Origin of the sequence: Flavobacterium succinicans (genome assembly GCF_001662485.1) — a bacterium.
GTDB classification, from domain to species: Bacteria; Bacteroidota; Bacteroidia; order Flavobacteriales; family Flavobacteriaceae; genus Flavobacterium; species Flavobacterium succinicans_A.
Genome location: NZ_JMTM01000065.1, coordinates 1 through 57,671 on the forward strand (window position 1 = coordinate 1; position 57,671 = coordinate 57,671).

Below are 57,671 nucleotides of genomic sequence, written 5' to 3' on the forward strand. Positions count from 1 at the left end.
TTCAAAAACAATCCGTGCATTCGTGGCCATTCACACCCACAATATTTTCAAAAAACATTTCGTGCATTCGTGGCCATCCACACTCACAATCTTTTCAAAAATAATTTGCGACTCGAGCGATAGCGAACAGACGAAGTAATTTGCGGTCACCTACTCACAAACTTTTCAAAAACAATCCGTGCATTCGTGGCCATTCACACCCACAATATTTTCAAAAATAATTTGCGAATTTGCGGTCATCCACTCACAAAACATTGCGCACCTAGCGTAACCCTTTGCGAGCTTTGCGGTTAAACCATTAAACTTTTAAACAACCTTAAACAAGCAACCTAAAACTCACTATTACAATCCGCAATACCTGGCAGAATCAAATCCTTATCAGATACAATCGCATCCTTCAAATCCATTCCCCAATCAATTTGCAACGTAGGATCATCAAAACGAATCCCACCCTCACTGGCTTTATTATAAAACTGATCGCATTTATACATCACCACCGCCGTATCACTCAAGACCGAAAAGCCATGAGCAAAACCCTGAGGTACTAGTAATTGTTTTTTATTTTCGGCGGTTAATTTAATCCCAAAATGCTGTCCATAGGTTGGTGAGTCTTTTCTTAAATCGACCGCCACATCCATAATCTCACCTTGCAACACTCGAACCAACTTGGTTTGTGCATACGGCGGATTCTGATAATGCAACCCTCTTAAGGTCCCTTTTTGGGAAAACGATTGGTTGTCTTGTACAAAATCGATGGCAATACCAAGCGCACTGAACTTGTTTTTATTGTAGCCTTCAAAAAAATACCCACGAGAATCCTCAAAAACATCGGGGGTTAGGACTACTAAATCTTTTATAAATGTTTCTTCTTTATTCATGTTGCAAATTTATATTTTTATTTTAAATGGGAAAGAGGTTGATGAGGTATATTGGTTAATGGGTTAATCGCTTAATTGTTTATGGTTCGTGGTTTATCGTTTAACTGGTGTTCTTAATAAAAAGTGGCAATGATGCATCTCAGCTTGAGTAGTTGCTACTGAGCGAAGTCGAAGTATAGTCGAGAGGCGACTAGTTCCTTTTTCTTTTCCACAGCTCTAAAGGGCAGAAGAAGGAATCGCTTTACAAGATAGAGGTAATCGTCACAGGAATAATATTTCATATAAAAAACACCCTGTTGTTTTGAAAACGAGTCCACTACTATAGCAGCATTGAATTCCCCTCTTGAGAGGGGCTAGGGGTGTGTCATGTAAGTGCAAGATCAGGAATAAATAAATAAATAAATGAATGGATAAAAAATTTCCTTATGAGCTACGTTTACGCCAAGACAAAACAAGAACACCCATTTCTATTTTCTATGCTTTATTATAAAACTTCTCTGCTCAATGAAACACACCACCAGCCCCTCTCAAGAGGGGAGTACGTTTAGTCAAGCACCACACAGCTTACATACTTAAGTTTATCGTAATAAATTTTCATAGCAACTCTTTTGCGAAATTGGTTGTCATACTGAACACTCTTTTTTGGCTCCCTTTAAGTCAGCGGCAAAAAGAAAACTTGCTGATCATAAGTGTTACCTTTAACCTCTTAACTGATTAAACAGTTAAACAATTTTAAACAACCTTAAACAACTAACCACAAACAACTAACCAATTAAACAGTTATACCTCTAAACAACTAATCAATTAAACAATTTTAAACAATTAATCAGTTATACCTCTAAACAACCACAAACAACTAACCACAAACAACTAACCAATTAAACAATTTTAAACAACCTTAAACCATTAACCGATTAAACAGTTATAAACCGACAACCGATAACTGATAACCGACAAACCGCTATCCGACAAACCGCTATCCGACAACTGATAACAGACAACTGAAAACGGAATACATTTTTTAATATATTGCAATAAAAATCCTATGGCAAAAGTAATAGCACCCTTTCAAATAAAAGGCACACTAGACGACCTCAACTTCTATTTGGATGAAAATAAGATCAATCGTGTTCGAACAAAAGGAGAGTCAAGCATGACGACTGAACGATACCAAAAAGACCCTAGCTTTCATAAAATGAGAATGCAAAACCAAGAATTTGCCCAATGCGCAACAATTGCTAAAACATTCAGATTATTAGCACTGCAATTCAATAAAAGAGCTAAAAATGGAAGCTATGCAGGCAGAACAAACAAGTTACTGATCGAAATCTTACAAAATGACCCTTCCAACGAACTAGGAGCGCGCCAATTTAAAGAAGGCATAAAAACCAAAAACGGACTAGAGCAGCTAGTAGGTTTTGAGAGCAACATCTTGCGACCGTTACCGTTAGTCCTTAAAAAGAAAAAATGGACAATAAAAGACAACACCTTTCATTTACCAAAGTACAACCTTGCAACCGACATCGAATGGCCGGAAGACGCCACGCATATCACCTTCTGTTTAGCCATTGCCAATTGGAACATTGAAACCAATCATCATACAACGCACTATGCCGAACCCCAATTCTTTTCAAAATTGACTAGTCCTCAGGACATCACTATTACAGCCATACCACCAACAGACCAAGACCTCCACCTCACTTTCTTGTTCATTGGCTTCTCCAAACAACAAAGCAGCAAGCACGTCCCGCTCCATCGAAAACACAACACGGCAACCCTAATAGCTTACCACTACTTTCCCCAACACCTCAACGATAATACTCCAGCTCAAACCGAAACCTCAGCCGAAATTTTAAAACCTCCATTTACCTTTTCCTAACCCCAATAAAAAACCCTTTCAGAATCCAAAACTCAGAAAGGGTTTAAAAATAGCATCAATTAACTCCTTATAAAGCCTACCCGATAGCTCAAAATCCGAAAAAATTTGTGAATTTGCGGTTATCCTCCTCACTAAACTTTGGATCCCTTGCGGTTATATTTATACCACCAAGAAACACTAAGAAGTCCCTAAGTTTCACAAAGATTTACGGATTTTTTGTTTCCTTTGCTGTTAAAATTTTGGGATTTGGAATTTTAAAAAATTGGAATTTTCATATTCGTGGCTTTTCTCCCTCAAAACAAAAAAACCTTTCCAAGTCCAAAACTCAGAAAGGGTTCCTTTTCTATAAACAACTATCCTAAAAACCGAGAACCGATCCCGAAAGCTTTCGGGACTTATAACTCACACACCATTGTCACCTCGAGCGGAGTCGAGAGGCCACATCTCAGGCGGAAACCGCACATCATCTTCAGAAGTTCGATCCAAAGGTAAAGTCGAAAAAGAAATCAATTTCGAACCTCCTTCTAAGGACTCAATAGCATTAGCATAGCCTTCAGGTAGGTGCAGGACTTTACTTTCGTTAGCTGAAAGCAAGACGCTTTCCACAGGCAGGTCTTTCGAAGGGGATTCCCAATTATCCACTTTGACAAAATGCACGCTGATCGCACCTTGCACACAATAAAAATACTTGTTATCTATTTTATGTCCTTGCCAAGCACGCAAAGGATGCGCCTCGGAATTACTAATAATATAAAACCGAACAATATCTTCAAAGACCATCCCATTTACAAACGAAGTTTGCCCTCTATGATCGGTATGGATGCCACCTTCTATTAGTCTAGGTTGTTTTACATTTGCTTCCATCTTATTTTCTTATATTTTTTTAACTTCTAACTCAACTGTCCGTACATTGTTAACTGCCTTCCACCTCTAACCTCTATCTTCTACCTTTGATTGTCACCTCGAGTAGTCTATACTGAGTGAAGTCGAAGTACAGTCGAAAGGCTTCGTGTCAATAAAACCTGTTTTCAGGTCTATTTAAGGTAGGGCTAAACCGAAAACTCCCACTGATCACTTTCCAACTGAACACTGAATACTTCCTTAGCGTCTCTTGCGTAACTCTTTGCGAACTTCGCGGTTAAACACCAATTAAACTTTTAAACAACCTTAAACCATTAACTTATTAAACCCCTCTCGTCGCCCAATACCTCATACTCAAATACACCCCACTCATCACTATCAAAATTAACATAAAAACAGTAAGACTCAAAGCCTGTTGTTGGATCAAATAAATGGCAGAATAATTCACCGCCAACTGCACCACAGCATACCCTACAGCAACAGCCACATGGGGCAAGCGCTTTTCATTAGCCAAATACTGATACAAGTGCGAACGATGCGCTTCGAGTATATTTTCCCTTTTTCGCAAGCGATTGAAAATGGTCAGTACTGCATCTATACCATAAACAGCGAAGAAAAGCAAATAGCCTACTTGTTGCGTAGCCACAATCAACTTCACCATGTAGTACCCCAAAAACAAGGCCATGGCAACGCTCCCTACATCACCTGCGAAAGTTTTGGCACGTTTCCTCAAATTAAAAAAGGCAAATACCAAACAGGCGATTCCCATTAGATCGAGCATAGGGACATCGTCAACCATTTCGGGTAAAAAACGAAAAGAAACGAGGCTCACTAAAGCATATAACACCGTAATCCCATTGATCCCATCCATAAAGTTAAACGCATTGGTCCAACCAATGAGCAAAATAGCAACTACAGGTAACCACCACCAGCCCAAGACCACTAAATCCAAATCGTACAACACCAAACCAATCGCCAACACATGAGCCACTAATCTTGGCAACTGCGACAAGGGGCGTATATCATCCACAAAACTCACCACAGCCACCAATGAAACAGCCAAGGTCAAAGACCAACTCACATACCCCATCCCAAAACCAAGCACCACCGCTATGGGAAATAAAATCCCACCACCACGTAAGGTAATTTGAGTATGCGAGGACCGCAAATTAGGTTTATCGATAATATTAAACCGATCCGCGATCTTAAAATAAAAAAGTTCCGCCATTAGCAGAACAATAAAGAAAACTATATATATCATTTTTTTTAAACAAATTCTGACTTATAACTCCCAACCATCAGTTAGAGTATTTTAAAAATCGAATGGCATTACTATAAAGCCTACCTCGAGGTTTCATCGAGGTTTCAGTTCGAGCATTAAATTGCGGCAGCTTTCCAATTTATGTGGAGAACCAATCCAATACCTTTCTAGGTTGCCAGCCAACCGATCTAGCTTTACTATCATCAAAAGTCAAATCAGCAGTGATTTTTTTAAGTTTTAGCGAATTAATTGGTGCTTTACTCCCTAAAAAATCCCCCATAAAAGCAATAGCTTTTGCTATAAACAAGGGCATATTCATTGGTCTTGACTTTTTAAGTTGTTCTGATATTGCACTACTTAATTCAAAGAAAGAAGAATGATACCCATCGGTTAAATTATACACTCCTCCCATATTTGCAACTATTGGTATAAACTCAGCCACATCATCTACTAAAACCATACTCTTTTTAGCTTTTCCACCACCAATATTAAAATAGTATCCTTTAGCAATTCCTTTAATCATAGCACCTAAATTACCAGGAGGATTCTTTCCAACTAACAAAGGTAAACGCAGAATGGTACAAACGACATTGTGTTCATTGCACCATTTTTGAACCATTAGCTCAGCTTCAATTTTACTTAAACCATAAGCATCTTTGGCGTCAAGTTTATGCTCTTCATTTATTCCTATTCCAGACTCTTGCCCATAAACAGATACAGAACTTATAAACACAAATTGTTTTGGAACACCAGAAATCTCAAGTCCTTTGAGTAGATTAAGGGTTCCTTCAACATTTATATCATAAAATTGCTTTCTCTCGGCTTCTGTTCTTGGAACACTATGCGCTTTACCTGCAGCATGAATCACCAACTCAAATGAGGAATTAAATTTTGGAATTTCTGATTCTAAAATGATTCTATAATCTCCACCAGTTCTAGACAAGCCAAATACCTTAAAGGTACTCGATAAAATATTTAAAATTGATATACCCAAAAAACCTGTTACTCCTGTTAATAAAACCATATCAAAACTTTTCTAAAACTATGTCCTTTGAAAATAGTTGTTTACACATAGTAACTGACTGAACCCCTTTGTTTTCTATAAATGATGAATTTTCAATAGATAAAGAATTAAGAAATGCAACTATTTCCTGTTCGTCCCATTCAAATGACCAACCACAATCATACTTCTTAACATAATTATCAATTTCAGACCCCAAATCCCCAATGAATAGAATCGGTTTACCTGCTGCCATAATATTATATGTTTTTGAAGGGACACCCAATCCTTTCATACCTTTCTTCAACGTTATCAATCCAATATCACAAGCGTTTAAAAATTGTAATTGCTCGTTTCGTGGCTTTGAACCTAATACTATGACATTTGAAATTTTATCATGTTCAATCATTGCTTCTATCTCATTTTTTATGGCTCCATCACCTATAATGGTTAACACTAAATTTGGATTGGTTGCCTTTTTAAAAATAGAAATAAACTCAACAACTCCTTGTAGTCTGCCTATATTCCCAGCAAAACCAAGGACAATTTTACCTTCAACGTTCTGATTTAAATAATCTGATTTATCAAATATACGATCAGGATAAATAAAATCATCAGCCCAATTTGGTATTACATCAATAACCTGATTTTCCTGATTAGTTTTCAACAACATTAATTGTTTCATATCTTCCCCTAAAACTATTAATCTATCAGCTTGAATAAATGCTTTATTAAAAAAGAATGACAAGAAACTGTATTTGAAACTATCTTTTTTAATCATTCCTGCTGGAATCATGTTTTCAGGATAAACATCATGCACTAAAAATTCTAATTTAATTTTTTTTAAATTTCGCAAAATTGCGGTTGTCAAAATCAAAAAAATAGGATTAGTCACTTGTATTACACGATCCCCGTCTTTTATGTTTTTAAACATAAAAAAACTCATTTTAATGGTCAAAAAAATAAGTTTTAAAAAACGTTGCAGTAAATTATTTTTATCAAAATTGGGAAGAGACACTCTATGAATTACTATTTCTTCACTTAACTTACCATTAGCTGAATGATAACTTTTTTCATAACCTACAGGACCTGCTAAAATAGAAACTCTTTGTTTCTCTGAAATTTTTGTAGCTATATCCGTTAAGATTTGAGCGGTAGAAACTTCATCAGGATAAAATAATTCAGATATTATCCAAACCATAAATTAGCTTTTTTAAATTGTTTCACTCCACACCACACGTTTCACATAATCCGTATAACTCAAGATAATACGAACCATTTTCTCAGAAACATTAGGCATTGAATAATCGGCTACTTTTCTAAAATTACGTTCTCCATCTATTGTTTGGGTTTGCACTTGCACCAAACCTTGTAGGATGCGCTCAGGACTCAATCCTACCATCATAACCGATGCCTCTTCCATCGCTTCGGGGCGTTCATGCGCTTGACGAATATTCAAGGCTCTAAAATTCAAAATAGAAGATTCTTCCGAAATGGTACCACTATCCGACAACACCGCAAAAGAACGCATTTGCAAGGCATTGTAATCATGAAATCCTAGCGGTTTCAAAAATTGTATCTCAGGTCGAACTTCCACCTTCATTTTTTCAATCATATTACGAGTACGGGGATGCGTAGAAACGATAATTGGTAATTTATAAGTATCCGCAATGGCATTCAAAGATGTCATCAAGCCCATAAAGTTTTTCTCGGAATTGATATTTTCCTCTCGATGTGCCGAAACCACAAAGAACTTTCTTTCCTCTAAATCTAGTTTTTCCAACACCTTCGACGCGTCAATTTGTGGCAAATAATAATGTAATACCTCAAACATAGGAGAACCCGTTTTAATGATTCTGTCGGCTGGTAGACCTTCACGTAACAAATATTCTCTAGCAATATCACTATAGGTCAAGTTCACGTCCGAAACGTGATCTACAATTTTACGATTGGTTTCTTCTGGCACCCTTTGATCAAAACAACGATTACCTGCTTCCATATGAAAAATAGGAATATGGCGCTTTTTTGCAGGAATTGCACACAAACAAGAGTTGGTATCCCCCAAAACCAAAAAAGCATCTGGTTTCACTTGCTCCAAAAGAGGATCAATCTTAATCAAGATATTACCTACCGTCTCTGTAGCCGTTGTACCCGCAGCCTCTAAAAAATAATCCGGCTTGCGCAATCCCAAATCCTCAAAAAAGATTTGATTCAATTCATAATCATAATTCTGTCCGGTATGTACAATTACATGCTCAATGGCTTCTGATGCATCTAAGGCAGATAACACTCTAGATAATCGTATAATTTCTGGTCGGGTTCCTACGACCGTCATCACTTTTAGTTTCGTCTTCATATGTTTTTTTTTCACGCAGATATCACAGATTTGCGCGGATTATTTTTTTATTTATCTAAAAATTGTTCACTATTCTTTTTATGTTTTCTTGAATATTTTCGCAATTAAAATTCACTAAAATACCCACCTTCTTTTCTGACAACTTCAAATAGGTAAGCAATTGTTTAAAATGCAATTTGGATAAATCTTCAACTGACTTTATTTCAATTATAACTTTTTCCTCAACTAAAATGTCCAATCTAAATCCTATGTCTAATTTCACACCATCATATAAGACTGGTAATAAAACTTGACTTTTGGTTTCAAGACCATGCTTTTGAAGTTCATAAACTAAAGCTGATTCATAAACAGACTCTAGTAATCCTGGACCGAGATTATTGTAAACTGCAAATATGCATCCTCTTATTTTAAAGGTAATATCGTTCTCTTCCATTACACTTCTATTTTAACTTCTGCGAAAATCAGTGAGCTTTATCACTCTCATCTAACCCCAAATTTAAAACATACATTCTGCGAAAATCAGCGAAATCAGCGAGACACTATCAAACATTCTCAAAATACGTATCGCCATCCTCTGGATCATAAAACTCATTGATCCAAAAATTGGTATACAATACCTCGTCTCCGATATTCTTGATATTATGGGTGTACCAAATGGGCATATCGACATAAGCTGGTGCTTCGCCATCTAAGTAAAAATCCAAGACCTCATCTGTACCTATGCGACGTAATTGAATCAGGGCTTTTCCTTTGATGACTGCAAAACGCTCGATTTTTCGAGTATGGTAATGATTACCTCTCGTAATACCTGGAACAGTAGTGGAGAAAGACACCTGACCTCCTACTCCCAATCGGATAATTTCCACAAAAGCGCCTCTAGGATCGGTATGCTGTACAAACTTTACAGGAAAATGCTTCGCAATATCCATATAACAGCGATAGGTATTGAACAGATTCAATTCAAAAGTGGAATTTATAGATGGTATTTCTCCCTTGTCTTGGTATAGGCTTTTATAGTCTTGTAACAAGGCAAAAATTTCTGATACCTTTGCAGTGGCTGTATGAGGCACTAGTACTTCATCTTGATCTTGACCACTTCGTATAGCTGTAAGTAGTTCCTTAACCAGTTCAGCTACATAAATTAATTTTAATTCACCATCAACTTCAATCGTTGGTGTTTCATTTCTGGCAATCTTGTGACAAAAAGTAGCCACCACTGAATTATAGTTGGGGTGACCAAAGGGTCCAAATACATTTGGAATGATGAATCCTGAAAAAGTACCCCCGTTGTTTTTGGCCCATTGGGCTAATCTTGTCCTTGCTTCTTTTTTCGACTTCCCATACAAATTGTCTCTTTCCTCTTGAGTGGAAGAAGAAAAAAGCACATAGGCTGTACTTTTAGTAGCTTCTAAAGCCGCAACCAACTGAGTGGCCAAGCCTACATTGGTATCGTAAATCATTTGTGGATCCGAATGACGATTCACTGCAGCTAAATGGACTATTACATCACACTGCCCAACGAATTGTTGTAATTGTACTGGGTCTTCAAAAAACGATTTTTGAAAATCCACTCGTTCAAACTCCTCTGGAAACAATCCTAAGGTATTATATAAATGTGTCCCAACAAAACCGGCCTGACCTGTAATTCCTATTTTAATCATTGTCGTATATCTATATTTTTTTCACCTTTTGGAATTATTATTAAAAAAAAACAGTAACCCCCTTCAAATAACTTACTAATTTACCACACCCACAATTCCACAATCTCTGCGACAATCAGCGAAATCCGCGTGCAATATTAAAAAAAACGCGATCACCAGTTCTACCCGCCTCAGCCGCATTCCATCACACACAAATCCAAAAATTTCTGCGTCTATCTCCGAAATCAGCGTGCAATATTAAAAACCCGCAACCATCCGCCTTATCCGCTTCATCTGTGTTCCCATTTCATCCACGTTCTATCCTATTAAAATACTCCAATTCAAACCGATATTCATCTTGAATCTCGCCTAATAAATAATCAGACATCACTAATAATTTTGAAGATTTTTCTTGTGATTGGATACTGGAAACGTATCCAGGAGGCACGTGTAAAACATCCATTTTTTGACCATCTAAATAAAACTCAAACTGTTTTAAATTAGTAGAAGGAGTATCCCAATTGTCAATAGCAACAAGTACAATTTTAAAAGCACCTTGAACAACTGAAAACCAGCGTTGCTCAATTTTATGTCCCTGCCATCCACGTACAAATTCTGTATCTGTATTCTGAATATAATAAATTCGCTTGATCCCTAGTGCATTAAAATCATTATTATAAAACAACTGTCCTCTTTGATCACTATGTACATTCCCTTTTATTAAAATAGGCGCTATCTTAGTACTCATATATAATTTAAAATAGTACAATTAATCACTACTATCCGTTCCCACTATTTTTAAAAATCTGCGCCCATCTGCGACCCGAGTTATAGCGAACAGGCGAAGCAAATCTGCGTGCTTCTTAAAAAATCAACCAAACTCCAATTTATCCACCTCATCTGTGTTCCAAAACAAACAAATCTGCGACAATCTGCTAAATCTGCTTGCCTCTTAAAAAAATCCGCCTCATTCGCTTTCCATCCATCCGCTTCCATCACCACCACAAAAAAATCCGCTACACACCCGCTTCATCCGCCTCATCCGCGTTCCATCCCAATAGCCTCAGACCAACAACTGATCAATCGTCTCTCCTAACACTTCCTGCTTAATAAACGGCAAGTTGCGCAGCAACGCCACCATCCCCTCAACATCCAATTGTTCCGTATTGTGCGAATGATAGTCCTCTATCTTCGACATATCTACTTCCCCTTCCGTGAAATATTGATTGTAATTCAAATCTCTATTGTCTGCAGGTATGCGATAGAAATCCCCCATATCCTCCGCCTTCATCATCTCTTCACGAGTACACAAAGTTTCGTATAATTTTTCCCCATGTCTAGTACCTATTATTTTAACTTCTGCATCGGATTGGCATAATCTTTTCAGGGCTTCAGCCAAATCGCGTATTGTTCCAGCAGGCGCTTTATTAACGAACAAATCGCCAGGGTTCCCGTGTTCAAAGGCAAACAACACTAACTCCACTGCCTCGTCTAAAGACATTAAAAAACGAGTCATATTAGGATCTGTAATTGTCAAGGATTGTCCCGCTTGAATCTGCTTCACAAATAATGGAATCACCGAACCACGCGAAGCCATCACATTCCCATAACGAGTTAGACAAACAGTAGTCTGATTTGCATTCCGAGAGGCCGCCACGGCCACTTTTTCCATCAAAGCTTTGGAAATACCCATCGCATTGATAGGATAAGCCGCTTTGTCCGTACTCAAACAAATCACTTTTTGAACTTGATGAGCTACTGCTGCATCAATCACATTTTGGGTTCCTAACACATTGGTTTTCGTAGCCTCCATTGGAAAAAATTCGCAAGAAGGAACTTGTTTCAAGGCTGCAGCATGGAATACATAATCTACCCCACGCATCGCACGTTCTACACTAGCATAATCACGCACATCACCAATATAAAATTTTATTTTTTCATTTTTGAGTTGGATGCGCATATCCTCCTGTTTTTTTTCATCACGAGAAAAAATTCGAATTTCACTAAAATGATCAGTATTTAAAAATCTATTTAGTACAGCGTTTCCGAAGGATCCAGTACCACCAGTGATGAGAAGGGTTTTATTTTGTATTTTCATTATTTATTTATTTTGAAAATCTTATCTTTTTCAATTTTTGAAGGATAATTAATCAATACTGCTTTATAAGGTCCTTTAAAGACAAATAAACTTCCAGCAGCCACTCCAATAACCCCATGTTGAGTAATTACTTTTTCTATATCATCTAAAGAACCGGCACCTCCTAAAACCGTCATCGGAAGCGTAATTTTTTCTCGAACTTTAGCAATTAAATCCAGATCATATCCTTTCATAACTCCATCTTTATCAATGGAGTTAATTACTATTTCTCCAGCACCTAATTTTTGGGCTTCTTCTGCAAATTTAAAAGGATTGATTCCTGTAGCTTTTTTTCCATTATGCGTATACACTTCATAGCCTCCCAATATTTTTTTTTTGGCATCAAGTACAACAATAACACTTTGAGCACCCACTCGGTCAGAAATATCAGTGATTAATTTAGGATTTTGCAAAACAGCAGAACTTAAAGCAATCTTTTCAATCCCAAGACTAAAAATACGCTGTGCTTGAGCAACCGTTTTAACGCCTCCGCCATAGCATAAAGGCATTCTGGATTGGCTAGCTAAACGCTCTATCAAGCTATAATTAGGTTCTTTTCCTAATACGGTTGCATCTATATCGAAAACAGCCAATTCATCCACCGCTTTCTCATTGAAAATTTTAACCGCATTGATGGGATCACCTACATACTTTGGGTTTTTAAAATTAACGGTTTTCACCAATCCATTCTCATGAATTAAAAGACTGGGTATAATTCTAGGTCTTAACATGCTTACAATTTTGCAAAATTATGTAATAACATTTCACCATAATGATGACTTTTTTCGGGGTGAAATTGTATACCATATACATTATTGTGATAGGCAGCACAAGTAAATTCCCCACCATATTCAGAAGTTGCCAAGATATCATTCAGATGATTGCACTCAAAATAATAAGAATGTAAAAAGTAAAACAGAGCATCTTTCTCTAATCCTTCAAACAATGGATGAGAAATTACAGGATGCACATCATTCCAACCCATGTGAGGCAATCTCGTAACTTGCTGAATTTTTGTCACATCAAATTTTTTAATTGTGGCATCAATCCATTTTAATCCCTCCAACTTTCCCTCATCACTAGAATTCCCCATCATTTGCATGCCTACGCAAATTCCAATAACAGGCACTTTTTTCACCATGACCAATTCGTCTAAAGTTTCACGCATCCCTGATTTGATCAATTCCGACATGGCATGATCAAAATGTCCTACCCCTGGCAAAATTAATTTTTCGGCACCTTCTAGATCAGCCGCTGTTTTAGCAATTTTAGTGGACACATTGACTCTTTTGTAAACATTAACAAAAGCATTGATGTTACCAACACCATAATCAATTATTGTAATCATCTAAATAATCTTTTTTCAAGACCCAATTTTGTCATAATATAAGCACCTATATTCACAAGACCTTGTTTGTTTTTATAATCCTTATATGTTTTATTCTCTCCTTCAAAAATTTCTTGCAAAGCTTCAACTGTCAAGTCTAGTTTGTTTGCAACATATTCAAATTCTTGCTTTAAGGTAAATTCATCTAATTCAGGTTTAGAGATTCTTTCTAATGCTTCCTCCCTTGTCATTTGATTCGTTAAAATCAAACTCGAAAAATGAGCCCTTCTTTTTTCATAACCGAACTTTCTTGGCATCCAATAATCTTCGTAAAAACGAGTGAAGCGAGACTCATGGTGCTTGTGTTGGAATTTTTCCCAACCAAACTTTTCAAATAATAACTTCTCAGCACTGTCTTTATAAAAAGGACACAAATCCAATGGCTTAAAAACCTGCATACCAAGAAAATATCTATAAAAAATCTTATAGGTCAAAATATCTACCAAAGGAAAAGTTTTTAAAGGTCTCGTTCCAAATTTAGAGTGTATATCCTTAATTAATGTTGTATCTATACCAATGGATCCACCCCATTCTCTTGGCTCTCGACAACATTCAGTTGATATATTCGAACCAGTAACCACATATTTTATTTTATTCTTTCTTGCAAACTTATATAAGGAAGAAAAGAAGGCATAATCCTGTGGCAAATCTTGATCAGCTATTTGGGATTTTAATAATGCCACGTGAAGATCTTTCATCTCTTCCCAGTTAATTACTTCCGTGTATAGATCTAAACCTAAACCATTAACAAGTTTTTCAATATTACCAACTGCTTGTTGTGTATTCCACCCTGCATCTACATGAAACAACAATGGTCTCAATCCCATGACTTCTTTCGCGATGTATGCAACGTATGAACTATCAAGTCCTCCACTCAAACCTATAATACAGTCAAAATCTTTTCCTTTTCCTTCTTTTTTAATCTTTTCAGCCATTTTCATCAACTCGATTTGACCTTTTTCATCTGGATGCCAATTTGGCAACATATTGTTGTGAAAATTATGGTAATAATCGGATATTCCATTTTCATCAAAAACAATACTAGGATCAGAGGTATCCATAATTGTTTTGGTGCAAATTTGGTATTTTCTTTTATTCATTTTATTTTTTTATTAATATTTTTATACAATTCAAAATAATCATTGAACTTTATTTTTCTGTCAAAATTTTTAATTGCGCTCTCTCTACAATTATTTTCGTAAAACTCTTTCCCTTTATTTTTTATAAATTCTATAGCATTTATTAATCCGACCACATCTCCTTTATTTACAACAACTCCAGTGCTTTCACTTACAGACTCCACACTACCACCTGTTTTATACGTAATCACAGGTGTTCCACAAGCCAAAGACTCTAAATTCGTAGTGGGAAAAGTATCTTCGAAAGTAGGGTTTAAAAACACATCAGCTCCAGAATATAAATCCGCAAGCTGGCCAACATTTTCTGTCCGTTCAATTCCAATAATTGATTTTGGCAGTTTTTGCATTTGGCTTTTAGACAATCCAACCAAAACAATAGTATACAATTTACTATCTATTAATTCACTCAGTTTTATAAACTCTCCTAGTCCTTTCCTTTCTCCCCATGTACTCGCTACTCCTAAAATGACAAATTTACCTTTTACACTATACAAATCATCAATTACAGTTCTTGATTTTTTAGGATAAAATGTATTCAAATCTATTCCATTCTGAATTACTTCACAGGGGTAATTCTTAAGGAATGAATCCTTAACTTTTCCGGATAACCAATTTGAAACAGAAACAATTGTTAAATTTATTACAGAATTAAAAATCCTTTTTTTCTCAATATAATTTTGTCTAGAACGATCAAAAATTAAACTTGCAGGATATTCTTTTTTTTGTTCACAATGATGGCATTCCGTTTTCCACTTCTCACAACCTACAAAATCAAAATGAGCGCAGTGCCCCGTAAAAGACCAACAATCATGAAAAGTCCAAACAATAGGGATTTGACTTTCTTGGAGATAATTAAATAGTATTTCTATATTGATAAAATAGCCATGCAAATGATGCAGATGAATAATATCAGGTTTAATTTTCTTAATTACATTTATTAAATCTTCGGTTGCCGATTTTGAACTTAAACAATGGTTGTCAAAAATTCTGGTTTCTAATCCGTGCCGATACAAATCAAATTTATTTCCTATCTTGATTACCTCAGATTTACTTGGATTGTTATTTCTAGCATAAGTGATATAACTCGACCAACCATTTTCAAGTATGGTTTCGCCAATTTGCTCAGCAATTCTTCCTACGGAACCACTATTCACCTCAATACTTATTTGTAAAAGTGTTGGCATATAATTATTAAATTATTTATCTTAAGCGGTTATTTTTTCAAACTTAAAAAAACCTTTAAATATTTGGTAGGTAAAAAATATCGCAATTACATCTAATAGTATCCAATCTAATCCGAAGCTGTTTAAAGTCCCATAAAAAACGAATAGTATAATTGCTCTTTTTAGATAGAATAAATAAATATTTTCTTGGCTTAGATTCAAATAAATCCTTTTAAAAAAGAAACCGAGAAAGAATATTGGAATCAAAGAAAACCATTTTCCAAACAAAGCATAAAACTCACCATATAACGTAAACTCATCCGATTGATAGGCTTCACTTACTTTTGATAGACTTGGTGCCCCTCTTTCATTGTAAACGAATGTGGTTGCATTGGAGACCCTAGGTGTATCAAAAATTGTAAATCCAGGTGTTAGAATATTATCCACAATACTTTTAAAATAAAACCATGGATTAAATATACCTGAATATTTATCCGAATTCGTCATTGTTTCTGCACAATAATCCAAAAATCCAATTCTGTCAAAAACCCCAATCAAAACCAAATCTGAACCTTCTGTTGCGGCTTCTTTTATGTCAAATTCTTTTAAAACTTCAAAGGTTTCATTTCCGACATTACCCCGATTTTCAAGTCTTGGCCGAAGAAAAGTAGAAACCGCAAAAACAAGAATCATTATAGGTATCAAGATAGCTCCTAACACTAAATAATTTTTTTTGACTTTTATACAATCGTAAATAGCTAATAAAGCAAAAATCAAATAATTAATTATTGATAAAATAGCAGACCTGCTTCCAGTAAGGGTCTGTATTAACACCATAATTACAACACCTGCAAACACTGCATTTTTAGTCTTATTATCAATTCTGTCTCTAAATAGAAGCAAAAACACAATCGCCATAAATAGCATTGTCCCTAAATTTACAAACAAACTCTGAATCATCCCCATAATCCCTTCCAAAAAGCCCAAACCAACTTGCTGGTAAAAAGCAAAGAAATAACCAATTGCAATAAAAACAACAACCAAATGCGTTTTTACGGGTTTACTATCCAAAGCTTTAGCAAGGATACTTGGTCTCAGACCATTTATTGTTAGACCAAAATAAAACATTAAGTTAGCTACTAATATAAAAACCAACGCATAATTAAGATTACTAGCAGTAAAAGGAAATCGCATAAAAACATTTGAAAAGGAATAATTCAACAGCGTTACAATTCTTAAGAGAAAATAAAATATCATTTGCAAACATAACAAAATAACAAAGGGGTCTCTCCTCTTTTTTTCCAAAAATAAAAAGACACCAATCTGAAAGGACAATACTGTACCTAATAGAATCGTATTGAAATTCACATATAAAGCCTCTCCGTTTTTAAAGTACGAATGCCATAATAAAATCAATATGCCCAAATTGGACATTTTTAATATTTTGTTTAAATCTATGTTTTTAACATCTTGGATCATTACTATTGCAAAGTTATTTAATTCTGAAACGACAATATATATATCCAACCGTGGCTTTGACCCTTCTTATTAAATTACTAGCACTCAATGACTCCAAATAAGATTCACTAGCTTTCGAATATAAAGAAAGATAATGATACATACGAGCTGAATTGAAGTTATAAAGTGAAATAGCCGATTTCTGTTCGTCCACTGAAAGATCTTGCAAATATTTATCCAATAAACACCTTGCCCTACCAATTTGTTTAACCGAATACGAAATATTCTCCCCTACCCAATATCCTCCATGACTTTGATCAAGAAATTTAAAACGGTTCGTCACTTTAGCCACTCTAATCCAATAATCATAGTCTTCAACAGCAATTAGTTTTTTATCTTCTGTAATATCACCAACAAGATCAACAATTTCTTTTTTAATTACTACACTTGAATTTACAACTGCATTTCCATTTACAATTAAATCAATAAAATAATTCCCACCTAACGATCTACTTTTCGTTCTCCCTATTAAACTTTTCCCATTTTTATAAATATCCAATTCATGGTGAACCAAATCATATTCTTTCAAATAAGGCAAAGATACTGCCAATTTATTAGGATACCACCAATCATCGGAATCCAAAAATGCAATAATATCACCTTTTGCCTTTTGAATGCCATTATTCCGAGGCCTAGCAGGTCCTCCAAAATTTTCGCCCTTAATATATTGTATTGTTAATAATGAACTAAATTTATCTACAACTTCTTTAGTATTATCAGTTGACCCATCATCACAAACCAACACTTCAAAATTCTTATAGGTTTGATTTTGCAATGATTTCAAGCATCTATCTAAATCGTTAGCTCTATTGTAAGTTGGTATTATTACTGAAACAAAAAAATCTTCCATGACTATTATTTAAAAAATTCCTTATTTAGTCTAGTTCTTTCTAATTCTTCTTTTGTAAAATTTTTAAAATAGTCATAAGTTATTTTAAGACCCTCTTCACGTGAAATTTTAGGTTCCCAATTTAAAAGCGATTTTGCTTTTGTAATATCAGGTTGCCTTTGTTTTGGATCGTCCTGTGGTAGAGGGCGGTACACTATTTTTTGATTTGTTCCTGTTAATTTTATAATCTCATGAGCAAAATCGTTCATCGTAATCTCATTTGGATTTCCAATATTTATAGGAAAAACATAGTCTGACATCAACAATCTGTAAATACCTTCTACCAAATCATCTACAAAACAAAAAGCTCTCGTCTGTGAACCATCTCCAAAAATAGTCAAGTCTTCCCCTCTCAATGCCTGTCCTATAAAGGCAGGTAAAACTCTCCCATCATTCAACCTCATTCTTGGCCCATATGTATTGAAAATCCTCACTATTCTTGTTTCTAAACCGTGAAAAGTATGATATGCCATCGTAATTGCCTCCTGAAATCTTTTGGCTTCATCATAAACACTTCGCGGACCGACAGGATTTACATTACCCCAATACTCTTCTGGTTGGGGGTGTACTGTGGGATCTCCATATACTTCGGATGTTGAAGCGATCAAAAACCTCGCTTTTTTTTCTTTAGCCAATCCTAACAAATTATGAGTACCTAAAGAACCTACTTTAAGAGTCTGTATTGGTATTTTCAAATAATCTATTGGGCTTGCTGGAGATGCAAAATGTAAAATATAATCCAATTTACCACTAACATGCACAAAATTGGAAACATCATGATTGTAAAACTCAAAATTCTTTAACGGAAATAAATGTTCTATGTTTTTCAAATCTCCTGTAATAAGATTGTCCATCCCTACAACTTGAAATCCTTCTAAAATAAAACGATCGCACAAATGCGAACCCAAAAACCCAGCTGCACCTGTAATCAATATTCTTTTATTCATAATTTAATCGTTTTTTGTTCCAATTCCATAATATTCAAAACCTAACTCATTCATTTCCTTACCATCAAATATATTTCTACCATCAAATATAATTGGGTTAGTAAGAAGTGATTTAATTTTATCAAAATTAGGCGAGCGAAAATCGGTCCATTCTGTAACAATCAATAAGGCATCAGCATTTACTAAAGTATCGTATTCATTGTTACAATAAACAATTTTATCTCCAATAATGTGTCTAGCCTCATTCATAGCAACTGGATCAAAAGCCTGTACATTGCCGCCCGCTTTTAAAATACTATCCACTAAAACTAAAGAGGGAGCTTCCCTCATATCATCTGTATTAGGCTTAAAAGAAAGTCCCCACATGGCTATAGTTTTACCTTTAAGATTTCCTTGAAAACGATTGTTCAATTTATTAAACAAAACTGTTTTCTGATATTCATTAACCGCTTCAACAGCTTGTAAAATTTGCATAGAATATCCATTCTCAGCAGCCGTTTTCATCAATGCTTTAACATCTTTTGGAAAACAAGAACCACCGTATCCAATTCCTGGATAAATAAATTTATTGCCTATTCTTGCATCACTTCCAATTCCTTTTCTGACCATATTCACATCAGCTCCTATGATTTCGCAAAGATTCGCAATATCGTTCATAAAACTAATCTTTGTAGCCAACATACTATTAGCAGCATACTTGGTCATCTCTGCACTTGGCACATCCATAAATATAATTGGATGACCATTCAGTAAAAAAGGTTTGTATAATTTACGCATTACCTCTTCAGCTTGTTTACTTGAAACTCCAACCACAATTCGATCTGGTTTTAAAAAATCATCGATAGCAGCTCCCTCTTTCAAAAATTCTGGGTTTGAAGCCACATCAAACGAAATATTGAGTTTCCGTTTCTCCAACTCTTTTTGTATAGCCATTTGTACTTTTTGAGCAGTGCCGACAGGAACAGTGCTTTTGGTTACAATTACACCATAATTATTCATATACTGCCCTATTTCACTTGCCACAGCAAGAACGTATTGCAAATCTGCACTTCCATTTTCTCCAGGAGGAGTTCCTACAGCAATAAAAGCTACATCCGCACCAGCAATACTTTGTTGTAATGAAGTCGAAAATTTTAACTTTCCTTTTGAAACATTTTTAATTACCAAAGCTTCAAGACCAGGTTCAAAAATTGGAAGTACTCCATTATTTAAATTACTTATTTTTTTTGCGTCTATATCAACACAAATAACATCAATACCTACTTCTGCGAAACACGTTCCTGTTACTAGTCCAACGTAACCTGTACCTACTACAACTATTTTCATACTTTTCTTAATAATTCTTTATTAGCTGCCACTTCTCTCAATGCACCACTTGAAAATCGATGATCTCTTTTATTATAGTACAATTCGATACCTTTCTCTTCGCAATAAGTTCTACCTGTAAAATTTTTCTCTCTGTATTCATCTCCAATAATACGAACATTAATTTTGAAAGAGTGGAGAATATCTTCTAAATCCTATTCCGTTGCGTAAGGTATAATCTCATCAAAATGCACGCAAGCATTGAGTTTTATATAGCGCTCTACTACGGTTTGTGTAGGTCTGTTTTTCTCGGGACGATCAAGAGTGGGATCAGTTTGCAATCCTACAATTAAATAGTCACAATGTCTTTTGGCTTCTTCAAGCATTTTGACATGTCCTGCATGAAACAAATCGAACGCACTAAAGGTTATGCATATTTTAATATTATTTAGGAGCATATTTAATTTGGTTTTTATTTTAAAAATATACATGTTTAGGTATAAACCCCTTAAATTAAACTATTTTTTTTACTTGCTTTTACATACAAATACTCCAAAACATGCTTCTTTGCTCCAAGAAACAAATAATAAAGCCTTCTTTTTTCTATTTTGTTAATTTCTGGATATACTGTAGTAAAACACTGAATCCATGCTTTTTTATTTTCTACAAAATAAGAAAACCAAACAGCTCCAGCACCAACTTTTAGTTTATATTGTTGAGCAGGCCTCAATTCATTCTTAGATAAATGATTATAAAACATTTTGTATATCTCAACAATTTGGGTCTTCATTTTTATGCTACTTCTTATCGTAGTAGCATGTTGTCTAAAGTAATTAAGCGGTTGAGATACATAATAAAAATCCGTTTTCTCTGTCAGATCCAACCAAAACTCCCAATCGGCCACAACCAAATACTGATCCGATAGTCCATTAATTTCTTTAAATAGGTCATGCTTGATTAAAGCGGCACTCAAATTTGGAATAACACAAGAAAAAGAAAGAAACTCCTTCATTTTATCTGCTTTAATCAACCCATTTTCTTTTACAGCATCTTTAAAACTTTTTTCTCTTCCATAAAAATCATCCGCAAAGGTTTTTCCTTTTTCATCAACAAGATTACTTTTAGAAAAAACTACTCCTACAGACGCATTGCTCTCAAACGCTTTCAAAAGTACTTCAATTTGGTTTGCCTCAGCAAAATCATCGCATTGCGCAAAAAGAATATATTCCCCTTTGGCAAACGAGGCCCCAAAATTACTGGCTTTTACATAACTTCCAGAATTCTGCGTCTGTAATTTTAAAGTTATATTTTCAAAATGTTCATACTCCCTAAGAATTTCTTGACTTCCATCGGTAGAACAATCATCAATAATAATAATTTCAATATTAGGATAGGTTTGGTTTACCAAGCTATCTAAGGCTTGCCTTAAATATTCCTGATGATTATAACTCGTAAAAACGATGCTTACTAAAGGTTGATTCAATTTATCCATTCAACAAACCTTTTTCTTTTAATTCACCCAAAGACTTTCTATAATCAGTGGTGTCTTTTGGTATATCATTTTGCTCTAATGCCCAGTCTATAAAACTGTGTAATCCGTCTTTAAAACTCCATTTTGGTTCAAAACCGACAACTTCTCTAATCAAAGTTAAGTCGGCGAAATTGTGTCTTATATCTCCTTCTCTAAAAGCTCCTGAAATTTTAATTTCAGAATCACTTTTTAAATAACTTACAATTTCTTGGGCAACTTCTAGAACATTTACTGGTACTCCACTGCCAACATTAAGAATATGCTGTCCTTTTTTCTCTAATTTCAAACAACTTATTGTAGCTGCAACCACATCTTGAATATGCACAAAATCTCTGCTTTCAAGCCCATCCTCAAAAATATTGATTTCTTCATTTTGCAAAGCCAAACGCGTAAAAATAGATAAAATACCCGTGTATGGGTTTTTCAAAGATTGACCTGGACCATATACATTTTGGTAACGCAAAGCATAACCATTGATATTCTTTAATTGGGTTGCCAAAATAATCATTTGCTCTTGGACCTGCTTAGTAATTCCATAAAAAGAAGATGGATGAATTTTGGAAGACTCATCTGTTGCTTCAACTTCTAAATTATGTTTTCCTGATTTAGGACAACATACCTCAAAACTTTCTTTTACATTTTTAAAAGTTCTCGAGTTTGGATAAACCGCTCCGTGTTCTGGAGAATTATATTTTCCTTCCCCATATATGGATCTTGAAGAAGCAACTATTACGCTTTTTATTTGATGGTTTTCGTTTATGATATAATCACATAAATTAGCCGTTGTCTGAACATTTACATTGGTATAATGCGAAACAGCATACATCGATTGACCCGTACCTGTTTCGGCAGCATAATGTATTACCGCATCTTGTCCTTCTAGTGCGGCATAAAGCACCGATTTATCGGCTACATCACCTACAATTAATTTTACTTTACCGTTTAAATCATCAGACAATTCATTTTTATCACCATGAATTTGTGGAAGAAAATTATCTAAAATTGTAATTTCATACCCTTCTTTAACTAATATTCTGGCTACATTAGAACCTATAAAACCAGCTCCTCCTGTAATTAATACCTTTTTCATTATAAATTATAATTAATTATTTGCATTTACTGTTAGCCATTTTTCAGACTTTAAATCGTATTTTTTTATCACTTTTGCGGGACTACCTACTGCAATACAGTAATCTCCAATATCACTTGTTACAACAGAATTTGCTCCAATAACACTGTTTTTACCAACACTTGCACCTATAATACATACGTTTTCACCAATCCAGCAACCGGATTGCAAAACTACTTCTCTTTTAAATTTTACAGCCTGATCTTTTATAGGAATATTTATATTTTCATAATCATGAAGATTATCTGATATATACACATTGTTAGCTACTAATACATCGTTCTCAAAAACTACTTTTCTTACGGATATGACATGGCAATAATCCCCTATAGCACAATTGTCTCCGATTGAAAGTATTGGATTTTCGTTATCAATTTTTAAAGCTAATAACCAGCCTCCTCTTTGGACAACTGAGTTGCGACCAATAGATATGTATTTTTTACCCTGTACTCTAACAGAAAAAAAAACAATACTTCTTAAACTTAAAAAGTTGTAATTCAATACATTAAAAATGAAATAAAAAAGGCGGGGAATTAATTTTAGATAATTTATTATCATTTGCATACATTAAAAATAATAATTACAATTTTCTATAATCCTTTTAAATATTCTTTAAATCTGTCAACATCCAACATAATTTCGGCATTTTTTTCAAACCACTCGTCCGGGTAATTCCACCATTCGCTTTTTTCAAAAAGGGCTATAGTTTCCGGATCAAAGCGGTATTTAAGATGTCTTGCGGGAACACCGCCTACTACTGAATAAGGTTCTACATCTTTTACAACAATCGCACCGGAAGCAATAACAGCTCCATTTCCAATTTTAACACCGTCAATAATTACAACTTTTTCACCTATCCAAACATCATGGCCTATATATACCCTTTTATATAATTCTAATTTATCTTCTTTAACAAAGACCTTAGGCAATGCATCCGTATTGAAATAAAAGCTTGGATGAGTTGTTACTCTATTCATATCATGCATTCCCGGAGCAATGCTTACTGATGCCGCAATAGAACAAAATTTACCTATTTCGCAATGAAAAATTCTTCCACTCATTTGAATATAACTATAAGCTCCAATTTTACAATTATACACCTTCGTATTATCAAAGATTACTACATATTTTTCGAAATCAGATTCTATAACCTGACTTGTTAAATCAAATAAACATGTTGGGTTTTGTTGTCTCAATTTGGCATTTCTATATAGCGAACCACAGAGTCTTTTAAAATATATAAAAGAATTCTTAATTAAGTAAATTATCAGCATAGTCATTTGTTTAAATTTAAAAAAATAAGAACTCAAATCGTAGAAAATCAATTTAGAAAGTTTTTGTTCTTATGGTGTAAAACCTTCCAAAAATTGGAAAAAATATTGAATTTATAGTTTTTCTATATTCACTGGAGAAAAAATAATAAATAATAAAAGCAATACTAATTACCAGTCCATTATATATAAAATAAATCAACAAATTTGTCTTATTCTTTTCAAGAGGAAGATATAATTTCGTAAGAAAAGTAGTAATTAAAATAAATAATACTGGCAGTATGGCCGGAGAAAACAATTTCCATAAAAACGGCCAGAATTTTAAATTGATCAATTTTACAATTATATTCAAATAAACAATTGCTACAACAAAAAAAGCTGCCGCTTTAAAATCAGCAAAAGCGTGCAAACCAATAAACTTAAAAGCTATAAAAACTCCAGACCAATATATTATAGGAAGTAAGGCGTTTGTGATATATAAAAGTTTAGCCCGCTCATATGCCATTATTAAAATTCCCGTTGGTGAAGATAAAAAACTGAAAAGAAAACTTAAAACCATTACCTGAGCTATCGGAACAGAGTCGGCATATTGATTTCCCACCCAGCAGAAAATAAAATTTTTAATGGTTATAGAAATGGCCAGTACCGGAAATACGGTTAATGGCAAAGCCAATACCAAAACTTTATTAAAAAAAACATGCAAACCTTCATAATCCTTTAAACCAACAAAATGATTGAACTTTGCTATAAAAGGACTAAAAACAATCCCAAAGACACCCCTAAAATACTCCATCAATGTAAAACCTATTGCAAAAATAGCCAACTGTTTTGCACCCAACAGTCTTGAAATTACAAAAGGATCTAATTCATAATACAAAATCCAACAAAGGGTAAGGAATATAGAAACAAAAGCTAACTTTTTACTTTTTTCATATACTTCTTTTGAAAACTTAAAAGATCCGAAAAAAAGTTTAAAATCATACCCAAATCTCTTTTTGGCAAGATATAAACCTAATAAAACAGCTGTCAAAGTACATATTTGCGAAAAAAGAAAATAACCCACAATTGGGTAACTTTTATGGCTAAAGAAAATTATGGCAAAAACAATCTTTATGGCATTGGCCACTATAACTATCCTTTGAAAAACATAATCTCTCAACCTTACAGCAAATATAATTTGAACTATTCTTTGCATTACAAAGACGGGACAAAACAAAGCCAAAATCATAAGTAGATTACTCGCTATAGACCGTTCTTCATCATTCGCCAAACTCTTAACCAATATCTCAGGTCGAAAAGAAATAAAGAACACGCCCAAAGCATATAGTGATACAAATGCCAAAAAAATGAATCCTGTAAATCCTATTATTTTGATCTCCTGTTGCAAATTTTTCTGAGCATAACACTCCGAAGCAAATTTCATTCCTGCACCAAGGAATCCAAAATCGGCATAGGACAAAAACATATAGGCAGCTACAATAAGCGTATAAATTCCATATATGGTTTGATTGGAAGAAAGATAAGGGGTAACTACAAAAATAGCGGCAAAATTGAATAGAATAGAAATGAATTGCCATAAGTAAATTTTCAGGAATTGTTTCATTTCTTTATTGGGGAGATTTATCTTCTGATTTCAAAAAGTGCATAAAAATATCTTTTGACAATTGGTTTTCGCTTTCTTTGGAGGTTAAATACTTGTATTTAAAGTCAGAATATTTCTCTGTATTTATTATTTCTGTAATATAGATCTCTTCTTCATTGTCCATTTTAACTATCGTTGCATCACAAGCATTCTCAATAGATTTAGCAACCATTAAAAATTGCGGCAATACCTCATTAAGATAATCGCTGACTAGTAAAACTATCTTTTTTTTATAACAAATAGGAAAACAAACTGCTGTACTGGCATGAGTTAACACCAGCGATGCTTCTTTTACTAAATCATTTGAATGATTAAAAAAAATAGGTCTGCCATTGTATGGATTAAATTCCTTATATCGCTCTGCTTTAGGATGTGCCGCAATAATCACTTTCTTCCCTGTTGCCAATTCTAATCTGTCAAAGTAACCATTTACTTCCTTAAAATAGGGTTCAGGTTCAACTGTTTTTATGTTAAAATAGCTAGCATCAGGATGATATGGCAAATATTGATCTAAAAAAACAATATACTCTTCATCATTTACGGGCGGTAATTTTTTATGAAGTATGAACTGATCATAATCAACTGTATTTACTCTAATAATTTTTGCTTTTTGAACATCAATTTCACTCCCTATCCCAAGTCCCCAGTATCCATATTCTCCTGCCATAAAAATGTAATCATAAGTTTTTATGAAACCCCTTTTTTTACAAAATAGAATTAGTTTATTAGCAAAAAGAGATTTAACTCTTTCGAAACTTATTGCTTTTAAAAAACGAATTACCCTGGATTTATTATCGATTGAGCTGTTAGGAAAAACACCTGCGCCAAAAACACCCAAATTGATATTATACTTTGTTAATATTCTAAACAATCTAAAAACCCTCCATTCAAAGGTCATTATAGAAATGTACAATGTTGTGCTTTTGTTTTGTTCTTTAAGATAATCTTTCAGGTGCTTATAAGAAGTTATTTTCACAGTCACCTCATAATCCAATGAATCCATTTTTATTTTATCCGGATAAAACAAATGAGTAATGTCCAGATATTCAACCTGAATTTTATTTTGAAGTAATTCCTCAAAATAAAAATTAGTATAAGTTCTCTGTGTTAGAGGAAAATATGCTAAATAAACAACTTTATTAAATTTCATTATTTACTCAACCTTTTTTAATATTTTTTAAATAGTATTACTCTATACATCAACTCTTATTTTATTTAAAGAAATTATATCTGCTTGCAAAATAAGATAAAAGATAATTTCCTTTAAGATGATTTTTCAAACCACTCATTTGGTATTTCATTTGCATTTTTGGCAATATTATTTGTGTCTAACCTACCCATTAATAGACTTGACTTTATTGATGTATTTGCAAGACTGACTTCTGAAGTAAATGCTAGTCGACATTTTTTTTGTCTCAAGAGTTTCTCAACTTCATTACTGTAAGAACCATAAGGGTATGCTGCAGTCCAATTGGAAAGATCTACACCCATTTCACTTAAAAAATCCAATGACAAATCAATTTCTTTTTCAAGTTCTTTAGGTTCCAATCTATTCCACCAAAAATGATTGTATCCATGACATCCTATATGCATGCCTCCTTTCAACATTTCCTTAACCTGACTTTCATTCAGATATAACTCTTTGGCAAATTCAGACTCATTCACTTTTAAATATTTACCAAACAAAACATCAACAATTTCACCCCTAACATCCTCAGCAAGTTCCACTTGCAACAGTCTTTTTATAAAAATAACTTCTGCAGTGTCATGCCTCCACTCAACCGCAAGTTTTTTATAATAATAGTCAAAATCTTGAAGATTATATTCTATTTTATATTTATCAATTAAAAACTTAATATCCAAAATAATTTGTTTTTTATCAGGCACTGCTGCTAATATAAAATGTATTTTATTTACATCTAGCATCTTGTGATCTCTAACCGCTTTTACAGGAATATAAAAACTTCCCTGTACACCGAACTCTTGAAGGATTGGATATACATTATCATAATGATCAACATATCCGTCATCAAAAGTAAGCAAAACCGACTTTGTCGGTAGTTTATAATTCTTATACACACTATCGATTACTTCTTCAGTCGTAACAAAATTATAATGCTTTTTAAGAAATTTCAGTTGTTCCCGAAACAGTTCCGTTTCAAGCCCCTTAACTTCCGGAAATCTAGAATTTTTTATTTCTCGTACATAATGGTACATTATTACACTTATATCTGACATACTTTTTTTAATTTGGTCTATCTTGATCTCCATCAGCTTTAAAAAGCCTCAAAGATTGAATTTTGTTAGTATCTGCAAAAAAATAAATTGGAATATTTTCTTGTAAATAGGGAGCAAAATAATTTGGTATTATTAGGTCTTCCTTAGTAGGATCGATTAGACAAAATCCTGCATTTATTAAAACTTCTTTATCCAATCCAAAGCAATAAAAATCTGCATACTCATAACCTTCCTTAACTATTAATTCTGAAAAAAAATTACCAAAACTTAGTAAGCTCTTTTCTTCGCCTATAAAATCAACAATTCTTAATACTTTGGATCCATTATAGGGTTGCACTCTTGTTACAATCAAGCCAACAGGCTTATCCTTAAGATAAGCACAATAAATCCCATATTGATATATTGGATGCTCAAAATATCTTTTGCAAAAATATTTCTTGTTTTTAAAAGGAATATTCTGTTTGTATTCTTCAAAATTAAAATCTGATAAATCAAGCTCTTGCTTTATCAATTCTATATCATAATTAACATCCAAAGAAACAGAAATACTATCAAAGTCTTTTAATTCATTAACCTTTGCTATCTTAAACTCTTGAATGTTTTTATTAATCATTACAAACTGATTAAGTGAATCAGTGTACATTCCAAGATATTTATAAATCCCGATTGTTTTTTTATTAATGCCAACACTTAAAACTGTTCTTACGCCTTTTTCTTTTTGCAAAAATTGTAATAATTGAATCCCTAATATCGGATTTTGACTGTTCTTAGACACCTTCCAAATTACCGTGCAAATATCAGAGTCATCCTCTAAGGCACTGGGTATAAAACCAAGTACCCCATTGATCTTCATATTCTCGTCTTTTAAAATAACAAAATTTATTTGATCCTTAATTTGGTGCTCATATCTAAAAAAAACTTCATCTCTTGCCAAAATATGCCCTTCTTTCCATTCTGAATTAATAAATGACATGATATCAGCAACATCATTCAAAGAAGCTAATGATATATTCATCTTATTAAAAATTACTTCCACCCGTAATTGGGATATTAACCCCATTTATGTAAGCGGAATCATCTGACATAAGCATTATTATACTAGGAATAACATCAAAAACGGTAGCATTTCTTTTTAATGGATGCCCTTCAGCTGCTAACTCAACTATCCTTTCGTTTATTTGGGATAAGAATTGAGTTTCAACCATTGAAGGCGATATACAATTTACGGTAATTTTTTTATCAGCATACTCAGAAGCTAATGCTCTCATTAATCCCAAAAGAGCATACTTTACTGTCGTATATTGAGTTACTGCTTTAGGAGGAACTCCTAAAACAACACTAGACAAAATAGTTACAACTCTACCTCTTTTTTGCAAAGCCATTTTTGGCAAAAACCGATTTAATATTAGAGTGATTGACCCTAAACTTACATTTATTTCATTTTGAAAATTATTCCAATCAACATCTTTAAAACGTAAATTTTCAAACTTAGGCGCTGCCAAATGTATGATTTTATTAGGCACACCAATTTCAGATTCAATAATATCAAGCATTTCAATTATACTTTCATTAGAAGAAAAATCAGCTTGTATTGGAACAATCGTATTTTTAATTTCTTTTTGCAATTCCAACAATCTTTTATTGTTACTATTGTAATGAGCTATAATTACACATTCCTCTGTTAAGTTTTTAATTAGTGCCTCACCTATATCTGAAGATGCACCTGTAATAAATACGATATTATTCATTTACTAATCCAATTTTAATTTTTGCTCTTGATATTTTTTCTGAATTTTGGTTCAATATATAGGCTTTCACCTCAATCTGATTAAACATTTCATTCACAGAAGACACTTCCCCAATTACAACAAGTTTGTCTCCAATAAAAGCTGGTTTTGTAAACTGCACTTCGATTGAATGTAATAAAGCGAATTTTCCTGGCAAATAAACACCTACTAAAGTTGAGTAAAATGAAGAAGTAAGCATTCCATAAACTACCCGATCAATCATTCCTTTAGACTTTGCATATTCTCCATCTATATGCATTGGATTATTATCTCCCGAAATTTCAAGAAATTTCTCCATTCGGGATTCATCTATTTCGGCTTCAAAAGAATGTTTTAACCCTATTTTAATATCTGAAAATAAATATTCTTGCATCTCACCTAATTATGTTTATTTAACAAATCAAAATTACTAACATTAATTGGCAATACGAATAATCTAGGGCTTTGCCCCATAACAATGCAATTTGAAGGTATTTTTTCATTGACAATAACAGCTCCAACGCCTACAATTACATTGTCTCCAATTTCTGTATCTCCATAAACTGAAGTATTTGCCAGCAAAGTTACAGCGTTTCCAAATCTTGGATGTTTCCAATCCTTTGGCTCCACTCCCTGAATATTATATGGTCCTATATGGACTCCATTATAAATTTTAAAAAGTTCACCATACTTTGCTCTTGAATCCATAACAGTCCCTATACTATGTCCAGGAATAAAATAATCACCGATTTCTGCTGTATAATATAGGTCTGTAGATGTTCTTATACGTGATGAGTAATAAATTGCTTCTGCTAATAATATATTTCCGCTATTCTTATAGATATAATTTGCTACTCTATAACAGAATATTAGGTAATGATCTAGAAATTTAAAGTCTATAATACCTTTTCCCTCATTAGAGAAAAATTTATTATTTATTCTCGAATGTTGTTCACAAATAGCATTATGCGTTTTTTTAAAGATAGGAAATAATTCATTATCATCTATGGATAACTCATATGGATAATCATTTGAAACTGTTTTCTTAAATGCAGTATATTCTTTATCTAATACTTCCATAAATAGAATTATTTTCCTTTAATCATCATTAAATCGACCATGGCACCTACATTTTTGAGTGCTGCAAGTTCTTCAAAACTAAACTTTATTTTCATGTCTTTTTCAATAGCAACCACTAGATTAATATGATTTATGGAATCCCAATCATCAATGTCAGATGAATTTGTTGAATCTGTTATTTCAAGTGACTCGTCATCAAAAATATCTCTAAATATTTCCTGTAATTTTCCAAATAATTCTTCTCTTGTCATTTTAATTAATTTTTATCGTGATTTCTTTTTTTCTATATTCCTTTAATTCAAGCTTCCACCTTGTACTATCCTCTTCTTGACTTTCCGATAATTCTTCAAACCCGAACTCCGTAAACAAATTGGCAACCATATTATTTTTAGGTGTTTTTTTATAAACACCTATTATTTTCTTCAAATTTCTTTTTTTACATTCTTGAACCAGTATTTCAAGCATTGCAAACTCCATCTCTCGTTTTAAGACTCTACAACTCATTAACCAGGTATCAATAATACATTTGTCCTCTAATATTTCTCCAATAACAATTGAAATCAAACCATTATCTCCAAATTTGTCAGTCAATTTACCATATAGTGGTATGAACCTTTCACTGGCTGCCATTGATTCTATTTCAGTTACTGTATATCGTTTTGTAGTCAGGTTAAACTGATTCGTTTTATTTACTAATTGCGTTATTCTCTCAATATAGACATTTTCGAAAAGGTTAATTTCTGCTTTCATATTTAAAGAGGATAAGAAATCTTGATAGTTCTCAAACACAGATTGTTCTTTTGCTCTTTCTTGATTTTCTGAATAAAATTTATTCCTATTAATATCATCAGCCGAAAGTCCTACGACTTCAAAATAACCATTTTGTTCAATGTAGTCTATAAAATTCAAAATATTATCACCAACATTCGGAACAGCTACAAGTGGGAGCTGGGATTCTACTATATTTCTTTCAACCGCATTGTCATCAACAAACACTAAACTGTCAAGCCCTATATTAATTTCATTTGCAATTTTTTCAATATTCAGATATTTAGGCTCCCAATTTGCTTTAAATGAAGTAAAATCTTCAAAACTCAAAATGCTATCTGAATGTGTAAAACCTTCTTTTGCAATTTCGTGATCATTCTTGGATGAAACTGCTAATATTATACCCCTCTGTTTTAATTCTTTTACATAGTGTTGAAATGCCATATAAGCTTCTCCCTCTGCTGTTTCATTTCCAAGTTTTACACCATTTAATCCATCATCACCAATTACACCTCCCCAACAAGTATTATCTAAATCTAATACAATACATTTTTTTGACATTCCTAAAATTGAAGCAATGATGTTCACTATATTATTTGCCAATGAAGGAATGGCATCAAAACTAATAGCGTATTTAGCAGTATGCCAAATATTTTTGTCAAACCAGTTATGTAAACCAATAGAGGCAGACAAATAATTTATATCATTGATAAACAATGAATTATTAATTTGGGCTTCTTTGGCAAAACTAAGATTTAATCTGTTTAAAAAATAAGTTTTTCCATGAATATCATAACAATCTAAATTCCCTAAGCTCCTGTTAATTGGAAAATCAAAATTATTCTGGATAATAGGGCAATTATATTTTTTTAATGACTTCCAAATACTTTGAAATCTGTATAGTTCATTTTCAAACACCAATTCCACCTCTTCAGCATTAGCATGAAAAGAAGGGTATTCAGAAACATTTTCATGAGTGGTATGAATATAAATTATTTCAGGATTAAATGCTGTAAGCTCGTCATTTCCAAAAAGTGCGTCTTCGTAAAATTTATTGTATTCTGATTCATAAAACGACGGTAGAAACCCCTGTTTTAGAAGAAAAAGTTCAATCACATTAACCAATTCATTTGTAGTTGACCCGCCTAAAACCGCAACTCTAATTTCTCTTGTGTATGTTCTTTGCAGTAACTCTTTACGTATTGCTTTACGTTTTCTAAGAAGCATTGCATTATCAAATGGATAATCTAGTAGTTTAATCATAATACTTTTTTTAGCTTTTATATTGCTGTCCATCCTCCATCTACAATTAAATTCTGTCCTGTAATATATTTGGCTTCATCTGATAATAAAAAAGAAACGGCCGGAGCAATGTCATCTGGATTTCCCATTCTGCCCATGGGAACTTTTTTTTCGTAGTTTGCCACAAAAGTTTCATGCTGGTTATCAAAAATACCGCCTGGAGAAACACAATTTACCCGTACTCCTTGTCTTCCATAATATGATGCTAAATATCTAGTAAAGTTGATCACGCCTCCTTTTATAGCTGAATAAGGTGCTGCTGTATTAATGCTTGTATTTTCATATATTGTTAAATCATTTCCTACTACTCCATAAATAGAAGTCATATTTACAATTGAACCTTTACTTTTTAACAACTCTGGTATTATCTTTTGAATGAATAAAAAAATAGTATTCATTTGCATATCCACATTTTTTTTCCAAGATTCGTAGATAATATCCTCAAATTTAGTCCCCCAATCTTTGGTCCTCGGATAAGCATTATTCACTAATCCATCTATTTTTCCATAGAAGTCTACTACAGTTTTTAATGCTATAACAATAGATTGTTCTGAAGTTATATCGACAGAAAGTGTATGTTTTTTAAAATCTGTTTCTACACTAATATCAGCATTAATTGCAATCGCTCCTTTTCCTTCAAGATTTTTCACAATTTCTCTACCTAATAGTCCAGAACCACCTGTTACAATTATTATTTTATCTTTCAAACTATTCATTATCTAAACATATTTTTAAATTCGCCATGGAGTCTTTAAAGGAATTCATAGGCATTTCATTCTTTTTTAAACAACTTGTAAAATATTCTATTTGAGAAACATAACTATCCATAATATTAAAATCAGGCGCTTCAAACAAATACTCGTCACTATCATTTTTGATTACATTTTTAATTAAATCAACAGTCCAGATTTCATTATCAAAAACAATCTCTATCTCTCTTTTTGGTTTCCTTCTATAATAATTTAGGGTTATATGAGCTGTAAAATTATCATAATGCAAAATATAATTAGCGTAATCAACGGCATCAATTTCTAAACTGGATACATTTCTAAATAATGATTGACTTTTATTTGGTAACCCAAAAAGCCAGGTTGTATAATCTAATTCATGAAATAAATCAAGATGAACACCGCCGCCCATCGAAGAATTTGCACTGTATATCTTTCTAAAATCTTTTCCTGGCCTCCAATCTGGCAGATAAGAACCACAATAAACATTAAGTTCATTGATTCTAAGTTTTTCAGTTTTTAACTTATTTTTCAAAAACAATATACAAGGGTGAAATCTCAGATTACAAGCTACATAAGTAGTCACTTGTTTTTTTTCAATTAAATCTACTAATCTATTTACGTCTTTTAGACTACTTAGAGCAGGTTTTTCAATAATTAGCGAAATGTTTTTGTGTGTTAATTTTTCAATAAATTCATAATGCAGATGTGTTGGATTTGCAATAATAGCAAAATCAAAATTTACAATGCTTTCATTTAAATCATAAATATTTTCAACTCCTGGTTCATTTTCCCCATTGGAGTTTGATCTCAATGCATAAATACTTGAATGATTATTTAAGCTTTTAATGGCATTAATATGTTTTCTACCAATAGATCCTAAACCAATTATTAATATGTTCATAGTTCGAAATCCAATTTATTGTTTTGTAACAGATACTCCATAAACAAAAAATCTACTGGATGATCCAAATCAAAACAAATATGTTCCTTTGCGTAAATCAAAGATTTATCGGTAATGGCACTTTTTGAATCTGAGTCGAAAAAAGACCTTCTATACCAATAAAATGAAGCGTTCAAGTCATATACTTTTGGTGCAGACTGACGCGTCATTACACTTCCGTCTGGATTGGTTTTTACTAAAGAATAAAAACCATTAGCATTCTCTTCTACCATATTGAAGTACGGATTTCGAGCAGCGTTATTTACTGAAAATAAATTTTTAGCTTCTGTGGTAGCAATCATCAATTCTAATGCTTTTTCTACATCCTCTACTGTTCTTAGTGGAGAAGTAACATCTAAATCTAGAATAAAATCATATTTATAATCTACCAAAGACTCCTCATATAGCAATAAATCTTTTATAGTATCTATTTTACCCGCTACATCGGTAGCTAAGTACTCTGGTCTTACATATCCTGTAAGAACACCATGCGCAGCTGCTACAGATTTTATTTCAGAATCATCCGTCGACAAAGCAACTTTTGCATTCCATTTCTCTTTCAATTTGTTTGTCAAATCAATTGAATAAGCAATAAGCGACTTGCCTGCTATCAACTTGATGTTTTTTCCTGGTATTCCTTTAGAACCTCCGCGCGCGCAAAGGGTAATTAATATGTTCATCTTAAAACTTAATATTATATATATCTATGTGAGCCTTTTCAAAATCTTCATGTTTCCCCACATCCAACCAATAACCGGAAAAAGGAAAAGAAATCACTTTTAGATTATTATTAATCAACTCTTGCATTAAATCGGGAGCATCAAAAAAAGTGTCTTTAGGAATATACTTCAACATTTCTTTTTTCATCAAATAAATACCACCATTGGAGTAGTAAGTATAAGTTGGTTTTTCCTTAAAACTTTTTACTTCTCCGTTATTGGTCTCCAACACGGCATAAGGAATACTTACCTGATACGGAATAGTCAACACTGCTAAATCAGCATCTTCTTTAATAAACTCAAGAAAAAACTGTTCGTAATCAATATTCGTCAACAAATCGGAATTGGTCACCAGGATATAATCATGTTCAAAATTTTCAATTTGAGAAACTGCCCCTATTGTTCCAAGTGCCTTTTCTTCCCATACATACTCTATTTTGATATTCTTTTCTATTCCTTGACCAAAGTGACGTTCGATCTGTTCTCCTAAATACCTTACCGAAACCCAAAAATCATCAATACCAAACAAAGCCAATCGATCCAGATTATGCTCCATAATGGCCTTATTCCCCACTTTTAAAAGTGGTTTTGGTGTGGTATCTGTCAAAGGTTGTAACCGCTGTCCTCTACCTCCTGCCATAATCACGGCATCAATAGGCAAATAGGATCTAATTTTTCTGAAATTAATAACATTGACCACTCTATGATTTTCATCAACTATGGGTACAATTCTAAAATCACCTTCACGGTATTCAATTATTTTTTCCAGATTATTTTCTCCTTTGGTAATATACCTTGGATTATCTTGAATAATTTCATCAACACAACTATCGATAGTATATCCCTTGAGTAAACCACGACGTACGTCTCCATCGGTAAGTGCTCCTATTAATTTATCGTCCGCATCAACAACAAATAATATAGCATCTTGTCCTAATAGATTGAAATGAAGCAAAGCTTGTTTTACATTACTTCCTGAAAGAATCAAATGGTCTTTGTATACTCTCATGAAAATTCTTTTACGATTTTAATTATGTTATCGGTAACTCCATGTTTGAAATAAACATTTTTTCCATTGTATTTTTCAAAACTTATGGCTTTAGCAACAGCTTTAATCATAGCCTTTTCTTCAAACTCACAATTCAAAATATTATCACTTTGAACTCTTCCTTTTTGTCGATCTCCTACATTCACAACATACTTTCCAAATGAGGCTGCTTCCAAAATCCCACTTGAAGTATTCCCTATCAAGATTTTGGCATAATGCATGGCTGAAAAATAATTTACTTTCCCAAAGTTTTCAATCAATAAAAATCGACTCGAGAATTCCTTTTTCAATTGCTCAATAACTTCTCTATAAACCGATCCTTGTGTATCAGCGTTGGGCATTGTGATAATCAAGAATATTTTTTCTGAAATTATTGCCAACGCATTTTTCATCTCTTGGGCATATTGAGCATTATCTTGTAAAGACATGGTCTCTGGATGAAAAGTCACTAAGGCAAATTCTTCATTAGGTATTTTAAACTTTTCAAAGAAGGTAACTCTATCTATAGGAACAAAAGTTTTAATATCATTCAAACTTAACGACCCAACAGAATAAACATCGTCCGAAGAACCAATCAAATCGATTACTTTTTCTCTAAAAACATCTGTACTTGTAAAATGTAAACATGATGCTAAAGTAATTTGATGTCGATATACATTATCTATCGCACCTAACGTTGTTTCACCTCCATGAATGTGTGTAAATTTCACACCGTATGGAATCCCAGCTTGTACAGCTGCACTCATTTCAAAACGATCCCCTAAACATAATACTAAATCATATTGATTAAACTGCCAAAAATCAGCAAATTTTAAAACAGTCAACCCATATGAAGAAGCAATAGCTATTGCGTCATCATTTGAAATCAAGGATGAAATAGTATGAATACAAGCATATCCATCCTTCTCAATATCCTTTACCGTATATCCGTGGCCTTTTGATAAATGGGTTCCGAAAGCAATTATCTCTAGCTCAAAAAAAGAATCCTGCTTAATTTTTTGAAGCAAGGGAAGATAAATACCGTAATCGGCTCTTGAACTAGTTAAAACACCTATTCTCATTGAATATCAGAATATGAAAGTTTATCAAACTCAACCTTATTATTTATTAGTGTCTTTCCAATAACATTTTCCCATTCCATAGGAGAAATACCATCTCCTGGTCGTAAAGGAATAAGATCTTCATCAGTAATTGTATGACCTTTAAGTAAATCTCTTTTGAGATGTAAGCTTTTTCTAGCTATAGCAATATTCTTAAATTCACTTTCGCTTGGTACTTTCTCTCCATTCCCACTCATAGCCAATTCAATATTTCGAATGGATTTTACCATCGCTTTCAGTTCATCCGGCTCTAATGAAGCCACATGATCTGGCCCCGGTAAAGTCTTGTCTAATGTAAAATGTTTCTCTATAACTTGAGCCCCTAAGGCGACCGCAGCGACGGGCACTTCAATACCAACCGTATGATCGGAATATCCAATTTTTGTTTTAAATTTTTCTTGAATAGTTAGCATTGCTTTAAGATTAACATCCTTCATAGGAGTTGGATACTCAGTATTACAATGCAAGATTGAAATCATTTCCATTGACAATCCAAATTTCACTAAAACCTCCAATGCCTTTTCAATATCATTTTCGGAACACATTCCAGTGGACATTACAACAGGTTTCTTGCACAAGGCCACAGCTTTTAAGTAAGGATAGTTCGTTATTTCTCCACTTGGAATTTTAAAAAAGGAAAGCCCTAAATCATTTAAATAACGAACTCCCTCAACATCAAATGCTGTCGAAAAGAAATTAATATTTCTTTTTTCGCAATAGGACATCAATTCTAAATGATCCTCGTGACTTAACTCTAAATTCTTCAACATAGCATATTGAGAATCATCACCATCATTAATATTAACACTCTGATATTCGGCTTTTTTTGCTGATTTGCTTACTAAACTATCTGCTTTAAAAGTCTGGAATTTTACATAATCAACGCCTGCATCAACAGCGGCATCAATTAGCTTTTTAGCGATTTGAATATCTCCGTTGTGATTTACGCCTGCTTCGGCTATGATAATTACTTTGCTCATTTTTAGATTATTCTACCTGGATTCCCAACAACTTTTGCCCCATCGGGTATATTTGTTATAACGACTGTTCCTGACCCTATTACAACATCTTTTCCTACAAAAATTCCTTGTTTTATAACCGCATTAGCTCCCACAAATGTTCTTTCTCCAATACTAACATTTCCTGCTAAAACTGCTCCTGGTGCGACATGAACTGCATCTCCTAAAACGCATTCGTGTTCAATAATACATCCAGTATTTAAAATTACATTTCTTCCAACTACCGCTAGGGCATTGACAGCCACATTTTTGTTAATAAAACTACCATTCCCAATAACAGCATTCTTCGAAATATGTGCCGTTTTATGTAGAATCGTCTCAATGGTCTTTCCTTTGCTTTCAATCAAATGGGCTATATTTTGTCTCAATCTATTATCGCCAATCCCGAGAAGGAAAGAAACTTCCTTTTGCCATCCTATAAAATCATCAAACTTCTCAAATCCTAAATAGGGTAAATTATAGGGATCTAAATCCGATTTCTCTTTATCAGAATAACCTATTATTTCTAAACCATTTTCCAAAACAGTTTCAGCCAATACATAAGCGTGTCCCGAATACCCTATAAGAATATGTTTTTTATCTAACACTACTCGGTATGTTTACAATTCGTTCTTCTAAAAATTCGGCATTGACCTGTTCATCTTTCTGACAATGTGCATACATAGGCAAACGGTACATCAGCTGCCAAATCGGTCGAGTCATCACCCCATTAGCATTAGTCGTTTCTAAAAATAAATCCCGTTCTTGTTTGTTTTCCAACTCTACACACATCAACCAATAATTGGCTTTAGTATCAGGGGTTTCGGTTCTGAATTGTAATCCTTTTTCTTCAAAAAAAGATTGATATTGTAGTGCAAGACCTCTTTTGTTTTCAAGGAAAGCATCCAACTGTTCTAATTGCGCACAAGCTAAAGCGGCATTCAAATTGGGCATTCTGAAATTATAACCCATTTCATCATGAACATACTCATAAGGATGTGGGATTTTGGCTGTAGTGGTTAGATATTTCCCTTTCTCTCCTATCGCAATATCGTTTGTAACAATAGCACCTCCTCCTCCGCAGGTCACTATTTTATTCCCGTTAAATGAAAAAACACCTACTTTTCCTAAACTCCCTGTTGGCTTTCCTTTGTACTCGCTTCCTAATGATTCAGCAGCATCTTCCACCACTGGAATTTTCCAAGTGTTACAAACAGCAATCAGTTCGTCTAAATGCACCGGAAATCCAAAAGTATGCATCGGCACACAAGCACTTATTTTTTTTCCTGTTTTCTTATTATAACAACCATCTGCACGCAAATCACCAAATTCTTCTAAAAATTGTGACACTGCTCTAGGAGACAATCCCATAGTGTCTAAATCAACATCTAAAAAAATAGGGGTTGCATTTTGATATGCTATGGCATTGGCAGTAGCTACAAAAGTCAAGGCTTGCGTTAATACTTCATCCCCTGCTTTCACACCCACTAAACGCAATGCTACTTGAATACCAGCAGTTCCGTTGACAACGGCCACTGCTTTTTGAGTTTGGGTAATGCCTTGCATCATCAATTCAAATTGATCTACATAAGCCCCCACAGAGGATACAAAAGTAGAATCAATAGTTTCCAATAAGTATTTTTTTTCGTTACCACCAAAATGAGGAACGTGCAACGGAATAAAACTTTCCGTTTGATACTGAGATTTTATAAAAGATATAACCGAATTAAAATCTGCCATAATTACATTTTTGAATCTAAATATTTTCCCGTTTCTTTATGTCCAAAATTTGGAATCATATCATGAAACAAAGCCACAATTTCTTCTTTACTCCATCTTTTTTCATCTCTCAGTTGGGCAATTTTGGAGGTGAAGTTTTCTAATTTATATGGGTCAAAATTAAGGTCATTTTTAATAACTCCCAAATTTTCATATCGTTCCATATCCAAAACTTCGTTATCGGTAAAAAACTCCTCAAAATCTTTTTCTCCTGTAGTATCACTGGTTGTAAACAAACACGGCCATTTCTTTTGTATAATCAAAGCATCAACATTGTTTCTTGCCTCTTCCTCGGTTTCACATAAATAAGGTTCATACCCAATTTCAGCCAAATATTTGCACGCAATATCTGCAAATGAAATCAAATGCAAGTTCTCGCTTAATTTAGGAAAAAAGATATCTCTATTTTCTCCAAATATACAAGACATTAAACAAAGTTCTCCCGATTCTTTTGGTGTTACAAAATAACGTTCAATATCATTTGGTGCCACTATAGGCTGTTTTTTTAAAATCCTTTGGTTGAATCCATGTAACAAGGAACCATCTGAAAAGGCTACATTAGCAAAACGAGCGGTAGAAATTTTTATTTGCTGACTTTTACGCATCAAATACATTTCCATAATACGCTTGGAAGCCCCCATCATGTTTACAGGATTGGCCGCTTTGTCTGTTGAAACACAAAAATATTTTTTGGTTCCGTTTTCGATGGATTGCTGTAACGTTTTTTCGGTATTGAAAACATTAACATCAATCATTCGCATCAAGGTAAAGGGATCTTTTTCGCTTCGTACATGTTTTAAAGCCGAAAGGTTCAATACATAGTCGTATTTTCCATCCGAATTTATAAAAGCATCGTATTCAATAGATCCAATATCCAAAGCAAAAGTTTGAAAATCCCCATCAATATAACCATAAGAGCTTCTTAAGTCGCGAACCAATTCCACCATATTATTTTCGCTGATATCAACTACATGCAATTTGGAAGGATTTCGTTTAAAAATTTCTTTAACCACCGCTTGACCTATAGATCCAGCACCACCGATAACTAAAAAAGAAGAACCACCGACAATTTTAGACAATTCAATTTCATGTACTGAAATATCTTTTTCAAATATCTCTTCGTCTCTTCCTATTAATTTGAGAATATTCATTTTATTTTTTACTTTTTATTCAATTCTTTCTCATGTACTTCTTTTCTCAACCCCGAACTTGAAAACCGATGATCTCTAGTATTGAAATACAATTCAATCCCTTTAGCTTCGCAGTACATTCGTGCGGTAAAATCTTGCTCACGATATTCATCACCAACAATTCGTATATCAATTTTAAAAGAACGCAATATATCTTCCAAATCTTGCTCGGTCGCATAAGGAACAATCTCATCTACAAATTTACAACCTTTCAATTGTATATATCGCTCAACAACCGTTTGTGCAGGTTGATTTTTATCAGGACGATCAAGTGTCGGGTCCGTTTGCAAGCCTACAATTAAATAATCGCATTGTCGCTTCGCTTCTTCCAACATTTTGATGTGTCCTGCGTGCAATAAATCAAAGGCACTAAAGGTAATTCCTATTTTCATTTTTTTTTTGGCTGTTGGGTTTTGAGTTTTGGTTTTTGACTTTTGTTTTTTGACTTTTAGTTTTTTGACTTTTAGTTTTTGACTTTTACCTTTTGGTTTTTGGCTAAGAACTAATTACTAATAGGTTTCATCCCTTCTCCACCGCAATCCAACAACATTAAACTTTTAAACCCTTAAACTTCTTGTTGCCTTCTCCCCCACAATCCAACAACCTTAAACCATTAAACTCAAAATCTTTCGCGCCCTAGCGTCTTCTCGGTACCCCCCACCATCTTTCACTCACCAATACAACTGACCACTAAAACCTGAACACTGACCACCCAACTTATATGCCCTTAAATATCTTACATGGTTCAACAAAACCTCCGCTGCATAAAAAACTACCATGCTTATATGTTGCATTTAATTTCGACTATTCTATTTAGCTTTTGGCTAAGGACTAATCACTAATAAGTTTCACTCCTTCTCCCCCACAATCCAAAAACCTTAAACGATTAAACTTTTAAACTCTTAAACCCTTAAACTTCTTGTTGCCTTTTGCCTTTTAGGTTTTCTGCTATTTTATACCTAACCTCAATATTTTTTATCAATTATCTTCCAGTACCCTCCCTTATCAGAACCGATACGTTCTATCAAACCCAAATCTTTCAACTTTTTTAAGTTTTCTTGTACTTTTCGTGAAGATAGTAGTATTTGATCCGCTATTTTTTTAGCCGAAATAAAGGGATCTTTTTTTATACAATCCAGTATTTTTATTTGATTATCCGTAACTTTTTCTACGACCTTTTCTACGACCTTTTCTACGACCTTTTCTACGACCTTTTCTGTGACATTATCCTCAGCCATACTCACCCTCTGTTCCGTATAACTAACAGTCCATAAAAAGCCGCTGGCAACTTCTCCAAACTCCATTTTCATAGTAGGGTATTCCTTAATTCCTTTACGGATTCTACCAAAACCACTACCATATTTCTCTATCTCACCCGTAAGATAAAACGCTTCTGCTATCAATTTATTTCGAGCTATAGCTTGGTAATTATCATTTTTAAGCTGGTCAACGGTCAAATTTCCATAAAGACCTCCGGGATTATAAATAGTGATATAATTATCGAATAGCTTAATCTGCATGTCGATCGGACTCATATAGTCTCGATGAATAATAGCATTCAGTACGATCTCTCTCAGAGCAGGCAATGGATATTCGAAAATTTCAGTACGTTGTGTTGGCATTCCTTTAATCTCAAAGGCTACTTTTATCTGACCTATAATATACCTCATGGTCTCCTCAACCGCGTCAAACAAGGTACCATTGAGCATCTTGTCGTCAATAATCATTGAAGGTGTTTTCAGCCTGCCAAGATGAACATTATACCCTGTACTTTCTTTAGAAAACAACAACCAAGCCGCATTACTAACTACATCGCCAGTAACCAATTTTAGTTTTTGAAGCTTTTCCAACCAAGTACCTTCAAGATTGAACCGACCCATAGTACTTACTTTTTCAAAAAAAGCATTTACCTTATTGAGGTCAAGATCTTTCAAACTCATGCCATGAGCAGGGTATGAATCCCAAGAAAGCTGTAGGGATTGCAAACTCAGATTCGTAATTTCTATGGCCGAAAGTTGATGGTTTGCGTTTTTTATCCTTTTATAATATCGACCTCTAAAAGAAGCTGGTTTTACAGGAAATTCATTAACCCTAATACTAACCACTTCTTTCCCTTGTATCGTTACTGGCTCAACGTCGGCAATTATACTAGGTTGCGTCTTATTTTTTATTTCGTTGATCCAATGCTGGATTGTTTCTTTTCCAATCGAAAAATTAGGAACTGGTATTCCATTATCATCTATGCCTACATAAACCGTTCCTCCCTTTGCATTCACGAAGGCACATAAAGTCTCTATCACAGTTTCATTAAAACTGGATTTGAATTCTATATGTTCATTTTCTGTAAACATTTAAAAAATTTTTCCTACACAATAAAGCCAATTGATTCTCTTAAAGGGCCAACTGTTTAAACAACCTCCTAACAATTAATCCCAACACTGCTAAAAACCCAGCCAAAAATCCACCCAACACCAATCCTTTCGCTTTACCAAACTTTTCCTTTTTCAAGGGTAAAATCGGTCGATCAATCACTTGTATTAAGGGTGTTTCTTTTCTGAGCGTAACTTTGGCTAATTCGGTTTGTTTAACTAGTTCCGTTAGAATAGCGGTATTGGCTTGGACATCTACCTGTCGGCGAGCAGAAGGTGCTCTACGAACATTTAATGCAGGGTTCAAATTGAAGGTATTGTCGTTAGCAACCGCTACACCAGTAATGGCGCCATTCAATTCACCACGAATGGAATCCGTTTGGCGGACCAAAATATCCATGTTCATTTTGGCTTTCTTACTTTTGGTAGTCACATAAAAATCAGAAACCGTTTTCGCCAAACTTTCGCAAAACTGTTTGGCAAATAGTTCGTTTTTATCGTTAACATCTATATTGATAATGGCAATTTTTTTATCTTTTTGGGCCACGGACAAACTAGTTTTGGAGAGTTCATCGTACATCACTCCTAAAATACTATCATGTACTCGGGTAAAATAGGTACGTTTCACATTAGGTAAAAACTGTATCTTTTCAAATTTGGGTTTGCCTTCCCATTTGTCTCGCCATTCATTATTTTGAATATACAACTCTGCCAAAGTAATGGGTTTACCATTTGCATCGGGTACTGTACTCAACAACGTCTTTTCCACCATCGCTCGGGACTTGAATAACTCCGTTAAGTTAGAGCCAGAAAACATACTACCGCCACCGCCACCAAGGTCTAACCCTAAAGAACTCGCTAATCCTAAAGCACTTCCTAATCCACCACCACCACTTTTTTCATCTTCTAATGCGAAAGACAAAGTCGCTGTATAGATGGGCTTTTTAATGAACGAATAGGTCAATCCAAGGACCGCTCCTACCAATCCTGCCAATACAATGATTTTCCATTGGGATAGTAAGTAGTCGTACCACTCTTTGCCTTTTTCAAGTAATTCTTTTAACGAGATTTCGTCGTTGTGGTTAGGTATATTTTGTTCCATAGTTCCGTTTTATCGGTTTTGGGTTGTTTATGGGTTCTTGTGAGTTGTGAGTTGTGAGTTTTGGGTTTTGGGTTATGGATTGACTGTAGGCTGTTTTTAATAAGACCTGGTTACTAAGGACTATTCACTATGGACTAATTTTCACTTTCTAACTTTCCGTTTTTAAAAGCGTCTTGACTGCGCTCGACCTAACAAAGTAGTACAAGATTTAAATTTTAAACTATTAAACCCTTCTAACTTCTATTTTCTAACTTTCCGTTTTTAAAAGCGTCTCGACTGCGCTCGACCTGACAAAGTAGTACAAGATTTAAACCTTAAACTAGTAAACCTTTAAACCCTTCTAACTTCTATTTTTTCTAACTTTCCGTTGTTAAAAGCGTCTCGACTGCGCTCGACCTGACACAGTGGTATAAGATTTAGATCTTAAACTAGTAAACCTTTAAACCCTTCTAACTTCTACTTTTTCTAACTTCTACTTTTTCGATCCCCCCTTCGGGGGCTAGGGGGATCGGGGACTTTTATTTAAACGCCGTTACAATCAACAACGCCAAACTACTGATCACACTACCGATACTCACCCATTCTCCAGTAGTCATTTTTTTAGTTTCAGGTTTCTCGGGCACTATAATTTGAGAACCTGGCAATACTTTTGGATAGGTTCTAAAAAACAAAAATTGACCGGTAACAGCTGCTTTTCCATTGGGATAAATCACGTAAGCTTTTTTTCTCCAGGCTTTGGCATCTGTGCCACCTACGGCGTCCAAATAATAAGCGAATCCACGTCCTTTTTCAAATGGAATTTCCGAAGTCAACAGCACGTTCCCAGTAACTTTAACACTTTCACTTAAATAAGACACTTCAATCTCATCCTCAGGCAACAAGGTAACATTCGAGGTACTCGTTGGTTTTTTAAGTATCGCTTTCCAATCCACTGGAATGGTAGCAAACTTCAACTCTTCTTTTAACTTCGTTTCCAGTTTATTTTGAATACTGTCTTTTTTACCCAAATTCAAATTGATGTTTTCTAAGTCTTCGATTTGTTTGGCTTGAATTGGGCGCTTGATCTTAACCCCATTAGGATCGGCTAGAGACGACAGGCCTCCTGCTCTTTGTATGATGTCATATATCTTTTCTCTCTTTTGTACCAAAGCATATTTTCCAGTATAACTAACAGCACCTTTTACAGTTACTTGCTGTGGTTTTTCATAAACCGCTACTCTTCGGATATTGATGACATCAAAAGGGCGTAATTGAAAATTTTTCAATTGCTCGTTTGAATCGGTAGTGATTTCAAAATCAAATAAGGTTACCCGATTGGAAGAAGTAACATCTTCTGTTTCTGCTTTGATCATTCGGGCAATCTCCACTCGTTTAGAAGCAGCGCCAGTAAGCCCACCCGCTTGAACAATGACATCATTCAGAGATAAATTATCAAAATAGTCATAGGTTCCGGGTTTCTTTACTTCTCCATCGATAGAAATCGTATAGTTTTCTTTAAAATCTAAGATAGAGTACACGGTAACTATATCTTCTTTTTGTAATGTAATATTGGCTAAGGCATCACCAGAAAGTGCTTTAGCCAAATCGACATTCACGATTTCGGTAGTCAAATCCGTTTTTAAACGCACAATGGTTGCACGCTTTTTATAGGCATCTTCTTTTAATCCATCAGCTTGTGTGATCAAATCTGCTATACGCATGCCATTGTAGTAGGAATACGTATCGGGTCTGAAAACAGCTCCTTCGATTTTGATACGATTCTCAAAACGATTTAAAATTTTAGTCACCTTAAAAACATCTCCCGCCAAAGGTTTATAAGTAGAAAACTCATTCGATTTCACATCTTTAACCTTAAATTCTTTGCTTGTTTTTTGCAAAACATTAACCGAAGCCGTGTAGGCCAAATCCGTAAATCCTGAAGCAAAACGCAACAAATCACTAAACGATTCTCCCGCTTTCAATTCAAAAATACCAGGTCGTTTCACTTCTCCTTCGATCGTAACGCGTTTGGTATAAGCTGGAATACGAATAACGTCATTGTCCTTTAGTCCAATATTGTCCGATTGATTCCCATTCACTAAAAAACGATAGATATCTATATTTCGGTATACTTTATTATTACGAATCAATTCTATGTTTCTATAGCTGCCGTTTTTAGAAGGCCCTCCTCCTAAATACAACGCATTGTAAACAGTCGCCAAAGAAGAAACAGAGTAATTACCCGGTTGCTTACTCCCAATCAAGGTGACTTTAATCGTACGAATACGACTCAAGCTTACCCCCACTTGTGATTGACCAGAAGCCACAGTACTATACACTCTTGCAATGGCGCCACGGATTTTTTGGGTTGCTGCCTCTATGGTCAAACCCGAAACCGCGATTTGTCCTACGTATTGTATGCTCACTTTCCCTTCTACTGATACTGGAATACTAGCATTAAATTCTTGAATACCGTAAACACTCACTTGCAATTCATCGCCAGGTCCTAAAACATAATTCACTGGAGTAGCTAACTTTAAATCCGGTTCAAAATTCAAGGTCGGATTATCAAACAATTCCGAACCAAAAACCAAGGCATTTAGCGTGTCCTTAACTTTTTTATTAGAATATTCTTCCTGTTCCCTAAGGACTACTTTTTTATTTTTATTCTTATCTAGCTCTTCTTTTTTTATTGGCTCTTTTCCGCCATCGATAGCCTTCAAACGGGTTTTCAATTTAGCAAATTCTCCAGCCGACATCCCTTTGGCTATAGCCATTGGTTCTGCTTGCTCAATAGTTACATTGTTAGCTTGCAATTGCCCCTTGATTTTTGCAATTTCCGCATCAGTCAAATAATCGACTTTCAAGGTACTTAAATCTTGACTTTTCATTAAATCCTGTGCAAACAGCCCTGACGACTGCAAAAAAGCGAATACAACAACAAAAGCAATTAGTATTTTTTTCATATTTTAGAATGTATTTATTTTCAGCCTTTAATCGACTGCTATAAGAAATAGTTCTCCGTTTTCTTTTACCTGTTCTTCTTTACTATAGTACTAAACTCCTCCTTTTCCCCGTCACCTGAACCTGTCGAAGGCTAACTCCCCTCACTTCTTTCTTCTGACTCCTCACATTTCCCTTCTCACTTTTCCCTTCTCACATTTTCCTTCTCACTTTTCACATCTCACTTTTCACATCTCACTTTCCACCTCTCACTTCTTTTCTATATTCTGCCTTCTCTATTCTGCCTTCTCACCTCTCACTCTTCACCTCTCACTTCATTCCACGGCTTCGCCACTGTGAGTCCCATTTAAAGACTCCCTATTTAAATTTTTTGCAAATTTAAGACAAATAAACAAGAATAGTAGTCTTATTTAAAACTTAAATATTGGCTTTTTTTTATTGCCTTAGTCGTTAATTGATTAACTGAATTGCGGTCGAATCGTTAAATTGTTTAACTGTTCATTTGTTGAATCATTTAACTGATTCGTAGCTTAATTGTTAAATTGCTTAACTGTTTAACCGATTCAAGCGTTTAATTAATTACCAGAAGTATTGATGAGCTGTTTAATCATCTAACTTTACACCAATTAACCGCTTACAATTATGCGATTAAACATATAAACTGCTAACCGATTACACGAATAAACTACAAAAAATCACGCTTTCTTCTTCGCTACTTTCAGTACACAACCCAAAGCTTCTAACACCAAGACATAACTAGAAGCATTAACTTCTTGCACTACCGCTATATGATCTTTAAAAACCCCCTGTTCTAACACCACTCGATCTCCGGGTTGCCAACTAGCCAGCTCAACTTCAAAAGCATCGGGTTCCGACAGCCATTGGCGAATGGAATGGATCTCCTGATCCCTAACAAGAGCAGGCTTACCTAACCAAAACAAATAGCGAACCACCCCAGTAACGCTAAAAACAGCATTTCTATTGTTTTCCTCCAATTGCACAAAAACATAGGAAGAAAACAAAGGCACTACCACCTTTTTTTTACGATCACTCCATTGTTGTACCTTGACCACAGTAGGACAATAAGCCGTAATACCAATTTCACTAAGCCTTTCAGCTACTTTCTTCTCCCATTTGGGCTTTGTATAAAGTACGTACCAGTTCATTTTCAGTTTTCAGTTTTCAGTTTTCGGTTGTCGGTTCTCTGTTTTCGGTTCTCTGTTTTCGGTTGTCGGTTTTCGGTTGTCGGTTTTCAGTTATCGGTGGTTGGTTATTGGTTACCATTTGTTGGTTATCGGGTTTTGGTTATTTAGTTATTTGGTTATCGGTTGTCGAGTTTCGGTTTATTTCTTACCTCAGCTCATTACTCACAACTCAACTGATAAATGACATCTAAAAACAGCGAACTCAAAAAAGAAAACAGAACACTCACAACTGACAACAGAGAACCGAAAACAGAGAACCGATAACTGATAACCGACAACCGAAAACTGATAACCGGCTACCTACTCAAACTTATTCCAATTATTTTCTACATACAGTAAGAATTTATATAGCTGTGCTCCTAATCCATCATAGTCTTTAATTAGTTTTGAAACTACTTCAAAATGCTCGGGATATAAGATTATAATTTTCTCAAGATGATTGATTGTTTCCAAATTACTACTGTGAGAATATACCAAAAATTTTATGAAATCAGCCTGATATCTTTTCCTTCCATATCCTTCCACAATATTTGTAATAACAGAATCTGAAGACCTTCTTAACTGACTTCCCAATTCGTACAACTCATATTTAGGCAACTTCAAAGACATCTTATGCGTTTCTAAAAACAAATTCAACCCTTTTTTGTATATCTCTAAATCTTTGTAACTTTTCATTTATAGCATATATATAATTAAAAATCAATAAAAACAGTCATACATTATTAAACTCCAACTATCATACAACTGAAAACAGATAACTGAAAACAGATAACAGATAACCGATAACCGATAACTGATAACAGAAAACCGATAACTGAAAACCGACAACTACAAATACTGCTTTTCGTAATACGACGCATACGCCCCCGAAGTCACGTTATGCAACCACTCTTGATTACTCAAATACCAATCGATAGTTTGCTCTAAACCTTCTTCGAAAGTAACAGATGGCTCCCATCCTAACTCTTGGTTAATTTTACTAGCATCGATAGCATAGCGCAAATCATGCCCTGGACGGTCTTTTACATAGGTAATTAACCCTTGTGAAGTGCCTTCTGGGCGACCTAATTTTTCGTCCATGATGCGGCACAAGACTTTTACCAAGTCAATGTTTTTCCATTCATTGAAGCCACCAATGTTGTACGTTTCATGATTCTTTCCTTTATGGAAAACCAAATCGATGGCTACAGCATGATCTTTCACGAACAGCCAATCTCTTGTATAATTACCATCACCATATACAGGCAAAGGTTTATTTTGAATAATATTATTGATAAAAAGTGGAATCAATTTTTCAGGAAAATGATACGGCCCGTAATTGTTCGAACAATTCGTAAGCACATAAGGCAATCCGTACGTTTCCCCATAAGCACGCACAAAGTGATCCGAGCTCGCTTTGGAGGCCGAATAAGGGGAATTAGGATCATAAGCCGTTGTTTCTGTAAACAAGCCTTCAGCTCCTAAAGTACCATACACCTCATCAGTAGAAATATGATAAAAACGTTTCCCTTCAAAAGCATCCTTCCACTGATTTTTAGCGGCATTCAATAAAATCATGGTGCCAAAAACATTGGTTTTCACAAAAGCCAAAGGATCCGTAATCGAACGATCCACATGAGATTCCGCAGCCAAATGCAAAACACCTTCAAATTGATGTGCAGCAAACAATTCATTGATAAAGGCTTCATCGGTGATATCCCCTTTTACGAAAGTATAATTCGGTGCTTTTTCAACATCCTTGATGTTTTCAAGATTCCCCGCATAGGTCAAGGCATCTAAATTAAAAATATGATAGTCAGGATACTTTGTTACGAATCGTCTCACCACGTGCGACCCAATAAATCCTGCTCCACCTGTAATCAATATTTTTTTCATTTTTATAAATATTTAAAATCTTTATTCTTTATTTACTTGGTTTTAACTGTTGAATCGTTGAAATATTGAATCGTTGAATTGTCTTTTGGAATAATCCCTCACCAACAAACAATCAAACAACACCCCCATTAACCCTCAAATTTAAATCCTAGCGTCCCTTGCGTAACCCCTTTGCGCACTTTGCGGTTAAACACCACCACCATCTAACTATCAACCGATAACTGATAAATGATAATTCACAACTGACAACTGACAACCGATAACAGACAACTGATAACCGAAACCCTACAACTTCCCATCCACCGCTACTTGCAGCACCCCTTTCACATCATACAAAACACTTTTCTCCTTTCTCAAAGCAGCGTAATCCATATCCAAGAACGCTTGATGGGCTACTCCCAAAACGATAGCGTCAAAAGTAGTCTCGGGCAATTCGTTTAACGTAGCTAATCCGTATTCGTGGGCTACTTCTTCTGGATTCGCCCAGGGATCATAAATCGTAACCTGAATGCCATACTCTACAAAAGCACGAACCACGTCTACGATTTTCGTATTGCGAACATCAGGGCAATTTTCCTTGAAAGTGATACCCAACAATAACAATTGGGCACCATTAATCGTAACCCCTTTTTTAATCATCAATTTCACCACTTGTGAAGCTACATACTCCCCCATACTGTCATTCAAACGACGTCCAGCCAAAATAATTTCGGGATGATACCCTTTCTCTTGGGCTTTTTGTGCCAAATAATACGGATCCACTCCAATACAATGTCCGCCTACTAAACCCGGTTTAAAAGGCAAGAAATTCCATTTAGTTCCAGCAGCTTTTAAAACGGCACTGGTATCAATGTCTAATAAATTAAAGATTTTAGCCAATTCATTGACGAAGGCGATATTGATATCGCGTTGGGAGTTCTCGATGACTTTAGCGGCTTCAGCCACTTTGATCGAGGGAGCCAAATGCGTACCCGCTATGATAACCGATTGGTACAAGGCATTGACTTTTTCCCCTATAGCTGGTGTAGATCCTGAAGTAATTTTTAGAATTTTTTCTACCGTATGCTCTTTATCTCCTGGATTAATTCGTTCAGGCGAATACCCTGCAAAAAAATCAACATTGAATTGTAGTCCAGAAACTTTTTCCAATACTGGCACACACTCTTCTTCGGTTACCCCTGGATATACGGTAGATTCATAGATAACAATATCTCCTTTTTTTAATACACTCCCCACAGTAGTACTGGATTTATACAAAGGCGTTAAATCAGGGCGATTGTTTTTATCTACGGGAGTGGGTACCGTAACGATGTAGTAAGTACAATCTTGAATGGCTGCTATAGCACTAGAACACAACAACCCTTTAGCATGTACTTCAAAATCACGCACTAAAACCGATTGAAGTACCGCATCGGTTACCTCTAAAGTACTATCAGTTCCCTGTTGTAATTCAGCTATCCTTTTTTCGTTAATATCAAATCCAACCACGGGATATTGCGTTGCAAAAAGTCTAGCCAAAGGCAATCCTACATATCCTAGACCGATCACGGCAATTTTTATTTTTGTATCCAAAATCACTACTTATTTAAACACCCTACTTTCCGTTGACTGTTTATTGGGAGTGCAAATATAACAAAAATCTATACAGCTATTCTTCACAATAAAAAGCTATAAAAAAACAAAAGGTTGCATCCCTAGAATTCGGAATACAACCTACTGTAGTTGAAGCACTAAACTTCAAATAAAACAACAAAAAAAACCAAAAAAATCACTGTATTTAGTGATAGATTTTTTAGACCTAATTGGCTAATTATTTAAAGGGTTTATTCGTCACACCGTTTAATCGATAAATGGTTTAATCTATTAAAACAAGTAAACGATTAAACGGTTTAACTTTTTATAACAACCCTTTACCCATTCTGCGACAAGCTAAAAACCCACAGCTGATAACCGATAACTAAAAACTGTTAACTGAAAACCGATAACTGACAACCGATAACCGATAACCGATAACTGACAACCGATAACTGATAACCCCCTACGCCCCTATCCTATGGTACACAAAACCAATCGCCTTCATCTTCTCAGCATCTAAAATATTTCTACCATCAAAAACAAAAGCTGGTTTTTGCATGCTATCGTAAATGCTTTGCCAGTTGTAAGTTGTAAATTCATCCCATTCGGTTAGTATCGCAATCGCATGTGCTTTTTCACAGGCTTCATAGGCAGAAGCCGCGGCACGAATATGTTGTTGATTTTGTGTGGTGGTTCTTGACGCTAAGTAGTCCAAATCGGCGAGCACTTTTTTAAACGGAACTTTAGGATCATACACTGAAAGTTGTGCTTCTTCATTGATCAAATCATCGGCCACATAAATAGCTGCTGATTCGCGGGTATCATTCGTATCTTTCTTGAACGCCCAACCCAAGAAAGCAATCTTTTTATCGGCTACCGTGTTGTACAAGGTTTGTACTATTTTGTTAGAGAAACGTCTTTTTTGATGATCATTCATGATAATGACTTGCTCCCAATAATCGGCTACCTCCTGCAAACCATAGGATTTAGCAATGTACACCAAATTCAAAATGTCTTTTTGGAAACAAGAACCGCCAAATCCTACAGAGGCTTTCAAAAATTTGGAACCAATTCTACTATCCATTCCGATAGCTCTAGCCACTTCATTCACATCGGCACCGGTTTGCTCACACAATTCAGACATCGCATTAATAGAAGAGATACGTTGTGCTAAAAAAGCATTAGCCGTTAATTTTGACAATTCTGAAGACCAAACATTGGTAGTCAAAATCTTTTCGGGAGCCACCCAATTCGCATACACCTCCACTAAAGCTTGGATCGCTTTTTGTCCGTCTACAGCAGTATCCCCTCCAATCAAGATTCGGTCAGGAAATAACAAATCGTTTACCGCAGTACCTTCCGCTAAAAATTCAGGATTGGATAAAATTTGAAATTGTACGCCATTACCCGTATGATCTAAAATACTTTTAATCGCTTCGGCGGTGCGCACTGGCAAGGTTGATTTTTCAACTACAATTTTATTGTCTTTGGCTATTTTAGCAATCTGACGCGCACACAATTCGATGTATTTTAAATCGGCCGCCATCCCCTTTCCTTTACCATACGTTTTGGTAGGAGTGTTCACAGAAATGAAAATCAATTGCGCTTCGTCAATAGCTTTTTCCACATCTGTAGAAAAAAACAAATTGCGCCCTCGTGCTTCTTGTACTACTTCAGCCAAACCTGGCTCATAAATAGGGATATTGTTCACGTCAGCATCATTCCATGCCGCTATTCTTTCTTGATTCAAATCCACCACCGTCACTTGGATATGGGGACATTTTTGTGCAATAACCGCCATCGTTGGTCCTCCAACATATCCAGCGCCTATGCAACATATTTTTGTAATTTTCATACTACTATTCATTTTTCATTTCTTTCCTTCTCTATTCTGCCTTCTCACTTCTCGCCAAGATTTTCCCAATACCAATGCACTGCTTCTTTTAACCCTTCTTGTAAAGAGTACTTAGGTTCATACCCCAACAATCGCTTGGCTTTTTCGATACTGGCTAACGAATGAGGGATGTCCCCTGCTCGATTCGGACCATATTCAATTGGAATGTTTTTTATCCTTTCATCAAATTCCCCTAAATACGTTTTCAAATACCCCACAAGATCATTGAGTGTATTTCGATCTCCAAAGGCAGTATTAAAAACTGTATTGATTGCTTCTGGATTAGCAGTAGTTATCGCCAATTCATTCATCTGAATCACATTATCAATATAAGTAAAATCCCTAGAATAATTCCCATCGCCATTAATTTTTGGACTTTCAAGCGCCATCAATTGCATTACAAACTTCGGAATCACAGCGGCATAAGCCCCTTGCGGATCTTGCTTGCGCCCAAAAACATTAAAGTAACGCAAACCGATCGTCTCCATCCCGTAGGCCTTCCCGAAGATTTCGGCGTACAATTCATTAACATATTTGGTAATCGCGTAAGGAGACAAAGGCTTCCCAATTACATCCTCAACCTTTGGCAGTCCCTGAGAATCCCCATAAGTTGACGAACTAGCAGCATACACGAACCGTTTTACTTTGGCGTCTCTTGCCGCGACCAGCATATTCAAAAAACCAGAAACATTGACCTCATTAGTCGTTACAGGATCCCCAATAGAACGAGGCACAGAACCCAAAGCCGCTTGATGCAATACATAATCTACCCCTTCAACCGCCAAAGCACAATCATTCGCCTTACGAATATCGCCTTCAATTAATTTGAAATTAGGATTGCCTTCTACTGCCGAAAGATTATGTCGGTGCCCGGTGGCAAAATTATCCAAAACCACCACTTTATAGCCTTTAGCTAAAAAATACTCCGTAAGATTAGAGCCAATAAAACCAGCTCCACCCGTGATTAAAATCGTTGTTCCCATTACACTTTTCTTTCCTTTTTTAACCAATCTATAAGTTTAGACAACCGATTTTTTACCGGCTCAACTTCATGATATCCACTAGCATAAGTATTATTTCCATAGCCGTATCCATAGCCATATCCATAACCTGTTCCGTACTTTGCCTTGTTTTCAAAACCGTTCAAAACAATACTCGTATTCTTTAATTCTCCTCTTTGCACTCTGTTATTAAGCAAAGTGACCATGTCTTTCTTAGAGAAATTCTGACGTACAATATAAAGCGTAGCATCACAATACTGATCCAACTCGAGCGCATCCGACACCAAACCTACAGGAGGGGTGTCTAGAATAATGTAATCATATCTTTGTTTTAGTTCAGCAATCAGTTCTCCCATTGCTTCACTGATAATTAATTCGCTTGGATTGGGCGGTATTGGTCCTGATAATATAACGTCTAAAAAAGGAACTTCGGTAGTATTACTAATTTCCTCAATCGAATTTTGGTGAATTAAATAATTAACAACCCCTTTATCATTATTCAAATTAAACTCTTCAAAAAGTTTTGGTTTACGTAAATCCAAGCCCACAATTACCGTTTTTTTCTCGCTTAAAGCAAAAACTGTTGCAATGTTAATAGAGCAAAAAGTCTTTCCTTCACCACTTACCGAAGAGGTAATCATGAGTGTTTTCGCCCCATCTACCTTTTGTTTTTTATACAAAAATTGCAAAGAGGAGCGAATGGCACGAAAGGATTCTGACAACGCTGATTTGGGTTTATTAAAAACGGCTAAATCAGATTTATCTTTATTCACTCCCACAACACCTATTAATGGGATCTTTGTTAGACTACTCAGTTCATCCGTATTTTGAATAGAATTGTTAATGAAGAAAATAATCAAAACCACAACAAGTGGGATTAGAATACCTAAAAACAAAGCTAAAACATAATTTACCGATGTTTTTGGGCCTATCAATCCTCCCCCAACATCTTTTGCAGGATCAATAAAATGAATATCAGACAAACTAGCGGCCTTAACGATATCCGCTTCACTGCGTTTTTGTAAAAATGTATTGTAAATATTATCGTTCAGATCATATTTACGTTTGATTTTTATCAATTCTTGTTGGTCATCGGGTAATTGCTTAATTGCACTTTCCGAAACTCCAATTTTACTGTTTATTGTCGCTAAATCGTATTGGAGCGCTTGTTTAGCGTTTGTTATATTTTCTAATAAAACATTTTTGACCGCCATCATTTGATTGTCAAAATCTTTAAATATTTTTTCGCTTTTAACTGCATAAGCCATTTCTGAACGTTGTGTAGATAATGCTATTAACTTTGAGACATTAACCACAATATTTGGATCTTCAATTCCTGCTACCGATGGCGCGGGAAGTTTTGAATAATCGACGCTACTTTTTAAATAGGCTTTTAAAGAATTATAGTAAGCCAATTTCCTAGTTATCTCGTCTTTCTCTAGGTCATACTGAAGCATTTTATCCGAAAACTTCACACCGCCATCTTCGATATCGATAATATTTTTGTCTTTTCTAAAAGTTTTCAATTCGTTGCCTGTTTCTTTCAATTGCGACTCCATGGCAATCAACGTACTATCAATAAACGCAATGGTGTTTGTTGCAAATTGGTTTTTGCTATCCAATTGACGTTTGATTAACATTTTTACGGTAGCATTCAGATAATCTACCAAACGTGCTTTGTTTGTACCTTGCAAACTTAAGGTCAGGATAGCTCCCCCTTGATCATCTGCTTTTACGCCAATTCCTTTATAATTTGAAACTGTTCCGTCAAAATCATTGAAACGAACAAAATACTCAATCCCTTTGTAGAACCCTGGATTATCTTTAATTTGCACTTTCCAATTCAAAAAAGGTAAAGTGACAACTTCTCCCACTCTATATCTTTTCTTAAACTCACCTACAGCAACGGCGGTATTAGATTTAGAGTTATCTGCATAATGAATCAATGAAACAGCGTTGTTCTCAAAAGGAATTTTTATCTCGTACACTGATTCTGATACAAAGGTGATGCTGATTAGAGTTCCTGCCAATTGCCCTTTCTTTTTATCCAAAATCAATTCGAATGGTACAGCACCATAAGCATCAATTAAATTGTATTCTCCTTGAACCAAATAA

The 57,671-nt window shown here is 34.7% G+C and carries 51 protein-coding genes and 2 pseudogenes (1 of these 53 running past the window's edge); 1 reads left to right on the forward strand and 52 read right to left on the reverse strand.

Annotated features, from left to right (window positions below; translation table 11 throughout):
* Positions 1 to 329 precede the first annotated feature (329 nt).
* Positions 330 to 878: a dTDP-4-dehydrorhamnose 3,5-epimerase gene (gene rfbC / locus FLB_RS11465; protein ID WP_064716110.1), complete on the reverse strand. Its 549-nt coding sequence runs from the start codon at positions 876 to 878 to the stop codon at positions 330 to 332.
* A 1,045-nt stretch (positions 879 to 1,923) separates the two neighbouring features.
* On the opposite strand from rfbC, the gene FLB_RS11470 reads away from it, so the two are divergent.
* A complete protein-coding gene (locus FLB_RS11470) occupies positions 1,924 to 2,757 on the forward strand; it encodes a hypothetical protein (protein WP_064716111.1) in 834 nt (277 codons plus the stop codon).
* 402 nt (positions 2,758 to 3,159) lie between these two features.
* Here FLB_RS11470 and FLB_RS11475 read toward each other — a convergent pair whose 3' ends face one another.
* The 51 genes and pseudogenes from FLB_RS11475 to FLB_RS11725 form a co-directional block, all read right to left on the reverse strand.
* Positions 3,160 to 3,621 (reverse strand): dTDP-4-dehydrorhamnose 3,5-epimerase family protein, encoded by a 462-nt coding sequence (locus tag FLB_RS11475; protein WP_064716112.1) that lies wholly within the window; start codon positions 3,619 to 3,621, stop codon positions 3,160 to 3,162.
* 319 nt (positions 3,622 to 3,940) lie between these two features.
* Positions 3,941 to 4,879 carry an MraY family glycosyltransferase gene (locus FLB_RS11480; RefSeq protein WP_064716113.1) on the reverse strand — a complete coding sequence of 313 codons (939 nt, stop codon included), beginning with the start codon at positions 4,877 to 4,879 and terminating at the stop codon, positions 3,941 to 3,943.
* A 139-nt stretch (positions 4,880 to 5,018) separates the two neighbouring features.
* Positions 5,019 to 5,903, reverse strand: coding sequence for an NAD-dependent epimerase/dehydratase family protein (locus FLB_RS11485; protein ID WP_064716114.1), 885 nt, complete (start codon positions 5,901 to 5,903; stop codon positions 5,019 to 5,021).
* A gap of 1 nt (position 5,904) precedes the next feature.
* Positions 5,905 to 7,080: a glycosyltransferase family 4 protein gene (locus FLB_RS11490; protein ID WP_064716115.1), complete on the reverse strand. Its 1,176-nt coding sequence runs from the start codon at positions 7,078 to 7,080 to the stop codon at positions 5,905 to 5,907.
* Positions 7,081 to 7,092: 12 nt separating this feature from the next.
* A complete protein-coding gene (wecB, locus tag FLB_RS11495) occupies positions 7,093 to 8,235 on the reverse strand; it encodes a non-hydrolyzing UDP-N-acetylglucosamine 2-epimerase (RefSeq protein WP_064716116.1) in 1,143 nt (380 codons plus the stop codon).
* Between the two features lie 55 nt (positions 8,236 to 8,290).
* A complete protein-coding gene (locus FLB_RS11500; protein WP_064716117.1) occupies positions 8,291 to 8,668 on the reverse strand; it encodes a GxxExxY protein in 378 nt (125 codons plus the stop codon).
* 109 nt (positions 8,669 to 8,777) lie between these two features.
* Positions 8,778 to 9,896: an NAD-dependent epimerase/dehydratase family protein gene (locus FLB_RS11505; RefSeq protein WP_064716118.1), complete on the reverse strand. Its 1,119-nt coding sequence runs from the start codon at positions 9,894 to 9,896 to the stop codon at positions 8,778 to 8,780.
* 286 nt (positions 9,897 to 10,182) lie between these two features.
* Positions 10,183 to 10,623 (reverse strand): WxcM-like domain-containing protein, encoded by a 441-nt coding sequence (locus FLB_RS11510; protein WP_082923278.1) that lies wholly within the window; start codon positions 10,621 to 10,623, stop codon positions 10,183 to 10,185.
* A 315-nt stretch (positions 10,624 to 10,938) separates the two neighbouring features.
* Positions 10,939 to 11,973 carry a polysaccharide biosynthesis protein gene (locus FLB_RS11515; RefSeq protein ID WP_064716119.1) on the reverse strand — a complete coding sequence of 345 codons (1,035 nt, stop codon included), beginning with the start codon at positions 11,971 to 11,973 and terminating at the stop codon, positions 10,939 to 10,941.
* Positions 11,973 to 12,743: an AglZ/HisF2 family acetamidino modification protein gene (locus FLB_RS11520; RefSeq protein ID WP_064716120.1), complete on the reverse strand. Its 771-nt coding sequence runs from the start codon at positions 12,741 to 12,743 to the stop codon at positions 11,973 to 11,975. The genes FLB_RS11515 and FLB_RS11520 overlap by 1 nt, the downstream gene beginning before the upstream one ends.
* A gap of 2 nt (positions 12,744 to 12,745) precedes the next feature.
* A complete protein-coding gene (gene hisH / locus FLB_RS11525; RefSeq protein WP_064716121.1) occupies positions 12,746 to 13,360 on the reverse strand; it encodes an imidazole glycerol phosphate synthase subunit HisH in 615 nt (204 codons plus the stop codon).
* Complete coding sequence (locus tag FLB_RS11530; RefSeq protein ID WP_064716122.1) at positions 13,357 to 14,499, reverse strand: N-acetyl sugar amidotransferase; 1,143 nt, start codon at positions 14,497 to 14,499, stop codon at positions 13,357 to 13,359. The genes hisH and FLB_RS11530 overlap by 4 nt, the downstream gene beginning before the upstream one ends.
* Positions 14,496 to 15,722, reverse strand: a complete 1,227-nt coding sequence (locus FLB_RS11535; RefSeq protein ID WP_064716123.1) for a glycosyltransferase — start codon at positions 15,720 to 15,722, stop codon at positions 14,496 to 14,498. Before FLB_RS11535 ends, FLB_RS11530 begins: the two co-directional genes overlap by 4 nt.
* Before the next feature lie 21 nt (positions 15,723 to 15,743).
* Entirely contained in the window at positions 15,744 to 16,895 is a 1,152-nt protein-coding gene (locus FLB_RS11540; RefSeq protein WP_157490607.1) for a hypothetical protein, read from the reverse strand.
* A 298-nt stretch (positions 16,896 to 17,193) separates the two neighbouring features.
* A complete protein-coding gene (locus FLB_RS11545) occupies positions 17,194 to 18,069 on the reverse strand; it encodes a glycosyltransferase family 2 protein (RefSeq protein ID WP_064716125.1) in 876 nt (291 codons plus the stop codon).
* 5 nt (positions 18,070 to 18,074) lie between these two features.
* A complete protein-coding gene (locus tag FLB_RS11550) occupies positions 18,075 to 19,055 on the reverse strand; it encodes a UDP-glucuronic acid decarboxylase family protein (protein ID WP_064716126.1) in 981 nt (326 codons plus the stop codon).
* Between the two features lie 3 nt (positions 19,056 to 19,058).
* Positions 19,059 to 20,381, reverse strand: a complete 1,323-nt coding sequence (locus tag FLB_RS11555; RefSeq protein WP_064716127.1) for a UDP-glucose dehydrogenase family protein — start codon at positions 20,379 to 20,381, stop codon at positions 19,059 to 19,061.
* A pseudogene (locus tag FLB_RS11560) lies at positions 20,378 to 20,803 on the reverse strand (adenylyltransferase/cytidyltransferase family protein). The gene FLB_RS11555 and the pseudogene FLB_RS11560 overlap by 4 nt, the downstream one beginning before the upstream one ends.
* A 65-nt stretch (positions 20,804 to 20,868) precedes the next feature.
* A complete protein-coding gene (locus tag FLB_RS11565) occupies positions 20,869 to 21,852 on the reverse strand; it encodes a glycosyltransferase (protein ID WP_064716128.1) in 984 nt (327 codons plus the stop codon).
* Entirely contained in the window at positions 21,845 to 22,981 is a 1,137-nt protein-coding gene (locus FLB_RS11570) for an NAD-dependent epimerase/dehydratase family protein (RefSeq protein WP_064716129.1), read from the reverse strand. The genes FLB_RS11565 and FLB_RS11570 overlap by 8 nt, the downstream gene beginning before the upstream one ends.
* A gap of 12 nt (positions 22,982 to 22,993) precedes the next feature.
* Positions 22,994 to 23,584 (reverse strand): acyltransferase, encoded by a 591-nt coding sequence (locus FLB_RS11575; protein ID WP_064716130.1) that lies wholly within the window; start codon positions 23,582 to 23,584, stop codon positions 22,994 to 22,996.
* A 175-nt stretch (positions 23,585 to 23,759) separates the two neighbouring features.
* Positions 23,760 to 23,895 (reverse strand): annotated as a pseudogene (locus FLB_RS14555) (hypothetical protein); the annotation flags it as partial.
* Positions 23,896 to 24,346: 451 nt separating this feature from the next.
* A complete protein-coding gene (locus FLB_RS11585) occupies positions 24,347 to 25,714 on the reverse strand; it encodes a hypothetical protein (protein WP_157490609.1) in 1,368 nt (455 codons plus the stop codon).
* A gap of 184 nt (positions 25,715 to 25,898) precedes the next feature.
* Entirely contained in the window at positions 25,899 to 27,083 is a 1,185-nt protein-coding gene (locus tag FLB_RS11590) for a hypothetical protein (RefSeq protein WP_064716132.1), read from the reverse strand.
* A 113-nt stretch (positions 27,084 to 27,196) separates the two neighbouring features.
* A complete protein-coding gene (locus FLB_RS11595) occupies positions 27,197 to 28,171 on the reverse strand; it encodes a polysaccharide deacetylase family protein (protein WP_064716289.1) in 975 nt (324 codons plus the stop codon).
* A 7-nt stretch (positions 28,172 to 28,178) separates the two neighbouring features.
* Positions 28,179 to 29,186 carry a hypothetical protein gene (locus tag FLB_RS11600; RefSeq protein ID WP_064716133.1) on the reverse strand — a complete coding sequence of 336 codons (1,008 nt, stop codon included), beginning with the start codon at positions 29,184 to 29,186 and terminating at the stop codon, positions 28,179 to 28,181.
* A gap of 4 nt (positions 29,187 to 29,190) precedes the next feature.
* Positions 29,191 to 29,919 (reverse strand): SDR family NAD(P)-dependent oxidoreductase, encoded by a 729-nt coding sequence (locus FLB_RS11605; RefSeq protein WP_064716134.1) that lies wholly within the window; start codon positions 29,917 to 29,919, stop codon positions 29,191 to 29,193.
* On the reverse strand, positions 29,912 to 30,331 hold the full coding sequence (locus tag FLB_RS11610) for a MaoC/PaaZ C-terminal domain-containing protein (protein ID WP_064716135.1): 420 nt from the start codon (positions 30,329 to 30,331) through the stop codon (positions 29,912 to 29,914). Before FLB_RS11610 ends, FLB_RS11605 begins: the two co-directional genes overlap by 8 nt.
* Positions 30,332 to 30,336: 5 nt before the next feature.
* Positions 30,337 to 31,017 carry a hypothetical protein gene (locus FLB_RS11615; RefSeq protein ID WP_064716136.1) on the reverse strand — a complete coding sequence of 227 codons (681 nt, stop codon included), beginning with the start codon at positions 31,015 to 31,017 and terminating at the stop codon, positions 30,337 to 30,339.
* Positions 31,018 to 31,025: 8 nt separating this feature from the next.
* The gene (locus FLB_RS11620) at positions 31,026 to 31,268 is read right to left on the reverse strand and encodes an acyl carrier protein (RefSeq protein ID WP_064716137.1); all 243 of its coding nucleotides are present in this window, start codon (positions 31,266 to 31,268) and stop codon (positions 31,026 to 31,028) included.
* Between the two features lies 1 nt (position 31,269).
* Entirely contained in the window at positions 31,270 to 33,048 is a 1,779-nt protein-coding gene (locus tag FLB_RS11625) for an HAD-IIIC family phosphatase (RefSeq protein ID WP_082923289.1), read from the reverse strand.
* A 17-nt stretch (positions 33,049 to 33,065) separates the two neighbouring features.
* A complete protein-coding gene (locus FLB_RS11630; RefSeq protein ID WP_064716138.1) occupies positions 33,066 to 33,803 on the reverse strand; it encodes an SDR family oxidoreductase in 738 nt (245 codons plus the stop codon).
* A complete protein-coding gene (locus FLB_RS11635) occupies positions 33,796 to 34,719 on the reverse strand; it encodes a Gfo/Idh/MocA family protein (RefSeq protein ID WP_064716139.1) in 924 nt (307 codons plus the stop codon). Before FLB_RS11635 ends, FLB_RS11630 begins: the two co-directional genes overlap by 8 nt.
* Entirely contained in the window at positions 34,716 to 35,438 is a 723-nt protein-coding gene (locus tag FLB_RS11640) for a cytidylyltransferase domain-containing protein (protein ID WP_064716140.1), read from the reverse strand. The genes FLB_RS11635 and FLB_RS11640 overlap by 4 nt, the downstream gene beginning before the upstream one ends.
* 1 nt (position 35,439) lies before the next feature.
* Positions 35,440 to 36,486, reverse strand: a complete 1,047-nt coding sequence (locus FLB_RS11645) for a nucleotidyltransferase family protein (protein WP_064716141.1) — start codon at positions 36,484 to 36,486, stop codon at positions 35,440 to 35,442.
* Positions 36,483 to 37,586 carry a UDP-N-acetylglucosamine 2-epimerase gene (gene neuC, locus FLB_RS11650; protein WP_064716142.1) on the reverse strand — a complete coding sequence of 368 codons (1,104 nt, stop codon included), beginning with the start codon at positions 37,584 to 37,586 and terminating at the stop codon, positions 36,483 to 36,485. Before neuC ends, FLB_RS11645 begins: the two co-directional genes overlap by 4 nt.
* Positions 37,583 to 38,605 carry an N-acetylneuraminate synthase gene (gene neuB / locus FLB_RS11655; protein WP_064716143.1) on the reverse strand — a complete coding sequence of 341 codons (1,023 nt, stop codon included), beginning with the start codon at positions 38,603 to 38,605 and terminating at the stop codon, positions 37,583 to 37,585. The genes neuC and neuB overlap by 4 nt, the downstream gene beginning before the upstream one ends.
* 2 nt (positions 38,606 to 38,607) lie before the next feature.
* On the reverse strand, positions 38,608 to 39,231 hold the full coding sequence (locus FLB_RS11660) for an acetyltransferase (RefSeq protein ID WP_064716144.1): 624 nt from the start codon (positions 39,229 to 39,231) through the stop codon (positions 38,608 to 38,610).
* The gene (locus FLB_RS11665) at positions 39,221 to 40,363 is read right to left on the reverse strand and encodes a LegC family aminotransferase (RefSeq protein ID WP_064716145.1); all 1,143 of its coding nucleotides are present in this window, start codon (positions 40,361 to 40,363) and stop codon (positions 39,221 to 39,223) included. Before FLB_RS11665 ends, FLB_RS11660 begins: the two co-directional genes overlap by 11 nt.
* A 2-nt stretch (positions 40,364 to 40,365) precedes the next feature.
* The gene (locus FLB_RS11670; protein WP_064716146.1) at positions 40,366 to 41,553 is read right to left on the reverse strand and encodes a UDP-N-acetylglucosamine 4,6-dehydratase; all 1,188 of its coding nucleotides are present in this window, start codon (positions 41,551 to 41,553) and stop codon (positions 40,366 to 40,368) included.
* Positions 41,554 to 41,561: 8 nt separating this feature from the next.
* The gene (locus FLB_RS11675) at positions 41,562 to 41,984 is read right to left on the reverse strand and encodes an adenylyltransferase/cytidyltransferase family protein (RefSeq protein ID WP_064716147.1); all 423 of its coding nucleotides are present in this window, start codon (positions 41,982 to 41,984) and stop codon (positions 41,562 to 41,564) included.
* A gap of 573 nt (positions 41,985 to 42,557) precedes the next feature.
* Positions 42,558 to 43,943, reverse strand: coding sequence for an RNA-binding domain-containing protein (locus FLB_RS11680; protein ID WP_064716148.1), 1,386 nt, complete (start codon positions 43,941 to 43,943; stop codon positions 42,558 to 42,560).
* Positions 43,944 to 43,983: 40 nt separating this feature from the next.
* Positions 43,984 to 45,063 carry a Wzz/FepE/Etk N-terminal domain-containing protein gene (locus FLB_RS11685; RefSeq protein ID WP_064716149.1) on the reverse strand — a complete coding sequence of 360 codons (1,080 nt, stop codon included), beginning with the start codon at positions 45,061 to 45,063 and terminating at the stop codon, positions 43,984 to 43,986.
* Positions 45,064 to 45,581: 518 nt separating this feature from the next.
* Positions 45,582 to 48,008: an SLBB domain-containing protein gene (locus FLB_RS11690; protein ID WP_064716150.1), complete on the reverse strand. Its 2,427-nt coding sequence runs from the start codon at positions 48,006 to 48,008 to the stop codon at positions 45,582 to 45,584.
* Positions 48,009 to 48,701: 693 nt separating this feature from the next.
* Positions 48,702 to 49,172 carry a UpxY family transcription antiterminator gene (locus FLB_RS11695; RefSeq protein ID WP_064716151.1) on the reverse strand — a complete coding sequence of 157 codons (471 nt, stop codon included), beginning with the start codon at positions 49,170 to 49,172 and terminating at the stop codon, positions 48,702 to 48,704.
* Positions 49,173 to 49,511: 339 nt separating this feature from the next.
* Positions 49,512 to 49,886, reverse strand: a complete 375-nt coding sequence (locus FLB_RS11700; RefSeq protein ID WP_064716152.1) for a four helix bundle protein — start codon at positions 49,884 to 49,886, stop codon at positions 49,512 to 49,514.
* A gap of 153 nt (positions 49,887 to 50,039) precedes the next feature.
* Positions 50,040 to 51,086, reverse strand: coding sequence for a dTDP-glucose 4,6-dehydratase (gene rfbB / locus FLB_RS11705; protein ID WP_064716153.1), 1,047 nt, complete (start codon positions 51,084 to 51,086; stop codon positions 50,040 to 50,042).
* Between the two features lie 285 nt (positions 51,087 to 51,371).
* Complete coding sequence (locus tag FLB_RS11710; RefSeq protein WP_064716154.1) at positions 51,372 to 52,658, reverse strand: nucleotide sugar dehydrogenase; 1,287 nt, start codon at positions 52,656 to 52,658, stop codon at positions 51,372 to 51,374.
* 466 nt (positions 52,659 to 53,124) lie between these two features.
* On the reverse strand, positions 53,125 to 54,516 hold the full coding sequence (locus tag FLB_RS11715) for a UDP-glucose 6-dehydrogenase (RefSeq protein ID WP_064716155.1): 1,392 nt from the start codon (positions 54,514 to 54,516) through the stop codon (positions 53,125 to 53,127).
* A gap of 44 nt (positions 54,517 to 54,560) precedes the next feature.
* Positions 54,561 to 55,538: an SDR family oxidoreductase gene (locus FLB_RS11720; protein ID WP_064716291.1), complete on the reverse strand. Its 978-nt coding sequence runs from the start codon at positions 55,536 to 55,538 to the stop codon at positions 54,561 to 54,563.
* Positions 55,538 to 57,671: the 3' portion of a polysaccharide biosynthesis tyrosine autokinase gene (locus FLB_RS11725; RefSeq protein ID WP_064716156.1), read on the reverse strand. It continues 335 nt past the right edge of the window; only the last 2,134 of its 2,469 coding nucleotides appear in the window; its start codon lies beyond the right edge, outside the window; the stop codon is at positions 55,538 to 55,540. Before FLB_RS11725 ends, FLB_RS11720 begins: the two co-directional genes overlap by 1 nt.

What these genes read in the sequence shown, in the direction of transcription:
- FLB_RS11535 (WP_064716123.1), bottom strand. Translation starts at nt 15,722, where the DNA reads ATGCCAACACTTTTACAAATAAGTATTGAGGTGAATAGTGGTTCCGTA.
- FLB_RS11470 (WP_064716111.1), top strand. Translation starts at nt 1,924, where the DNA reads ATGGCAAAAGTAATAGCACCCTTTCAAATAAAAGGCACACTAGACGAC.
- FLB_RS11620 (WP_064716137.1), bottom strand. Translation starts at nt 31,268, where the DNA reads ATGACAAGAGAAGAATTATTTGGAAAATTACAGGAAATATTTAGAGAT.
- FLB_RS11720 (WP_064716291.1), bottom strand. Translation starts at nt 55,538, where the DNA reads ATGGGAACAACGATTTTAATCACGGGTGGAGCTGGTTTTATTGGCTCT.
- FLB_RS11685 (WP_064716149.1), bottom strand. Translation starts at nt 45,063, where the DNA reads ATGGAACAAAATATACCTAACCACAACGACGAAATCTCGTTAAAAGAA.
- FLB_RS11665 (WP_064716145.1), bottom strand. Translation starts at nt 40,363, where the DNA reads ATGGCAGATTTTAATTCGGTTATATCTTTTATAAAATCTCAGTATCAA.
- FLB_RS11530 (WP_064716122.1), bottom strand. Translation starts at nt 14,499, where the DNA reads ATGAATAAAAGAAAATACCAAATTTGCACCAAAACAATTATGGATACC.
- FLB_RS11605 (WP_064716134.1), bottom strand. Translation starts at nt 29,919, where the DNA reads ATGAATAATATCGTATTTATTACAGGTGCATCTTCAGATATAGGTGAG.
- FLB_RS11500 (WP_064716117.1), bottom strand. Translation starts at nt 8,668, where the DNA reads ATGGAAGAGAACGATATTACCTTTAAAATAAGAGGATGCATATTTGCA.
- FLB_RS11690 (WP_064716150.1), bottom strand. Translation starts at nt 48,008, where the DNA reads ATGAAAAAAATACTAATTGCTTTTGTTGTTGTATTCGCTTTTTTGCAG.
- FLB_RS11510 (WP_082923278.1), bottom strand. Translation starts at nt 10,623, where the DNA reads ATGAGTACTAAGATAGCGCCTATTTTAATAAAAGGGAATGTACATAGT.
- FLB_RS11480 (WP_064716113.1), bottom strand. Translation starts at nt 4,879, where the DNA reads ATGATATATATAGTTTTCTTTATTGTTCTGCTAATGGCGGAACTTTTT.
- FLB_RS11615 (WP_064716136.1), bottom strand. Translation starts at nt 31,017, where the DNA reads ATGGAAGTATTAGATAAAGAATATACTGCATTTAAGAAAACAGTTTCA.
- hisH (WP_064716121.1), bottom strand. Translation starts at nt 13,360, where the DNA reads ATGATTACAATAATTGATTATGGTGTTGGTAACATCAATGCTTTTGTT.
- FLB_RS11555 (WP_064716127.1), bottom strand. Translation starts at nt 20,381, where the DNA reads ATGAAAATAGTTGTAGTAGGTACAGGTTACGTTGGACTAGTAACAGGA.
- neuC (WP_064716142.1), bottom strand. Translation starts at nt 37,586, where the DNA reads ATGAGAATAGGTGTTTTAACTAGTTCAAGAGCCGATTACGGTATTTAT.
- FLB_RS11695 (WP_064716151.1), bottom strand. Translation starts at nt 49,172, where the DNA reads ATGAACTGGTACGTACTTTATACAAAGCCCAAATGGGAGAAGAAAGTA.
- FLB_RS11630 (WP_064716138.1), bottom strand. Translation starts at nt 33,803, where the DNA reads ATGAATAGTTTGAAAGATAAAATAATAATTGTAACAGGTGGTTCTGGA.
- FLB_RS11715 (WP_064716155.1), bottom strand. Translation starts at nt 54,516, where the DNA reads ATGAAAATTACAAAAATATGTTGCATAGGCGCTGGATATGTTGGAGGA.
- FLB_RS11635 (WP_064716139.1), bottom strand. Translation starts at nt 34,719, where the DNA reads ATGAACATATTAATAATTGGTTTAGGATCTATTGGTAGAAAACATATT.
- FLB_RS11625 (WP_082923289.1), bottom strand. Translation starts at nt 33,048, where the DNA reads ATGATTAAACTACTAGATTATCCATTTGATAATGCAATGCTTCTTAGA.
- FLB_RS11700 (WP_064716152.1), bottom strand. Translation starts at nt 49,886, where the DNA reads ATGAAAAGTTACAAAGATTTAGAGATATACAAAAAAGGGTTGAATTTG.
- FLB_RS11670 (WP_064716146.1), bottom strand. Translation starts at nt 41,553, where the DNA reads ATGAATATTCTCAAATTAATAGGAAGAGACGAAGAGATATTTGAAAAA.
- rfbC (WP_064716110.1), bottom strand. Translation starts at nt 878, where the DNA reads ATGAATAAAGAAGAAACATTTATAAAAGATTTAGTAGTCCTAACCCCC.
- FLB_RS11585 (WP_157490609.1), bottom strand. Translation starts at nt 25,714, where the DNA reads ATGAAATTTGCTTCGGAGTGTTATGCTCAGAAAAATTTGCAACAGGAG.
- FLB_RS11575 (WP_064716130.1), bottom strand. Translation starts at nt 23,584, where the DNA reads ATGCAAATGATAATAAATTATCTAAAATTAATTCCCCGCCTTTTTTAT.
- FLB_RS11640 (WP_064716140.1), bottom strand. Translation starts at nt 35,438, where the DNA reads ATGAACATATTAATTACCCTTTGCGCGCGCGGAGGTTCTAAAGGAATA.
- FLB_RS11545 (WP_064716125.1), bottom strand. Translation starts at nt 18,069, where the DNA reads ATGGAAGATTTTTTTGTTTCAGTAATAATACCAACTTACAATAGAGCT.
- FLB_RS11505 (WP_064716118.1), bottom strand. Translation starts at nt 9,896, where the DNA reads ATGATTAAAATAGGAATTACAGGTCAGGCCGGTTTTGTTGGGACACAT.
- FLB_RS11515 (WP_064716119.1), bottom strand. Translation starts at nt 11,973, where the DNA reads ATGAAAATACAAAATAAAACCCTTCTCATCACTGGTGGTACTGGATCC.
- FLB_RS11565 (WP_064716128.1), bottom strand. Translation starts at nt 21,852, where the DNA reads ATGGATAAATTGAATCAACCTTTAGTAAGCATCGTTTTTACGAGTTAT.
- neuB (WP_064716143.1), bottom strand. Translation starts at nt 38,605, where the DNA reads ATGAGCAAAGTAATTATCATAGCCGAAGCAGGCGTAAATCACAACGGA.
- FLB_RS11590 (WP_064716132.1), bottom strand. Translation starts at nt 27,083, where the DNA reads ATGAAATTTAATAAAGTTGTTTATTTAGCATATTTTCCTCTAACACAG.
- rfbB (WP_064716153.1), bottom strand. Translation starts at nt 51,086, where the DNA reads ATGAAAAAAATATTGATTACAGGTGGAGCAGGATTTATTGGGTCGCAC.
- FLB_RS11680 (WP_064716148.1), bottom strand. Translation starts at nt 43,943, where the DNA reads ATGTTTACAGAAAATGAACATATAGAATTCAAATCCAGTTTTAATGAA.
- FLB_RS11540 (WP_157490607.1), bottom strand. Translation starts at nt 16,895, where the DNA reads ATGCGATTTCCTTTTACTGCTAGTAATCTTAATTATGCGTTGGTTTTT.
- FLB_RS11610 (WP_064716135.1), bottom strand. Translation starts at nt 30,331, where the DNA reads ATGCAAGAATATTTATTTTCAGATATTAAAATAGGGTTAAAACATTCT.
- FLB_RS11645 (WP_064716141.1), bottom strand. Translation starts at nt 36,486, where the DNA reads ATGAGAGTATACAAAGACCATTTGATTCTTTCAGGAAGTAATGTAAAA.
- FLB_RS11485 (WP_064716114.1), bottom strand. Translation starts at nt 5,903, where the DNA reads ATGGTTTTATTAACAGGAGTAACAGGTTTTTTGGGTATATCAATTTTA.
- FLB_RS11595 (WP_064716289.1), bottom strand. Translation starts at nt 28,171, where the DNA reads ATGTCAGATATAAGTGTAATAATGTACCATTATGTACGAGAAATAAAA.
- wecB (WP_064716116.1), bottom strand. Translation starts at nt 8,235, where the DNA reads ATGAAGACGAAACTAAAAGTGATGACGGTCGTAGGAACCCGACCAGAA.
- FLB_RS11520 (WP_064716120.1), bottom strand. Translation starts at nt 12,743, where the DNA reads ATGTTAAGACCTAGAATTATACCCAGTCTTTTAATTCATGAGAATGGA.
- FLB_RS11490 (WP_064716115.1), bottom strand. Translation starts at nt 7,080, where the DNA reads ATGGTTTGGATAATATCTGAATTATTTTATCCTGATGAAGTTTCTACC.
- FLB_RS11570 (WP_064716129.1), bottom strand. Translation starts at nt 22,981, where the DNA reads ATGAAAAAGGTATTAATTACAGGAGGAGCTGGTTTTATAGGTTCTAAT.
- FLB_RS11600 (WP_064716133.1), bottom strand. Translation starts at nt 29,186, where the DNA reads ATGAATATATCATTAGCTTCTTTGAATGATGTTGCTGATATCATGTCA.
- FLB_RS11550 (WP_064716126.1), bottom strand. Translation starts at nt 19,055, where the DNA reads ATGAATAAAAGAATATTGATTACAGGTGCAGCTGGGTTTTTGGGTTCG.
- FLB_RS11675 (WP_064716147.1), bottom strand. Translation starts at nt 41,984, where the DNA reads ATGAAAATAGGAATTACCTTTAGTGCCTTTGATTTATTGCACGCAGGA.
- FLB_RS11475 (WP_064716112.1), bottom strand. Translation starts at nt 3,621, where the DNA reads ATGGAAGCAAATGTAAAACAACCTAGACTAATAGAAGGTGGCATCCAT.